The organism is Ruminococcus sp. 5_1_39BFAA (genome assembly GCF_964240875.1).
In the GTDB taxonomy this organism is placed as follows: Bacteria; Bacillota; Clostridia; order Lachnospirales; family Lachnospiraceae; genus Blautia_A.
Genome location: NZ_CAXSVO010000005.1, coordinates 115,344 through 173,014 on the forward strand (window position 1 = coordinate 115,344; position 57,671 = coordinate 173,014).

At 46.4% G+C, this 57,671-nt stretch carries 42 protein-coding genes, 1 tRNA gene and 1 pseudogene (2 of these 44 cut by a window edge); 39 read left to right on the forward strand and 5 right to left on the reverse strand.

Translation table 11 applies throughout. The features are described 5' to 3' along the window. The 4 genes in view from ACESZH_RS08675 to ACESZH_RS08690 are tightly spaced (at most 15 nt apart) and all read left to right on the forward strand, a layout consistent with a single transcriptional unit that may run on beyond the window. Positions 1 to 895, forward strand: partial view of a hypothetical protein gene (locus tag ACESZH_RS08675; protein WP_373214313.1) — the 3' portion only. Its footprint begins 356 nt before the window's first position; the window shows 895 of its 1,251 coding nt (coding positions 357–1,251); the start codon falls outside the window, past its left edge; it ends in the stop codon at positions 893 to 895. 4 nt (positions 896 to 899) lie between these two features. Continuing rightward, on the forward strand, positions 900 to 3,404 hold the full coding sequence (locus tag ACESZH_RS08680) for a glycosyltransferase (RefSeq protein WP_373214312.1): 2,505 nt from the start codon (positions 900 to 902) through the stop codon (positions 3,402 to 3,404). Further along, positions 3,401 to 5,848, forward strand: a complete 2,448-nt coding sequence (locus ACESZH_RS08685; RefSeq protein ID WP_373214310.1) for a glycosyltransferase — start codon at positions 3,401 to 3,403, stop codon at positions 5,846 to 5,848. The genes ACESZH_RS08680 and ACESZH_RS08685 overlap by 4 nt, the downstream gene beginning before the upstream one ends. A 15-nt stretch (positions 5,849 to 5,863) precedes the next feature. Next, a complete protein-coding gene (locus ACESZH_RS08690) occupies positions 5,864 to 7,306 on the forward strand; it encodes an ArnT family glycosyltransferase (protein WP_373214309.1) in 1,443 nt (480 codons plus the stop codon). Between the two features lie 177 nt (positions 7,307 to 7,483). Here ACESZH_RS08690 and ACESZH_RS08695 read toward each other — a convergent pair whose 3' ends face one another. Continuing rightward, positions 7,484 to 8,737 carry a D-alanyl-D-alanine carboxypeptidase family protein gene (locus ACESZH_RS08695; RefSeq protein WP_373214307.1) on the reverse strand — a complete coding sequence of 418 codons (1,254 nt, stop codon included), beginning with the start codon at positions 8,735 to 8,737 and terminating at the stop codon, positions 7,484 to 7,486. Positions 8,738 to 9,123: 386 nt separating this feature from the next. Between ACESZH_RS08695 and ACESZH_RS08700 the strand changes: the two genes are divergently transcribed. The 15 genes from ACESZH_RS08700 (at position 9,124) to ACESZH_RS08770 (ending at position 28,650) form a co-directional block, all read left to right on the forward strand. Beyond that, a complete protein-coding gene (locus ACESZH_RS08700) occupies positions 9,124 to 10,983 on the forward strand; it encodes a glycosyltransferase (protein WP_373214305.1) in 1,860 nt (619 codons plus the stop codon). A 9-nt stretch (positions 10,984 to 10,992) separates the two neighbouring features. Further along, positions 10,993 to 11,949, forward strand: coding sequence for a glycosyltransferase family 2 protein (locus ACESZH_RS08705; protein ID WP_373214303.1), 957 nt, complete (start codon positions 10,993 to 10,995; stop codon positions 11,947 to 11,949). A 118-nt stretch (positions 11,950 to 12,067) separates the two neighbouring features. Next, the gene (locus ACESZH_RS08710; RefSeq protein ID WP_373214301.1) at positions 12,068 to 13,471 is read left to right on the forward strand and encodes an undecaprenyl-phosphate glucose phosphotransferase; all 1,404 of its coding nucleotides are present in this window, start codon (positions 12,068 to 12,070) and stop codon (positions 13,469 to 13,471) included. Between the two features lie 14 nt (positions 13,472 to 13,485). Then, a complete protein-coding gene (locus ACESZH_RS08715) occupies positions 13,486 to 14,994 on the forward strand; it encodes an LCP family protein (RefSeq protein WP_373214300.1) in 1,509 nt (502 codons plus the stop codon). Between the two features lie 69 nt (positions 14,995 to 15,063). Further along, entirely contained in the window at positions 15,064 to 15,990 is a 927-nt protein-coding gene (locus ACESZH_RS08720) for a glycosyltransferase (protein WP_373214298.1), read from the forward strand. A gap of 105 nt (positions 15,991 to 16,095) precedes the next feature. After that, positions 16,096 to 17,625 carry a trypsin-like peptidase domain-containing protein gene (locus tag ACESZH_RS08725; protein ID WP_373214296.1) on the forward strand — a complete coding sequence of 510 codons (1,530 nt, stop codon included), beginning with the start codon at positions 16,096 to 16,098 and terminating at the stop codon, positions 17,623 to 17,625. A gap of 137 nt (positions 17,626 to 17,762) precedes the next feature. Further along, positions 17,763 to 19,193, forward strand: coding sequence for an ATP-dependent Clp protease ATP-binding subunit ClpX (clpX, locus tag ACESZH_RS08730; protein WP_373214294.1), 1,431 nt, complete (start codon positions 17,763 to 17,765; stop codon positions 19,191 to 19,193). Between the two features lie 46 nt (positions 19,194 to 19,239). Continuing rightward, the gene (locus tag ACESZH_RS08735) at positions 19,240 to 19,821 is read left to right on the forward strand and encodes a zinc ribbon domain-containing protein (RefSeq protein WP_373214292.1); all 582 of its coding nucleotides are present in this window, start codon (positions 19,240 to 19,242) and stop codon (positions 19,819 to 19,821) included. Continuing rightward, positions 19,818 to 20,282: a signal peptidase II gene (locus ACESZH_RS08740; protein ID WP_373214290.1), complete on the forward strand. Its 465-nt coding sequence runs from the start codon at positions 19,818 to 19,820 to the stop codon at positions 20,280 to 20,282. The genes ACESZH_RS08735 and ACESZH_RS08740 overlap by 4 nt, the downstream gene beginning before the upstream one ends. 98 nt (positions 20,283 to 20,380) lie before the next feature. Then, a tRNA-Leu gene (locus ACESZH_RS08745) sits at positions 20,381 to 20,464 on the forward strand. A 509-nt stretch (positions 20,465 to 20,973) separates the two neighbouring features. Next, on the forward strand, positions 20,974 to 22,050 hold the full coding sequence (locus ACESZH_RS08750; RefSeq protein WP_373214288.1) for a carbamoyl phosphate synthase small subunit: 1,077 nt from the start codon (positions 20,974 to 20,976) through the stop codon (positions 22,048 to 22,050). Continuing rightward, positions 22,050 to 25,265 (forward strand): carbamoyl-phosphate synthase large subunit, encoded by a 3,216-nt coding sequence (carB, locus tag ACESZH_RS08755; protein WP_373214287.1) that lies wholly within the window; start codon positions 22,050 to 22,052, stop codon positions 25,263 to 25,265. Before ACESZH_RS08750 ends, carB begins: the two co-directional genes overlap by 1 nt. Before the next feature lie 132 nt (positions 25,266 to 25,397). After that, the gene (locus ACESZH_RS08760; RefSeq protein ID WP_373214286.1) at positions 25,398 to 26,300 is read left to right on the forward strand and encodes an undecaprenyl-diphosphate phosphatase; all 903 of its coding nucleotides are present in this window, start codon (positions 25,398 to 25,400) and stop codon (positions 26,298 to 26,300) included. Between the two features lie 15 nt (positions 26,301 to 26,315). Next, positions 26,316 to 27,812 (forward strand): glycerol kinase GlpK, encoded by a 1,497-nt coding sequence (gene glpK, locus ACESZH_RS08765; RefSeq protein ID WP_373214284.1) that lies wholly within the window; start codon positions 26,316 to 26,318, stop codon positions 27,810 to 27,812. A gap of 28 nt (positions 27,813 to 27,840) precedes the next feature. Continuing rightward, on the forward strand, positions 27,841 to 28,650 hold the full coding sequence (locus tag ACESZH_RS08770; RefSeq protein WP_373214282.1) for a hypothetical protein: 810 nt from the start codon (positions 27,841 to 27,843) through the stop codon (positions 28,648 to 28,650). Positions 28,651 to 28,690: 40 nt separating this feature from the next. On the opposite strand, the gene ACESZH_RS08775 is transcribed toward ACESZH_RS08770, so the two are convergent. Together ACESZH_RS08775 and ACESZH_RS08780 are read right to left on the reverse strand one after the other, a co-directional pair. After that, the gene (locus ACESZH_RS08775; RefSeq protein WP_373214280.1) at positions 28,691 to 29,773 is read right to left on the reverse strand and encodes a PucR family transcriptional regulator; all 1,083 of its coding nucleotides are present in this window, start codon (positions 29,771 to 29,773) and stop codon (positions 28,691 to 28,693) included. Between the two features lie 94 nt (positions 29,774 to 29,867). Then, on the reverse strand, positions 29,868 to 30,980 hold the full coding sequence (locus tag ACESZH_RS08780) for an ABC transporter ATP-binding protein (protein ID WP_373214278.1): 1,113 nt from the start codon (positions 30,978 to 30,980) through the stop codon (positions 29,868 to 29,870). Positions 30,981 to 31,274: 294 nt separating this feature from the next. On the opposite strand from ACESZH_RS08780, the gene ACESZH_RS08785 reads away from it, so the two are divergent. After that, positions 31,275 to 34,160: a glycoside hydrolase family 2 TIM barrel-domain containing protein gene (locus tag ACESZH_RS08785; protein WP_373214276.1), complete on the forward strand. Its 2,886-nt coding sequence runs from the start codon at positions 31,275 to 31,277 to the stop codon at positions 34,158 to 34,160. Here the strand turns inward: ACESZH_RS08785 and ACESZH_RS08790 are convergent. After that, complete coding sequence (locus ACESZH_RS08790) at positions 34,129 to 35,013, reverse strand: DUF89 domain-containing protein (protein ID WP_373214274.1); 885 nt, start codon at positions 35,011 to 35,013, stop codon at positions 34,129 to 34,131. The genes ACESZH_RS08785 and ACESZH_RS08790 overlap by 32 nt on opposite strands. A 100-nt stretch (positions 35,014 to 35,113) precedes the next feature. Here ACESZH_RS08790 and ACESZH_RS08795 point away from each other — a divergent pair, with 100 nt between their 5' ends. The 18 genes from ACESZH_RS08795 to ACESZH_RS08880 all read left to right on the forward strand — a co-directional run bounded on the left by ACESZH_RS08795 (position 35,114) and on the right by ACESZH_RS08880 (position 55,395). Next, complete coding sequence (locus tag ACESZH_RS08795) at positions 35,114 to 36,127, forward strand: ABC transporter substrate-binding protein (protein WP_373214272.1); 1,014 nt, start codon at positions 35,114 to 35,116, stop codon at positions 36,125 to 36,127. Positions 36,128 to 36,384: 257 nt separating this feature from the next. Further along, positions 36,385 to 37,428: a helix-turn-helix domain-containing protein gene (locus ACESZH_RS08800; protein WP_373214270.1), complete on the forward strand. Its 1,044-nt coding sequence runs from the start codon at positions 36,385 to 36,387 to the stop codon at positions 37,426 to 37,428. A gap of 197 nt (positions 37,429 to 37,625) precedes the next feature. Next, positions 37,626 to 39,134 carry a 4-alpha-glucanotransferase gene (gene malQ, locus ACESZH_RS08805; protein ID WP_373214269.1) on the forward strand — a complete coding sequence of 503 codons (1,509 nt, stop codon included), beginning with the start codon at positions 37,626 to 37,628 and terminating at the stop codon, positions 39,132 to 39,134. Between the two features lie 216 nt (positions 39,135 to 39,350). Further along, the gene (locus tag ACESZH_RS08810; RefSeq protein WP_373219880.1) at positions 39,351 to 40,454 is read left to right on the forward strand and encodes a hypothetical protein; all 1,104 of its coding nucleotides are present in this window, start codon (positions 39,351 to 39,353) and stop codon (positions 40,452 to 40,454) included. A 1-nt stretch (position 40,455) separates the two neighbouring features. After that, complete coding sequence (locus ACESZH_RS08815; RefSeq protein WP_373214267.1) at positions 40,456 to 41,457, forward strand: GGDEF domain-containing protein; 1,002 nt, start codon at positions 40,456 to 40,458, stop codon at positions 41,455 to 41,457. A 4-nt stretch (positions 41,458 to 41,461) separates the two neighbouring features. Beyond that, positions 41,462 to 43,744 (forward strand): EAL domain-containing protein, encoded by a 2,283-nt coding sequence (locus ACESZH_RS08820; RefSeq protein ID WP_373214265.1) that lies wholly within the window; start codon positions 41,462 to 41,464, stop codon positions 43,742 to 43,744. Between the two features lie 111 nt (positions 43,745 to 43,855). Next, positions 43,856 to 44,848, forward strand: a complete 993-nt coding sequence (locus ACESZH_RS08825; RefSeq protein ID WP_373214264.1) for a Fic family protein — start codon at positions 43,856 to 43,858, stop codon at positions 44,846 to 44,848. Positions 44,849 to 45,027: 179 nt separating this feature from the next. Beyond that, the gene (locus ACESZH_RS08830; RefSeq protein WP_373214263.1) at positions 45,028 to 45,231 is read left to right on the forward strand and encodes a helix-turn-helix transcriptional regulator; all 204 of its coding nucleotides are present in this window, start codon (positions 45,028 to 45,030) and stop codon (positions 45,229 to 45,231) included. Next, entirely contained in the window at positions 45,228 to 45,680 is a 453-nt protein-coding gene (locus ACESZH_RS08835; protein ID WP_373214262.1) for a DUF6773 family protein, read from the forward strand. Before ACESZH_RS08830 ends, ACESZH_RS08835 begins: the two co-directional genes overlap by 4 nt. Positions 45,681 to 45,689: 9 nt before the next feature. Beyond that, positions 45,690 to 46,022: a putative signal transducing protein gene (locus ACESZH_RS08840; protein ID WP_373214261.1), complete on the forward strand. Its 333-nt coding sequence runs from the start codon at positions 45,690 to 45,692 to the stop codon at positions 46,020 to 46,022. A 41-nt stretch (positions 46,023 to 46,063) separates the two neighbouring features. Then, positions 46,064 to 46,753: a response regulator transcription factor gene (locus tag ACESZH_RS08845; RefSeq protein WP_373214259.1), complete on the forward strand. Its 690-nt coding sequence runs from the start codon at positions 46,064 to 46,066 to the stop codon at positions 46,751 to 46,753. Continuing rightward, on the forward strand, positions 46,740 to 47,741 hold the full coding sequence (locus tag ACESZH_RS08850; RefSeq protein ID WP_373214258.1) for a sensor histidine kinase: 1,002 nt from the start codon (positions 46,740 to 46,742) through the stop codon (positions 47,739 to 47,741). Before ACESZH_RS08845 ends, ACESZH_RS08850 begins: the two co-directional genes overlap by 14 nt. 98 nt (positions 47,742 to 47,839) lie before the next feature. After that, positions 47,840 to 48,523 (forward strand): ABC transporter ATP-binding protein, encoded by a 684-nt coding sequence (locus tag ACESZH_RS08855; protein WP_373214257.1) that lies wholly within the window; start codon positions 47,840 to 47,842, stop codon positions 48,521 to 48,523. Then, a complete protein-coding gene (locus ACESZH_RS08860) occupies positions 48,520 to 51,087 on the forward strand; it encodes an ABC transporter permease (protein ID WP_373214255.1) in 2,568 nt (855 codons plus the stop codon). Before ACESZH_RS08855 ends, ACESZH_RS08860 begins: the two co-directional genes overlap by 4 nt. 146 nt (positions 51,088 to 51,233) lie before the next feature. Continuing rightward, positions 51,234 to 52,472, forward strand: a complete 1,239-nt coding sequence (locus ACESZH_RS08865) for a helix-turn-helix domain-containing protein (protein WP_373214253.1) — start codon at positions 51,234 to 51,236, stop codon at positions 52,470 to 52,472. A gap of 317 nt (positions 52,473 to 52,789) precedes the next feature. After that, a complete protein-coding gene (locus ACESZH_RS08870; RefSeq protein ID WP_373214251.1) occupies positions 52,790 to 53,896 on the forward strand; it encodes a DGQHR domain-containing protein in 1,107 nt (368 codons plus the stop codon). 134 nt (positions 53,897 to 54,030) lie between these two features. Beyond that, the gene (locus ACESZH_RS08875) at positions 54,031 to 54,909 is read left to right on the forward strand and encodes an Abi family protein (protein ID WP_373214249.1); all 879 of its coding nucleotides are present in this window, start codon (positions 54,031 to 54,033) and stop codon (positions 54,907 to 54,909) included. Between the two features lie 126 nt (positions 54,910 to 55,035). Continuing rightward, positions 55,036 to 55,395, forward strand: coding sequence for a YccF domain-containing protein (locus ACESZH_RS08880; protein ID WP_373214247.1), 360 nt, complete (start codon positions 55,036 to 55,038; stop codon positions 55,393 to 55,395). Between the two features lie 1,409 nt (positions 55,396 to 56,804). On the opposite strand, the pseudogene ACESZH_RS08885 reads toward ACESZH_RS08880, so the two are convergent. After that, positions 56,805 to 56,984: pseudogene (locus ACESZH_RS08885) on the reverse strand (tyrosine-type recombinase/integrase); the annotation flags it as partial. Positions 56,985 to 57,114: 130 nt separating this feature from the next. Between ACESZH_RS08885 and ACESZH_RS08890 the strand changes: the two are divergent. Continuing rightward, on the forward strand, positions 57,115 to 57,671 hold the start of the coding sequence (locus ACESZH_RS08890; protein WP_373214245.1) for a Fic family protein. Its footprint extends 568 nt past the window's final position; 557 of the gene's 1,125 nt are visible here — the first part of the coding sequence; the start codon lies at positions 57,115 to 57,117; its stop codon lies beyond the right edge, outside the window.

Consider the following 57,671-nt stretch of genomic DNA (forward strand, 5'->3'; position numbering starts at 1 on the left):
AGAGCCTTTCCAGGCTACGGAAGCATTCGGGAACGTGTTCGGGAAGGAAAAAGTTCCGGAGGGCATGACCTGCGCCGGGCTTACCAATATTGACATGGTGTGTGAAAATGTGGTGCTGACACAGCCGCCGTCCATTCTGGACTATGAGTGGACCTTTGATTTCCCGGTACCCTGTCAGTTTGTGCTTTACCGCATCATCCATTATTACATCAATACCCACAGTGTGAGAGAAATCCTGAAAGAAGAGGACTTTTACAGGGAATTTGGAATTACGGAAGAAATGAAGGAATACTTCGGTGAGATGGAAGTGCATTTTCAGGAGTATCTCACTCAGGGGCATATTCCTATGAGAGAAATGTTCGCTTCTATGACGCCTGGAGTTGGAAATGTGGAGTTGGCAGCAGGAGAGCAGCTTCAGATATTCTTTATGACAGATGGAGGTTACCAGCCGGAAAACTCCAGATCATGGCCGATTTTAAATAACAGGATCTCCTGCACCGTGGAATTGCCGGAAGGATGTCCTATGCTGCGCATCGACCCGGGTGACCAGCCCTGCGCGGTTCATCTGGAAAAGGTACTCTTTGACGGGAAGCCCGCTTCTTTAAAAGGTGCCATTACGCCGGAAGGCGTTATTTCGGGAAAATGGGCTTATCTGGCAAAGAATGACCCGAACATCGTGAATCTTCCGGTACCGGAGGGCGCAAAGAAATTTACCATAAGTATGGAGGTTTATCCGGGAACCAGAGAGCTTGTGGCAGCAGCCTGTGAGACCGGGCGGGAAAACAGAATGCTGAAGACAAGGCTATCCAAGGTGCCGAAGATAATCTGGAGCATGAGAAACTCAAAGGTATGGGATTTGTATAAAAAATACCTCAATAAAACAGAGAGGAAATAAAGGTATGGAAGACCATGTTGTGACGTTTGACACGTGTCATTACAACATAAAGGAAAACGGAACCTGTATCCTGACAGGATGGATGTACACAAAAGAAGAAGAGCCTTTTGTTCAGGTGCGGGCCGACCATATTCCTCTGGAATGCAGGCTGAAGCGGGTCCCAAGGCCGGATGTGCTTGCAGCAAGACCGGATCTGGACTTTCCCGATGAGAATGCAGGATTTGAGATCAGAATCCCCAATATGGAGCAGGTTTTCCCGCTGGCAAAAACCTTCCGGGTTCGTATTATCTGCGGAAGAGAGAGCTTTCCCCTTGTGCAGAAGGAAATGGAACAGGTCCGGCAGGATTATTATGCAGATACCCTCAGGCTTTTCATGGAATGTGTGGAAAAGCGCAGGGACAACGTATATATTCAGGGCTGCTGCATCAATACGGCGGGAGAATTGAAGATGACTGTTCTGGACGAAATGGGACGGGAGCAGTGTGGGGTTCAGATCACTGACATCCGAAGAGCGGACCTGCCTGCGGCATTTGATGTGGAGCTGAGCCAGTGCCGGGGATTTGCCATCAAGCTACCCCGCTCCAGGATCAAGAGTAAATCCATACATCTTGTTTTGTCGAATGCGGTAACAGAAAAAATAGAAACGATCCGTATGGCTAAATTTGACCGGGAAAATACGCGGCTTGGTCGGATGATGAAAACCGTAAACCGGGAAAATAGAGAAAAAAGCAAAGCCATGCTGAAAAAAATGGGGCTGAAGGGCTTTATGGGCTATCTCATGGAGGAAACAGGTTCCTTCAGCGATACCTACAGCTATTATGAAAAGAAGCACAGGGCAACTCCGAGGGAATTAAAGCGCCAGTCAAAGGAAAGCTTTCCGGATGGACCGAAATTTTCCATTGTGGTGCCTTTGTATAACACTCCTCAGGAGTATTTAAAAAAGCTGGTAGACTCTGTGATTTCTCAGAGCTACCAGAACTGGCAGCTCTGCCTTGCAGACGGAAGCGAAGAGAATGCTTTGGAAGAGTTTATCAGAGCCAATTATGGGAAGGAAAGCAAGATAGGCTACCAATATTTGAAAAAAAATCTGGGAATCTCAGGAAATACAAACGAAGCCATCTCCATGGCGGAGGGAGATTTTGTCGCCTTTGCTGACCACGATGATATGCTGGCGCCGGATGCACTTTACCATATGGCGTGCGCGGTGCGGGATTACCCGGACACAGAGCTTATCTATTCGGACGAGGATCTGACAGACCGGGAAGGAAATGGTATTTATCCCCATTTCAAGCCGGATTTCAACCTGGATTTCCTTCGATGCATCAATTATATCTGCCATTTCACAGCAGTAAAAAGATCCCTGCTTTCCAGGGTGGGGCTTTTGAGAAGCGAGTTTGACGGAGCACAGGACTATGATCTGATTCTGCGGTGCGTTGAGCAGACCGATAAGATCCGTCACATCCCCAGGGTTTTATACCATTGGAGGAGCCATGAGGGTTCCACTGCCGGAAACCAGGATGAAAAGTCCTATGCGGTCCAGGCTGGGAAAAGAGCTTTGGAGGCACACTATCAGCGGCTTGGGATGGATGCCCGGCCAGAGTTTACAGGAATGTTCATCGTGTACCGTACCAGCTTTCAGATACAGGGGAATCCGAAGGTTTCCATCCTGATTCCCAATAAGGATCACAAAAAGGATCTGGAAAAATGTATCACTTCCATTCAGGAAAAAAGCACCTGGAGAAATTTCGAGATCGTTATCATAGAAAACAACAGCACTGAGCCGGAAACCTTTGCCTGCTACGAGGCGCTGAAAAAGAGGTATTCCAATGTGAGAACCGTGACCTGGCAGGGTGAGTTTAATTATTCTGCCATCAACAATTTTGGCGCGGCCCATGCGGACGGGGATTATTTCCTTCTGCTGAACAACGACACGGAGGTCATTGCCCCGGAATGGATGGAGAGGATGCTGGGATACTGCCAGAGAGAGGACGTTGCCATTACAGGGGCAAAGCTTTACTATCCCGACAATACGGTGCAGCACGCCGGGATCGTGGTGGGAATGGGCGGTTTCGCCGGACATATCCTGACAGGCTGCAGCCGGGATTATTCCGGTTACATGGGACGTCTGAAGGCAGCACAGGATGTGAGCGCCGTGACAGGGGCCTGCCTGATGGTGAAGCGAGAGGTGTTTGAAAGCCTAGGCGGGCTTGACGAGGGATTTGCGGTGGCATTAAACGACGTGGATTTCTGCCTGCGCGCAAGGGAGCTTGGAAAGCTAGTGGTGTTTGTGCCGGAAGCAGAGCTTTATCATTATGAATCCAAGTCCAGGGGCCTGGAGGAGACACCGGAAAAGAAGGAACGCTTCCAGGGAGAAATCCGCCGTTTTCAGGAGCGCCATGCCGGAATCCTGAAGGCCGGAGACCCCTATTATAATCCCAATCTCAGCCTGGTGCGGGGAGACTGCTCACTGCGTCTGGCTTATGAGACGGTGAAAGGAAATGAAGTATGAATCAGCAATTACTGATAGTAGAAAAGGAACGTTTTTTTCTGAATGACGACTGCAAATATATCATTTGCGGAATCATTCCGGATAAATATACGGTGGAAGCATATCTGGACGGGGAGAAACTCTCTGTGGAGATGGAGCGCAAAATTGCAAAGACAGCCGTAGAGCGCTTTAAGGACGAGGAGCTGATGGGCGGTATCCGGGTGGAGGTGACAGTCACTTTGCCCGAGGAGCTTTCCTCTTATAAGAATCTGGATGTGTATGCCGTTTTTGAGGAAAACCGTGGGAAATGGTTTCATGTAAAGGTAAAGGACCTTTTGGCACGCAGAGGAAAGCCACAGTATTTTATTGAGGAGGAGCGGGTAGTCCGGGGAGAGAAAAAGCTGATCCTCCAGGGCTGGGCCGCTGCTGTCACGCCTGTGCAGATCAAGCTGTTCGATGAGAAAAAACAGCCCCTGGATGTACAGATCCGCAGAAACAGCCGTATGGACGTGGTGGAAATGTTCCGGGAATGCCCCATTGATAAGGGCTGCGGCTTCTATGCGGAGGTGGAGCCAGTACAGGGACGGTATCTTTACCTTGTGATGCGCGACCGCGAAGGAAAAAAATCAATCCACAAGATAGGTGTGGGACCCGGAGAGGTGCTTTTCGGGAAAGCAGCGAAATACAGGAAAAAGAGCGTGGATTATTTCAAAGCTCACGGAGCAAAGGCTCTGGCTGACAAGGTATTCCACAAGCTTACCGATGTTTCACAGCGACCAGTGGAGTATTCGGAATGGCTGCCAAAGCATCTTCCCACAAAAACAGAGCTGGAGAAACAGAAAAAGACGGCCTTTTCCGGAAATCATAAATTCAGTATTGTGGTACCCTTATACAAAACAGGGGAGGAATATCTAAAGGCACTGGTGGAATCTGTCCAGGCCCAGACTTACGGAAACTGGGAACTGTGCCTGTCAGACGGAAGCGGTGCGGATTCCCCGATCCGGGAGCTTCTGGAAAGCTATGAGAAGCAGGATAAGCGGATCCGGGTGGTTTCCCATCAGGAAGCCCTCCGCATTGCGGATAATACCAATGCGGCTATCGGAATCGCCACGGGAGATTTTATTGCCTTTGCAGACCATGATGATGTGCTGACACCGAATGCCCTGTTTGAGTGTGCGAAAGCATTGGAGGAGAAGCCGGAGACAGAGATTCTTTACACAGACGAGGATAAAATGTCTGTCAACGGAAATAAGTTTTTCCAGCCCAACTTCAAGCCTGACTTTAACCTGGACCTTTTGTGTACTGTGAATTATATCTGCCATCTTTTTGTGGCAAAGAGAGAACTGCTTGATAAGGTGGGGTTTCTCCGGGCAGAATATGACGGCGCACAGGATTACGACCTGATCCTGCGCTGCGTGGAAGAGGCAAAGCATATTCACCATATTCCCAAAATCCTTTATCACTGGAGAAGCCACGAGGATTCCACGGCGGAAAACCCGGAGAGCAAGATGTACGCCTTCGATGCGGGAGAGCGGGCAATTCAGGCCCATTTTGACCGGATCGGTGTGAAGGCGGAGGTCTATAAGGGAGAGTTTTTGGGACTTTACAGGACGCGCTATATCCGGGAGTATGACCCGCTGATCTCCATAATCATTCCAAACAAAGACCATACGGATGACCTGGAGAGGTGTATCCGGTCCATTGAGGAAAAATCCACATACCGGAATTTCGAGTATGTGATCGTGGAAAACAACAGCACGGAGGAGAAAACCTTTGCTTATTATAAAGAGCTTGAGGCGAAAAACAAGAATGTGCGGGTTGTTTACTGGGACAGAGAGTTTAACTATTCGGAGATCAACAATTTCGGCGCTGCCCACGCAAAGGGCGATTATCTGCTCCTTCTGAACAATGACACAGAAGTGATCAACAACGACTGGCTGGAGGAAATGCTTGGTTACTGTATGCGTGAGGACGTGGGGATCGTGGGTGCCAGACTGTACTATGAGGATGACACCATCCAGCACGCCGGCGTTGTGCTGGGCTTCGGCGGCATTGCAGGTCACTGCTTTGTGCAGCAGCCAAGAGGAAAGACAGGTTATCAGCACCGCATCATCTGTGCGCAGGATTACAGCGCTGTTACGGCTGCCTGCATGATGGTGAAAAAAGAAGCGTTTGACAAAGTGGGAGGCTTAAGCCCTGACCTTGCGGTGGCATTCAATGACATTGATTTCTGCCTGAAGGTGCGGGATGCAGGCTACCTTGTAGTATACAACCCCTATGCAGAGCTTCACCACTATGAGTCAAAATCAAGAGGTCTGGAAAACACACCGGAGAAAAAGGAGCGCTTCAACAAAGAGGTGGCAACCCTGGAAGCACACTGGCCGGATATTTTCAGCAAGCCTGACCCCTATTACAATCCCAATCTGACCCTGAAAAGCCAGGACTTTTCCCTGAAACGGATTTAGGCAAGGAGCTCTCAAATGAAGAAGTTTTTTAAAAATGAAAAATACCTGGGACTGGCGCTGGTAGGACTTGCCTTTTTGATCATGTTTATCTGGGCAATGATCGGTTCCATGCCCACAGGACCGGACGAGGGAATGCGCTACCAGGTGGCACAGTACCTGTACAAAAATCCGGGTAAGCTTCCCAGAGGAGAGGATGAGGCGATCCGAAACAGCCGCTGGGGTATCTCCTACGGATTTTCCCCCATTTTGTCCTATATGGTATCCGCTGTGTTTATGTGGATCACCAAAATCTTTACCACGGAAAAGCTTGCCTTACTCCGCGCTGCGAGAATGGCGGATGTGCTGTTTATGACAGCAGCCTCATGGCTGGTAATACGGATCGGAAGGCGGCTCTTTCAGGATAAAGGACAGCGATGGATGTTTTGTGTGCTGGTGATTTTTCTGCCGGAGTTCCTCTTTATGGGAGCCTACGTAAATACGGATTCTCTGTCGCTTTTATCCTGTGCGATCATCCTTTTCGCCTGGGTGCGCTATCTGGATGAGGGATGGACCTGGAAAAACTGCATCCTGCTGGCAGCAGGCATGGGCATATGTTTTTTATCCTATTACAATGCCTACGGCTGGATTTTGTGGAGCGCATTTTTCTTTTGCGTGACAGTCCTCTTTTGCAGCGGAAAGCCGTGGAAGGAAAGATGGAAGTTCCTTTTTGGCAGAGGCTTTGCCATAGGCGGGATCACCTTTGCCCTGGCAGGCTGGTGGTTTATCCGCAATTATTTCCTCTATGACGGAGACATCCTGGGCCGAAAGGCCAGCGACCTGTGCGCAGAAAAGTACGCATGGCCTGATTTCAAGCCCTCCGTCCGTATGACCCCGAAAAAACTTGGCTGGTCCTACAAGGACTTCTTCCTCTATCAGGATCCCGGCTGGCAGCACAACTGGGTGATCTCGGTGCTGTACAGCTTTGTCGGAACCTTCGGAGTTTTTGACATATTCATGAATGAAAACATGAGCAGAGCCTACGTCCTGTTCCTCACAGTCGGCGTACTCGGCGTCACACTCATGCTGCGGGAATTCTACTGGAAAAATACGGAAGTCTCCGTAACACACATGCGCGCCGCCGCACCAAAGAAACCAGTAAAAATCAAGACCATCACCCACTACCGTGAATGGAACAAAACAGGCGTGTTCAACCTCGCCATGGCCGGCGCCATGGTCACCCCAGTCCTCCTGTTTATCAGCTACGCCTACAACAGCGATAACCAGGCACAAGGAAGATACATCCTTTCCGCCGTTTTCCCCCTCATGTATTTCGTCACAAAAGGCTACGGAAAACTCCTGGAAAAATTCATAAAAAAAGAAGAGCTGCGAAAATGGTTTTACCTCATCGCCGCTATCCTTTGGATAGCCGGCGCACTCATAACCTTCACAACTCTAATCATACCAAACTACCTGGGCTGAGCTTCCTCAGCCCGTTTTTTACCACTAAACATCTCTATAAAGTATCCCACTGATCCTAAAATTCCATCCGTGTGCTACTCCACTTTAATCTCACAAACTCCATCCGTGTGAAAGCGGGCCAACAGGGGGAGCGCGAGGGGGCATTCGGCCTTCGCTCTCCGAGATTGCCCCCTCGCATTATCCTCTGACTACTTTAACAATTCGCCAAATGAAAAATCCCATCAAAACCACAAATACTCCCGCGATCACAAAATAAGGGATCGCCGTATGCGATGCAGAGTAATCAAGCGCCTCTTGCATATTCTTCTCCCCCTCGATCACAGCCGTATCATCCTGCTCCTCCACAACCTCCAGAACCGCAGTTCCCACAGCCGTCCCTCCGAAGAGGTAAGTCCTCTGAATCTGATCCTCACCCTGGGTATCCTGTACCGTCAGCGCATCAGACCCCGTCCCAACCGGAACGATCACATCACCGCCCGAAATCAAACTGAAATCCTCATCCCCAAGGTAAAGCGCCTGGAACTGTCCAAACCCATAATCCAGTATGGAAGCAGCATCCGGTGTAGTCTGCCCGGAAGCACCCTTCAAAACTACACAGATCAGTGTCATCCCATTTCTCTCCGCCGCACACACAAGGGTGCTTCCGGAGGCCTCCGTGTAACCTTCCTTGCCGCCTATACAGCCCTCATAATAATTAGCTGCAGCAGGATCATTCATGGTAAATTTATTCGTCAGGTTCCTGGCACCGCCGGACTTGTTCGTAGCCGGGATCGTATACGAGGTAGCCGCAGCGATAGGACGGAAAGCCTGATTCTCAATAGCCGTCTTCATGATCAAAGCCATGTCATGCGCCGTGGTGTGCTGATTAGGATCCGGAAGCCCGGTAGGATTGGTAAACACCGTGTTTGTGCAGCCAAGCTCCTGAGCCCGTGCATTCATCATCTGGACAAAAGCTTCCACTGAGCCTCCAATATGCTCTGCCACCTGCAGGGCAATATCATTGGCAGAGGCTACCATAATAGCATAAAGGCACTGCTCTATAGTAAAAACCTCGTCAACCTGGGAGGAGATATTTGCTCCACCATCCGTTACCCCGGATACCCCGGTAGCGGTCATAGTTACCTGATCCGTCAGGCTGCTGTTTTCCAAAGCCAGAAGGCAGGTCATGATCTTTACCGTACTTCCGGGGAAAAGAGCTTCGTCCATATTTTTGGCATATAAAATAGTATTGGTGGTATCATCCATGACAACGGCTGCCTCAGAGGTGATGTCCGCTGCCTGGGGCCATCCGGGGATGGCATTGGTAGAAATAGTGCTGGCCGCAGCCTGTGTATCAGCGGCAGCTTCTTCGGCAAGGACAGGTGTCTGGAAGATCAGCGAAGCAGAAATTCCAAGGGCAAGCAGCCCTGCAGTTAATCGTTTTTTTCTCATAGTAAATATATGCTCCTGTTTTGTCAGTGTATTGCAAAAAATAATCGTTTATAGTATATCACATTTATCTTGATATCTTGTAAAATAAATAGATTCTTATATTGAATATTTTCTACCATCATATCCCATTTTCCGCGGCAATTCAACTCCTTCTTTTATGCTGACGCTATCCTTGCAAAAAGGAGGTGATGATGATAAAATGTTACTATTCACTCGTGATATTCCGCGAGGTGTTTTATGTGAGCAAAGGTCACATAAAACCCGAGAATTGCAGGCGCGAAATCGCATTTACGCGATTTCTGTGCATCCCGCGGAGCGTGTTGCTGTGAACGGAGTGAACAGTAACGATAAAATAGTTCCATATTATCTACAGAGGTCACAATTATATGAGTAAAGAAAACAACCCAGGCGGCAAGATCCAGTGGACCCGGCTTTTTAAAAAGCTGTCTCCCTATACGATATTAAAAGGACTGCGATACCTGAAGCATTACGGACCAAAGGAGTTCTGGATCCGCCTCCATGAGAGATTTGAGCCTGAAGAGGTACCCTACGGACCCTGGTATGAGGCATATATTCCTGATGAGGAAACCCTGGAAAAGCAGCGAAAGAAAAAATTTAAAGATGCCCCTCTGATCAGCGTGGCAGTTCCGGCATACAGGACACCGAAGGTATTTCTATGCCAGATGATCGATTCCCTCAAGGCGCAGACCTACGGAAACTGGGAGCTTTGTATTGCAAACGGCAGCCCTGATGACCGTGAAATGGGACAGGTTCTTGCAAAATACGCGTCAGAGGATAGCCGTATCCGGGTTATGGATCTGAAGGAAAACCTGGGAATTGCCGAAAATACCAACCAGGCCATCGCCATGGCACGCGGGGAGTTTATCGGTTTGATGGATCATGACGATCTGCTGGCACCGAATGCTCTGTATGAAGTGGTAGCTGCTATAAACCGTGAGCCTCTGGCAGACGCTGTCTACACGGACGAGGATAAAGTGACAACTGACTTAGACGAGCACTTCCAGCCTCATTTAAAACCGGACTTTAACCTGGATCTTCTGCGTTCTAATAATTATATCTGCCACTTCTTTGTGGTGCGCCGCTCCATTGTGGAAAAAATCGGCGGCTTCCGCAGGGAATTTGACGGTGCGCAGGACTATGATTTTATTTTCCGCTGTGTGGAAGCTTCGAAAAAGGTTGTCCATGTGCCGGAAATCCTTTACCACTGGCGAACCCATAAGGCATCAACCGCAGACAATCCCGCAAGCAAAATGTACGCTTTTGACGCGGGCAAGCGAGCGATTGAGGCCCATCTGCAGCGTACCGGGACAAATGGTACGGTAAGCCATACGCCGGACCTGGGCTTTTACCGGGTGCAGTATCCGGTGCAGGGAAAACCGCTGGTATCCATTATTATTCCCAATAAGGATGAAAAAGAAACGTTGAAAGCCTGCCTGGATTCCATCCGGAAAAGCACGGATTACAAAAATTACGAGATCATCATCGTGGAAAACAACAGCACCGAGGATGAGACCTTTGCCTATTATAGAGAGCTTTCCAAAGAGCCGGACATCCGTCTGCTGCGCTGGAAAAAGGAATTTAATTATTCCGCGATCAACAATTTCGGCGCAAAACATGCAAAAGGGGAATATCTTTTGTTTTTAAACAATGATGTTACCATCATCACTCCGGAATGGATGAGTGAAATGCTGGGCATGTGCGGACGTCCCGAGGTGGGCGCTGTCGGAGTGAAGCTGATCTATCCTGATAATACCATCCAGCATGCAGGGTGTGTGGTAGGAATAGGCGGAATCGCCGGGCATATGTTTGTGGATATGCCTGCTGAGCGCACCGGATATCTTCACAAAGCATCCATTCTGCAGGATATGAGCGCTGTGACAGCAGCCTGCATGATGGTGAAAAAAAGTGTGTTTGAGCAGGTGGGGGGCTTTACGGAGAAACTAGCCGTGGCCTTTAACGATGTGGATCTGTGCTTAAAGATCAACCGCGCCGGCTATCTGGTAGTCTATGATCCCTATGCAAAGCTTTATCATATGGAGTCCAAGACAAGGGGTGCTGAGGACAATAAGGCTAAGGTACGCCGGTTCCAGACTGAAATTGAGTACATGAGATGTAATTGGCTGGACATTCTGAAGAATGGTGACCCCTATTACAATAAGAACCTATCCCTTACAAAATGGAATTATTCCCTGAAGCCTCTTCCGGGAATGGGAAAGAAACAATAAGGAGATAATATGCAGGAAGTATCAGTCATCATTCCCAATTACAACGGAATGGCATATCTTGACGGGGTCCTTGCCAGCCTGGAGAATCAGACTGTCAGGAATTATGAGGTGATCGTGGTAGACAACGGTTCCTCTGACGGCAGTACCCCGTTTATCGCAGGAAGCTATCCATGGGTACACATTATTGAGCTGCCGGAAAATTTCGGTTTCAGCAGGGCTGTAAATGAGGGGATCTATGCGGCAGCAGCGCCCTACGTTCTGCTTTTGAACAACGATACTGAGGTAGAACCGGATTTCCTTGAGGAAATGCTTGCAGCCATAAAACGCCATGAAAAAGCATTTTCTTGCTCTGCCAGAATGATCCAGTTCCATGACAGGGACAGGCTTGACGATGCAGGAAATTATTACAATGCTTTAGGCTGGGCTTTTGCCCGGGGAAAAGGAAAGGACATCCACGCCTTTGAGAAGGAGGAAAAGATTTTTGCCTCCTGTGCAGGAGCCGCCATTTACAGGAAAAAGATTTTTAAAGAAATCGGTTATTTCGATGAGGAGCACTTTGCCTATCTGGAAGACACAGACGTGGGCTTTCGGGCGCGCATCCAGGGTTATGAGAACTGGTATGCCCCAAAAGCAAAGGTGTATCACGTGGGAAGCGGCACAAGCGGCTCCCGTTACAACCAGTTTAAAACAAGATATTCATCCAGAAATAACGTTTATCTGATCTATAAAAACATGCCCTTTTTGCAGATACTTTTAAATCTACCGTTTTTAACGGTGGGATTTGGGATCAAAATATTGTTTTTCCTTTTGAAAGGAATGGGAAGAGAGTACCTGGCAGGAATCAAAAATGGACTGCAGATCAGCAAAAAGGAGAGAAAAGTACCATTTTCCATGAAAAATCTTCCCAATTATGCGAAGATTCAGATAGAGCTTTGGGTGAATATCGTCCGCAGATTTCTGCAATGATTTTACAAAAAAATGCGGTTTCATAAAATTTTTATAGATTGCCAGGGAAGATTTTGTTGCAATTATGTTTCATATATTATAAGATAAAAGCAATGAAAAGAAACAGAGGTGGCAGAGATTGATAAAGGATAACCAGAAAAATTTCAGTCGTCTCCATGTAGTCATAGATGCTTGTGTAATTACATTATCTTATATGTGTGCCTGGGCAATACGATTTGTAGGACCTTTTGCCGCAACAGCAGTAAGGGCGAGGTCTTTTGAACAATATATGTCTGCCCTGCTTTTTATTGTACCGATATATCTGCTGCTGTATCATGCGTTTACCTTATATACACCTATGCGGATGCAGGGACGCCGTCTTGTTTTGTCGAATATTATCAAGGCGAATTCACTGGGCATACTGGTTACCACATTCATCCTGTACAACATCGAGGAGGGAGATATCTCACGTTCGATGCTGTATATGTTTTATGGAATCTGTATTGCAGCAAGCTGGTGCGCCCGGATGCTGATTTTTTATACCCTGCGCAATATGCGCAAAAAGGGTCTGAATCAGAAACAGGTGCTTTTGGTGGGCTACAGCCGTGCGGCGGAGGAATACGTTGACCGGATGCAGCAGAATCCCCAGTGGGGCTATGTGGTGCGAGGGATCCTGGATGATAATGTACCTTCAGGTACTACGTATAAGGGCGTCAAAGTCATCGGAAGAATTGCAAATCTGATGGTGATTCTGCCCACAAGCCGTCTGGATGAGATCGCAATTACGCTGGGATTGAGTGAATACTACCGTCTGGAGGAGATTGTGGCGCTCTGTGAAAAGTCGGGAGTACACACAAAATTTATTCCGGATTATAATAAGATCATTCCGACAAAACCGTATACCGAGGACATTCTGGGTCTTCCGGTTATTAATATACGTTATGTTCCGCTGAGCAACACCTTTAACGCTATGGTAAAAAGAGTTGTGGATGTGGTGGGTTCCATACTGGCGATTATAGTTTCTTCGCCATTGATGCTGGTAATGTGCGTGCTGATCAAGGTGACATCGCCCGGACCGCTTATCTACCGGCAGGAGAGAGTTGGCCTGCATAACAGGACCTTCTGGATGTACAAGTTCCGCTCTATGGAGGTGCAGCCGGAGGCTGAGGAGAAAAAAGCCTGGACGGTAAAAAATGACCCGAGAGTGACAGGAATCGGACGATTTATGCGCCGGACAAGCATTGATGAGCTTCCGCAGCTTTTTAACATCCTGAAGGGTGATATGAGTCTTGTGGGACCCAGGCCGGAGCGGCCCTTTTTCGTGGAAAAATTCCGGGAGGAAATTCCGCGCTATATGGTGAAGCACCAGGTGAGGCCGGGACTGACCGGATGGGCGCAGGTAAACGGTTACCGGGGCGATACATCCATTCGTAAGAGGATTGAGTATGACCTTTATTATATCGAAAACTGGAGTATTGGCTTTGATGTAAAAATATTGTTCCTGACAATATTTAAAGGATTTATTAATAAGAACGCGTATTGAGAAAGGAAAAGAAAATGTCAAGACCAGGAAGAAAAAAAAGGACAGCCTTGTTTGTTTTGGAAATTATCCTTTTGCTGCTGTTTATCGGCGGACTGTATGTCTACGGACAGATTAATTCCAGACTGGACAAGATTGAAACGCCTGTATTTGATGAAAGCAAAGTTGTAACTAACGTGACAGCACCGGAGATGACAGGATATACGACTTATGCCCTGTTCGGCATTGACCACCGTTCTGTAAATAAGGCACTGGGGGCCGATAACAGCGATACGATGATTATTGCCAGTGTGAATAATGATACCAAGGATGTAAAGCTGGTTTCTGTTTACAGAGATACGCTTCTTGATATTGGAAATGATACCTATACCAAGGCAAATGCGGCTTATGCTTACGGCGGGCCCGAGCAGGCTATTTCCATGCTGAATACTATGCTGGACCTTAATATTACGGACTATGCAACTGTAGATTTCAATGCAATGGTGGCTGCTATTGATGCGTTGGGCGGTCTGGATATTCCGATGTCCTATGCAGAGCTTGTATTTATGAATGACTACTGTGTGGAGACTTCTGTGGAGACCGGGGCAAGCTATACACCCATTGAGCTTCCGGAGAGACCGGAGGATATCGAGGCAACTTTGGGCGAATATCATCTGAACGGCGTCCAGGCTGTTTCCTACTGCCGTATCCGTTATACGGCCAGCCTGGATATGGGACGTACCGAGAGACAGCGAAGAGTTATCCAGATGATGGTGCATAAGGCGAAAAAAGCAGGATTAACCACCATATTCAAAATCATGGATGATGTATTCCCGTTGGTAAAGACCTCCCTTAGCAAAACTGCGATCCTGAATATGATACCGACTGTGATCGGATACAGCATTGATGATACGGTTGGTTTCCCATCTAAGTACAAGTTTGCAAATATAAAAGCAGGAAGCATTATTGTGGCGGACACCCTCATTGACAATGTTGTCGAGCTGCACAAATTCCTGTATGGAGATACTGAGGGCTATATTCCGTCTCAGAATATTCAGGATGCAAGCAACAGAATCCTGGAAATCGTTGGCGGTGCAGATACTCTGGTTGATCAGGCTCCTGTTTCCGAGGATGATACGGATAACGGCGGAGAAGTGGTATGGCAGGGAGACGGCAGCGGTAATTACAATTATACCGATTATACAGATTACGAAGATCCTGGAACCGGAGGCGGAGATTACACAGACCCTGGAACCGGAGGTGGTGACTATACGGATCCGGGAGATGGAACCGGAGGCGGAGATTACACAGACCCGGGAACGGGAGGCGGTGACTACGAAGATCCTGGAACCGGGGGCGGCGACTATACAGATCCGGGAACCGGAGGTGGTGACTATACGGATCCGGGAGATGGAACCGGAGGCGGAGATTACACAGATCCGGGAGACGGTGGTGGAGGAGACATCACCTATGAAGATATGACCGGCTGGGATGACGGATACGCAGAACCTGCTGAAGCCGCAGAAACTGCAGAACCCACAGCCTAAGAAGTTACAAAATAAAGCAGAGGACCATCCAGGCTTTGGATGGTCCTTTTCTAAACGGAGGAAAAGAAAATGAAGTCAGTGGATGTGATCATTCCCACTTGTTATCCGGGAAAGGAATTCGGAAGGCTGTTGGAGCTGCTGATCAAGCAGAGTTATCCAATTGACCACATTCTGGTGATGAATACAGAGGAACAGGGATGGAATCCTGACTGGGAAAAAAAGTACCCGAAGCTTTGCGTATACCATGTGAAAAAGTCGGAATTTGACCATGGCGGTACGCGGCGAGAGGCTGCTTTTATCTCAAAGGCAGACATTATGGTTTTTATGACCCAGGATGCCCTTCCTGCCAACAAAGAACTGATAAAAAATCTGATCCGTCCCATTGAGGAGGAAAAAATGGTGGGGGCTGCCTACGCCAGACAGCTTCCCAAAAAAGACTGCCGTTTTCTGGAGCGCTACACCAGGTCTTTTAATTATCCTGAAAAATCCTCTGTAAAGTGGGAGAAGGATACGGGCACTTATGGAATTAAAACATATTTTTGTTCCAATGTGTGCGCAGCCTATGACAAAAACATCTACACGGAAACAGGTGGTTTTGTAGAACACGCCATTTTTAACGAAGACATGATCTATGCGGGAACCATGGCGAAAAAAGGTTATGGAATTGCTTATGCGGCTGATGCCTGTGTTTATCATTCACACAATTACTCCTGCATCCAGCAGCTTCACAGAAATTTTGACCTGGGGGTTTCCCAGGCAGAGCATCCGGAAATCTTTGCTTCCGTTCCATCTGAGGGAGAGGGGTTTCGGCTGGTTAAAAAGAGTCTGGGATATCTTGTAAAAACAGGACATTTCTGGCTGGTTCCCCAGCTTGTGGGCCAAAGCGGTTTCAAATATGTGGGATATTTCCTTGGCAAGCGCTATAAAAAGCTTCCGAAAGGTCTGGTAAATGCCTGCACTATGAACAAAGCATACTGGGTAAATAAGGTTAAATAACTGTCACCGTTTCTTAAAACATCTATCACAGTTTGAACACAATTGGTTGATAAACTGATTTCATCAATAAGATATATGGGATACCAGGATGAAGGGAGCAAAAACATGAGCGATGAAATGAGATGGGATCAGGACGCCGCCCCCATGGATGAAAATACAAGAAGAGACGAAAATAAAGACGAAAATGTGACCTATCATTATAAATTTACAAAAGGTGTAATGGATACAGGCGATACAAAGGACAGTACGGAGACACCCCCCAGATATGCACATTATCAGGTGAGCCAGGAGGAGCCCGAGGATAGCGGCAGCGGCAAAACAACGGAGAAACGTCATCGCCGTACTGCCGGCAGAAAGAGAGAAGCAGGGACTTTCCGAAAGAATGTTGGGCCGGTAATATCACTGGCAGTGGTTTTCGGTCTTGTTGCCGGAGCGGTATTTCAGGGAGTAAACAGGATATCGGACAGATTCCTGGGTGCATCTGAACAGGTGCCGCTGGCAACGACTGAAACAGTAACAGGCGGAGAATATACCGCGGCCAGTATCGCGGATACAGTCAGCCAGGGCGGTACCGTGGCTGGTGTTGCGCAGGCGGCGATGCCGTCCGTAGTAGCCATTACCTCTGTAAGCATTCAGGAAATCCGCAGCTTTTTCGGATATGGAATGGAATATCCTACTACCGGAAGCGGCTCCGGAATCATAGTTGGAGAGAATGATGATGAACTGCTCATTGCTACAAATAATCATGTGGTGGAGGGCGCTACAACACTGAGCGTATGCTTCATCGGCAGCGATGTGGTAACTGCGGAACAGGAGACACAGAGCTATGCAAGCGGCGATGGGGATTTAAATATTGATGATGCAGTGAGCGCAAAGATCAAAGGAACAGATGCAGACAATGACCTGGCGGTGATTTCCGTAAATAAAAAGGATATCCCGGAAGAAACAATGAATGAGATCAAGATCGCCCAGCTTGGAAGTTCGGATGATCTGATCGTAGGAGAACAGGTAGTTGCTATCGGAAATGCCCTTGGCTACGGTCAGACCGTAACCTCCGGATGGGTCAGCGCCCTGAATAGAACGGTACAGATGAGCAATGGATCGGCTGCGGAATTGATCCAGACGGATGCGGCGATCAATCCGGGAAACAGCGGCGGTGCACTTTTGAATATGCGTGGCGAACTGATCGGAATCAACTGTGCAAAATATGCTTCGAATACAGTTGAGGGAACAGGATATGCCATTCCTATCTCCAAGGCACAGCCTATTCTGGAGGAGCTGATGAACCGCAAGACACGGGATAAGGTGGACGACCAGTCAAAGGCAGCTTATCTGGGTATAAAACCAGCGGATCTGACTACGGAAGCTATCCGAATGTACAATATGCCTTCCGGTGCTTTTGTGATGGAGGTTACTGCCGGAGAAGCTGCCGATGCGGCCGGGATCCAGAAAAATGACATTATTACAAAATTAGACGGACAGAAGGTCAGCGGAAAAGCGGATTTGAATGATAAGCTGCAGTATTATACTGCGGGAGAAGAGGTTGAAATTGTCGTTGCCAGATTATATAACGGTGAATACCAGGAGGAAACCGTGACCGTGACTCTGGGCACAAGACCATCGGCAGAAGAATAACGGTTTCGTAAAGCCATAGAGGATTATGCGGGATGCTGTGAAATAACAGCATCCCACTTTTTATAAAAACTTTATTTCTATATTGATAGAAAGCGTGCTATAATGAACGTAGCTGTAATTTTGAGAAAGGAGTCAATATGACAGACTATTTAGACGATAAAGAAGACATGATCGAGGAAAATGCGGATAGCAGACAGGATGACAGGAATAAAGATGAGTATGAGAGGTTCTGCTTTCTCTGCCGCAGGCCGGAGAGCCAGACGGGCAAGATGATAGAGCTTCCCAATAATATACATATCTGCAGCGATTGTATGCAGAAGAGCTTTGATACCATGACAACCCAGATGAACAACGGCAAGCTGAATTATTCAGACCTTTTGAATATGCCGAATATCAGCATGATCGATCTGAGCAATTTCCAGGGAACAGCGCCCCAGCCGAAAAAAATAAAAAAGAAAAAGGCTCAGGAAAAGCCAGCCATTGACTTAAAGAAAGTTCCGGCACCGCACAAGATCAAGGCAACACTTGACGATTATGTGATCGGGCAGGAAAAGGCGAAAAAGGTCATGTCCGTGGCTGTTTACAACCACTATAAACGGGTAGCAGCAGATGCCATGGATGAGATTGAGATAGAGAAATCCAACATGCTGATGATCGGGCCTACAGGCAGCGGTAAGACTTATCTTGTAAAGACGCTGGCAAAGCTTCTGGATGTACCCCTTGCTATAGCGGACGCTACTTCCCTGACAGAAGCAGGATATATTGGCGATGACATTGAGAGTGTGGTTTCCAAGCTTTTGGCGGCAGCAGATAATGATGTGGAAAAGGCAGAGCATGGAATTATCTTTATTGACGAGATCGATAAGATTGCAAAGAAGAAAAACACAAATCAGAGGGATGTCAGCGGCGAGGCGGTTCAGCAGGGTCTGCTGAAGCTTCTTGAGGGAAGCGAGGTGGAGGTACCTGTGGGAGCCAACAGCAAAAATGCTATGGTCCCTATGGTCACGGTAAATACCAGAAATATTCTTTTCATCTGCGGCGGCGCATTTCCGGATTTAGAGAGCATCATCAAGGAAAGGCTGAATAAACAGGCTTCCATTGGTTTTTATGCGGATTTGAAGGATAAATATGATAACGATCCGCATATTCTGGAAAAGGTGACTGTGGACGATATCCGCAGCTTCGGTATGATCCCGGAATTTATCGGACGTCTGCCTGTGATCTTTACCCTGCAGGGGCTGACAGAGGATATGCTGGTACAGATACTGAAGGAGCCGAAGAATGCCATTCTTAAGCAATATCAAAAGCTTCTGGCTTTGGATGAGGTGAAGCTGGAATTTGAGGATGGTGCGCTGCGCGCAATTGCGGCAAAAGCCATGGAGAAAAAAACAGGAGCCAGAGCACTGCGTGCAATCCTGGAGGAATATATGCTTGATATCATGTACGAAATTCCAAAGGATGACAGCATCGGTCAGGTTATCATAACCAGAGAGTATATCGATGGAACGGGCGGCCCGAGGATTCTTCTGCGGGGGCAGGAGGTTCCGCTTTTGTGCAGTGCCGAATAAGGAGTAACAATAGGCAAACTATTTTAATGTAAAGGAGACAGGAGCTATGGGATACGATTTTTTTGATGAATTGAGCAATACGATCACAAGGACAAGTAAGGATCTGAGCAAACGTGCAGGCCAGATCTACGAGGCACAGAAGATACGGAACCGCCTTGCGGGAGAAGAACATATGGTAGAGAAGCTGAAAGCCGATATGGGCAACCTGCTCTATCAGCGTTACAAAGACGGTGGGGAAATCGATGAGGAGCTGAAGGTTATCTGTGAGGAGATCGACCAGCACATGCAGATCATTGCGGGCTACCGGGATGCAGCAGCAGAGATTAAAGGACGTAAGATCTGTCCGGCATGTGAGAAGGCAGTAGACAGAAGCGTATCCTTCTGCCCCTATTGCGGCGCACCCTGTCCTACACCGGAACCGGAGAAGGCAGAGGGAGAGGTTGTAGACACGGAAGGAAATCCCTGTGACTGCGGGAGCGATGAGCCTGCAGAGGAAGCAGGCGAGCCGGAGACAGCCGGGGAAGAGGCAGTATCAGAAGAAACAGAGCAGCCCGCAGAAACAGCAGCGGACGAGAGCGTGGAACAGGAAATCCCAAAACCAGTGGAAGAGGAAGTGAAGTCTGAATGATGGGAATTCTCCTCATAGGCGGAATTTTTATTCTGGATTACAAGCTGAAGGAACGGGTGGACAGCACCTGCCTTCAGGGAAGTAACCGGGAATTTTTGGGAGGAAGGGTAATCCTCCGGAATTGCCACAATGAAGGGGCTGCTTTTGGAATGTTTAAGCTTGGAAAAGAGAATTGTCTGGAACTGTCCTCCGTGGCTTTGGGAGGCGTTCTGGGAGAATATCTGCGCCAGGTTTTACATGGCGGCAGAAAGCTTTCCAGGGCAGGTCTTGCCATGATCCTCGGGGGAGGCTTAAGCAATTATGTGGACCGCAGAAACAAAGGATATGTCACAGATTACGTGAGCTTTGGGGTAAAGAATGAGAAAATCAGAAAGCTTGTGTTCAATATTTCTGACTTCTGTATCATGGGCGGTGCTTTTCTGTGGCTATTGGGTTCATTTCTGCCAAAAAGAAAAAAATAGAAATTTTTTGAATTTTTTTCGATTTTCCTGTTGACATTTTTTCTGAGATGAGGTATTATAATCAAGCAGTCGCGAAACAGCGATTGATAAACAGAAATGCAGGAGTGGCGGAATTGGCAGACGCGCAGGCTTCAGGTGCCTGTGGTCGCAAGATCGTGTGGGTTCAAGTCCCATCTCCTGCATTCTTTTTTGTCTGTAGAAGAGAACATTCAGCTTGAATCCTGCAGCAGCATATGCTATAGTATAAGTGAGGAACAACCGCCCACAAGGGGTTGACCTCGTAAGTTTAGTTTTTTAAGCCGCCCTTACTCGCCAAAGTACAAGGGCGGTTTTGCTGTGTTAATGACTGATCAAATAAATGAAGGTCAGTAACGCAATAATGAATAAACCAAACTGCATCAAATCATTGAAGTCAAATTGATTTTTCATCCGCATCACCTCCCACCTTATGTAAAATGAAAGGCCAAGCCACCCTGTAACACGATTGTTCCGTGCAAACAGTATAGCACGATTTGGACTGATCCACAAGGCGGAATCGTATTGAACGCCCCGGAGTAAAATCCGGGGCGAAAATATTTTGAGTGTAACAGAATTATTTTTAGCGTGCGATTCTGTTGAAAAAAGACATAGCTTGTGATACAATCTTGAAGATTTAGGATAAAATAAGAGAAACGTAAGAAAGGGAGATTGTATGAAAGCATTTCTGATATTAGAAGACGGCCATGTTTTTACCGGAACCAGTATCGGTTCAACCAGGGAAGTCATCAGTGAAATCGTCTTCAATACTTCCATGACCGGTTATCTGGAAGTAATGACCGACCCATCGTATGCAGGACAGGCAGTCTGCATGACTTATCCTTTGATTGGAAATTATGGAATCTGCTATGACGACCAGGAATCCGGAAAACCCTGGATCGATGGTTTTATCGTCCGTGAATTATCCCGAATTCCCAGCAATTTCAGAAGCGTGGACACCATTCAGCATTTCTTAAATAAACATGATATTCCAGGCATCGCCGGAATTGATACCCGAGCATTAACGAAAATCCTTCGCGAAAAAGGTACCATGAACGGTATGATTACGGTCAATGAAAATTATGACTTAGATGCAATCATCCCCCAGTTAAAAGCATATACAACAGGAAAAGTAGTAGAAAAGGTAACCTGCCGCGAAAAAGAGATTTTAAAAGGCGACGGTCCTAAGGTTGCGCTTATGGATTTTGGGGCAAAACGGAACATTGCCCGTTCCCTGAATGAAAGAGGCTGCCAGGTGACCATTTATCCGGCACTTACCACAGCGGAGGAGATCTTACGAGATGATCCGGACGGCATCATGCTGAGCAACGGCCCTGGAGATCCAAAAGAATGCACCTCCATCATCAAAGAGGTAAAGAAGCTTTATGACTCCCAGGTTCCCATCTTTGCCATCTGTCTGGGACATCAGCTTATGGCACTGGCAACAGGCGGAGACACCTATAAGATGAAATACGGACACAGAGGCGGAAACCACCCTGTAAAGGATCTGGAAACCGGAAGAGTATACATCTCTTCCCAGAATCACGGCTATGTAGTGGATGCAAAAGCTCTGGAGGAGAAAAAAATCGCACACGCTGCATTTGTGAACGTCAACGACGGCACCAATGAGGGGATGGCATATGAAGGGAAAAACATTTTCACCGTACAGTTCCATCCGGAGGCGTGCCCGGGACCGCAGGATTCCGGCTATTTATTTGACAGATTTATTAATATGATGGGAGGGAACAAATAATGCCGAAGAATAAAGACATCAAAAAGGTACTTGTTATTGGCTCCGGCCCTATCATCATCGGTCAGGCTGCTGAGTTTGACTACGCAGGAACCCAGGCGTGCCGTTCCCTGAAGGAAGAGGGCATGGAGGTGGTCCTTCTGAACTCCAACCCGGCTACCATTATGACTGATAAGGACATTGCAGACAGAGTTTACATTGAGCCGCTGACTGTGGAAGTGGTAGAGCAGCTTATTATCAAAGAAAAACCAGACAGCGTCCTTCCCACACTGGGAGGTCAGGCAGGTCTGAACCTTGCCATGGAGCTGGACGAAAAAGGCTTCTTAAAGGAGCACAATGTCCGTCTGATCGGAACCACTGCTGAGACCATCAAAAAGGCAGAGGACCGTCAGGAATTTAAAGATACCATGGAAAAAATCGGAGAGCCGGTTGCAGCGTCAAAGGTCGTTACCACTGTGGAGGACGGTCTTGCATTTACCAATTCCATCGGCTATCCGGTTGTTCTGCGTCCCGCTTATACCCTTGGAGGAAGCGGCGGCGGTATTGCCAACAACGAATACGAGCTTCGTGAGATCCTGGAAAACGGCCTTCGTCTTTCCCGCGTGGGAGAGGTTCTGGTAGAACGCTGTATTGCAGGATGGAAGGAGATCGAGTACGAGGTAATGCGCGACAGCGCCGGAAACTGCATCACGGTTTGTAACATGGAGAACATTGATCCGGTAGGCGTTCACACAGGTGACTCCATCGTAGTAGCTCCCTCCCAGACACTTGGGGATAAGGAATACCAGATGCTCCGTACCTCTGCCCTGAACATTATCACTGAGCTTGGCATTACAGGCGGCTGTAACGTGCAGTACGCTCTGAAGCCGGACAGCTTTGAATACTGTGTCATTGAGGTAAATCCCCGTGTAAGCCGTTCTTCTGCTCTGGCAAGTAAGGCGACGGGATATCCCATTGCAAAGGTTGCGGCAAAGATCGCGCTGGGCTACACCCTGGATGAGATTCCAAACGCCATTACAGGAAAAACCTATGCAAGCTTTGAGCCGATGCTGGACTACTGTGTTGTAAAAATCCCGCGTCTGCCGTTTGACAAGTTCATCACCGCAAAGAGAACCCTGACCACCCAGATGAAGGCTACCGGAGAGGTTATGAGTATCTGCCATAACTTTGAAGGTGCGCTGATGAAGGCCATCCGTTCCCTGGAGCAGCATGTGGACAGCCTGATGTCCTACGACTTCACACAGCTTACGGATGAGGAGCTTCTGGAGGAGATGGAGATCGTGGATGACCGCAGGATCTGGAAGATCGCAGAAGCAATCCGCCGGGGAATGCCCCAGTCCATGATCCACGACATTACAAAGATCGACCTCTGGTTTATTGATAAGATCGCCATTCTGGTAGGTATGGAAACCGCCTTAAAGACAAGAAAGCTGACGAGAGAGCTGCTTCTGGAAGCAAAACGTCTGGAATACCCGGACTACCTGATCGCGCGTCTGACAGGGAGAACCGAGCAGGAGATCAAGGACATGCGCGCAGAGTACGGCATTCGTGCAGCTTACAAAATGGTTGATACCTGTGCCGCTGAGTTTGCAGCAGCAACACCGTATTACTACTCCGTATACGGCGATGGAGAGACAGAGAATGAAGCGGTTGCCACGCCGGATAAAAAGAAGATCCTTGTTCTTGGTTCCGGTCCCATCCGGATCGGACAGGGTATTGAGTTTGACTTCTGCTCTGTTCATTGTACCTGGGCATTTGCAAAGGAAGGCTTTGAAACCATTATCATTAATAACAACCCGGAGACCGTCAGCACTGACTTTGACATTGCGGACAAGCTGTACTTTGAGCCGCTGACTCCCGAGGATGTGGAAAATATTGTAAATATTGAGAAACCGGACGGTGCGGTTGTGCAGTTCGGCGGACAGACTGCGATCAAGCTTACCGAGGCTCTCACAAAGATGGGTGTAAAAATCCTGGGAACCTCCGCAGAAAATGTGGATGCAGCCGAAGACCGAGAACTGTTTGACGAGATCCTGGAGCAGTGCCGGATCCCAAGACCAAAGGGACATACGGTTTTCACAGCAGAGGAAGCAAAGAAAGCTGCAAACGATCTGGGATATCCGGTTCTGGTACGTCCTTCTTACGTACTGGGCGGCCAGGGCATGAGAATCGCAGTCAGCGATGAGGATGTAGAGGAATATATCGGCGTGATCAATCAGATTGCCCAGGAGCATCCGATCCTTGTAGATAAATACCTGATGGGAAAAGAGATCGAGGTGGATGCGGTCTGCGACGGCGAGGAGATCCTGATCCCAGGTATTATGGAGCATATTGAGCGCGCAGGTATCCATTCCGGTGACAGTATTTCCGTATATCCTGCAAAGACCATCAGCGAGACAGCGAAGGCAACGATAGCAGAGTACACACGCCGTCTGGCAAAGGCCCTTCATGTTGTGGGTATGATCAACATCCAGTTTATTGTGTGCGGCGAGGAGGTTTATGTCATTGAGGTGAATCCGCGTTCCAGCCGTACAGTACCTTATATCAGCAAGGTAACAGGAATTCCGATCGTACCTCTTGCCACTAAGGTTATTCTGGGCCACAAATTAAAGGATATGGGCTATGAGCCGGGCTTACAGCCGGAAGCAAAGCATATTGCCATCAAGATGCCTGTATTCTCCTTTGAGAAGATCCGAGGCGCGGATATCAGCCTTGGACCGGAAATGAAATCGACAGGTGAGTGCCTTGGCATTGCGGAAACCTTTAATGAAGCTTTGTATAAAGCCTTCCTGGGAGCCGGAATCCGACTGCCGAAGCATAAGAACATGATTATTACGGTCAGGGATGAGGAAAAAGAGGACGTTGTTCCCATTGCAAAAAGATTTGAAGCTCTGGGCTACCGCATTTATGCCACCAGGGGAACCGCAAGGGCATTAAAGGAAAATGGCGTGAGAGTGATCCGTACCAACAAGCTGGAGCAGCCTTCTCCGAACCTTATGGACCTGATCCTGGGACATAAGATTGACGTGGTAATCGACATTCCGCCGCAGGGTATCGAGCATCAGAAGGACGGCTTTGTGATCCGCCGCAATGCCATTGAGACAGGTGTGAATGTGCTTACAAGCCTGGATACTGCGGAGGCTCTGGTTACCAGTCTGGAGAATACAGACGTAAATAACCTGACGCTGATCGACATAGCAACCATAGCGAGACGGTAGATTGAGGCGCAAAAAAATAATTTTTTAAGTTTACGAACAGAATAATGTGTAATATACTTAAGAGGACGGGGAAGCATTTTTATCTCCGTCCTCGTTCTAATAAAGAGAACCTGTAAAGAGAAAGGGGAACAAATGAGCGTTATAGAATTTTTAAAGGTAATCCTGCTTGGCATTGTGGAGGGAATCACAGAATGGCTTCCCATCAGCAGCACCGGGCACATGATACTTGTGGATGAGTTTATTAAGCTGGATGTGTCGAAGGACTTTAAGGACGTATTTATGGTGGTGATCCAGCTTGGAGCCATCCTTGCGGTGGTGGTGCTATATTGGAATAAGCTGTGGCCATTTTACATAAAAAAGCTTCCAAGGCGCACAGAGCTTGCGATTAAGAAAAAGCCTAAGTGGGCACAGGTCATTCTTACTTTTGTGGAACGGTTCTGCGATAAGGAGAAATGGATCCTGTGGTTTAAGATCGTAGTGGCCTGTATTCCGACTATTGTGATCGCATTGCCATTTAATGACGTGATCGAAGAAAAGTTTATGAACTATGTTGTGGTTGCAATTGCGCTGATCGTATATGGTGTTCTGTTTATCGTGATCGAGAATTACAATCATAAGAGAACACCTTCCTGCACAAGCATTGAGGATCTATCCTTTAAAACGGCCTTTCTCATCGGCTGTTTCCAGGTGCTTTCTGTGGTGCCGGGAACCTCACGTTCCGGTTCCACTATCATCGGCGGAATCCTGGTGGGAACCTCCCGTACTGTGGCAGCGGAGTTTACCTTCTTTTTAGGGATTCCGGTTATGTTCGGTGCCAGCCTTTTGAAGATTGTAAAATTCGGTCTGGCATTTACTACCACAGAGGTGATCATATTGCTGGTGGGCATGGTGGTAGCGTTCGTGGTATCCATTCTTGCAATTAAATTCCTGATGGGATACATAAAGAAGCACGATTTCAAGGCATTCGGCTGGTACAGGATCGTTCTTGGTGTTCTTGTATTGGGATACTTTATTGGAAAAACATTGTTATCATAAAGAGAGGTACATACTATGGGAAAATACGTGATGGCGTTGGACCAGGGAACCACAAGCTCGCGCTGTATCCTGTTTGACAAACAGGGGAATATGTGCAGTGTGGCGCAAAAAGAATATACCCAGTTTTACCCAAAACCGGGCTGGGTGGAGCATGATCCCCATGAAATCTGGTCCTCACAGATGTCCGTAGCCATTGAAGCCATGGGGAAAATTGGCGCCGATGCGCAGGATATTCACTCTATCGGCATCACCAACCAGAGGGAAACAACCATTGTCTGGGACAAAAGAACGGGAAATCCCATTTACCCGGCTATTGTGTGGCAGTGCCGCAGAACGGCGGATATGATCGATGAGCTGGAAAGGGATGGATTTACTGAGACGATCCGGAAAAAGACGGGGCTGATTCCAGATGCCTATTTTTCCGGTACAAAGATCAAATGGATTCTGGACAATGTTTATGGCGCCCGGGAGGAGGCAGAAAAGGGCAACCTGCTGTTCGGTACTGTGGACACCTGGCTGATCTGGAAGCTGACAAAGGGAGAGGTACATGTGACGGATTACACCAATGCGTCCCGTACCATGCTTTTCGACATACATAAAATGCAGTGGGATGAGGAAATCCTGAAGCGTCTTGAAATCCCTGCCTGTATGCTGCCTGAGGTAAAGCCCAGCAGTTGTGTTTACGGCTATACAAATGAAAACCTGATCGGCGGCAGGATTCCCATAGCGGGAGCGGCAGGGGACCAGCAGTCTGCTCTGTTCGGACAGTGCTGTTTTGATTCGGGAGATGTAAAGAATACATATGGCACAGGCTGCTTCTTACTGATGCACACTGGGGAAAAGGCCGTGGAATCCAGTCATGGGCTACTTACGACCATCGCAGTGAACGGGGACGGAACCCCGGGCTATGCACTGGAGGGAAGTGTGTTTGTGGCAGGAGCGGCTATTCAATGGCTGCGCGATGAAGTGGGCATTCTGGAAAATGCGCCCGCTTCCGAAAAATATTGTCTTTCTGTGCCGGATACCAACGGCGTGTATGTGGTTCCGGCCTTCACAGGGCTGGGTGCGCCATACTGGGACCAGTATGCCAGAGGCGCGATCCTGGGACTTACCAGAGGTGCTGGAAAAGCGCATCTGATCCGTGCCACCGTGGAATCCCTGGCTTACCAGGTAAATGATGTGATCGTGGCAATGGAAAAGGATGCGGGAGTGCATTTAAGCTCTCTGAGAGTTGACGGAGGAGCAAGCGCCAATAACTTCCTGATGCAGTTCCAGGCAGATCTTCTGGATTCAGAGGTGGTACGGCCAAGCTGCATTGAGACAACGGCGCTGGGAGCCGCTTATCTGGCGGGACTTGCCACGGGATTCTGGAAGGATTCGGAGGAATTGAAGCAGAACTGGGCTGTAGGGAAGTCCTTCCATTCCACCATCACAAAAGAGGAACGTCAGAGGAAGCTTAAAGGTTGGAATAAAGCTGTAAAGTGTACCTTTGACTGGGCAAAAGAGGAATAGTATTGGATTATTAAGGGGAGTGATCGTTATGAGATACAAGAAGACAGTTATGATGCTTGCAGCAGGATTGGCTCTTATGACAGCAGGCTGCGGAAAGAAGGATAAGGCAGCAGAAATTACGCCGACTCCTGTTCTGGCGGTAACAGCCACACCCACACCTGTACCGGCAACGCCTACGCCAATGCCCACCGCCACATCTGCACCGCGCATGATCGGAACAAAAACAGCAGGGTCCAAATTTATCTACCTCACCAACAATACGGAAGGCAGGATTCGCGGACTTTATATAAAGTCCTCCGACAGTGGGGAGTGGGGAAAGAATCTCATCACCGGAGAAAGCTCCGTGAAGGCAGCAGAGCAGGTTCGGATGTATTACCAGTCTCAGTCAGGGGAGGATGTCACATATGACATGCGTTTCGTGGATGCAAACAGTAATACATATGAGATTTACAATGTGAAGCTCTTCGATATGGAAAGGGCAAGCCTGAAAAAAGATAGTGACCAGGGAATTTATTACCTGACATACATGAGTCTTAGTTCAAAAAGTGAAAAAGATACAAAAGATAATTATACCAGCAGCTACGACTCTGGCAATGATGTTGATGATGATGACAGTGATGTGCCCATCCAGTATTACGATAATCCGGGAACAGATAATTCCGATTCTGATGACAGTAGTGATGATTCTGATTATCATTATGACCATGATGTTGTCGGAGGAGATGACAGCGATGATAGTGATGATGACAGCGACGACAGTGATGACGACAGCAGCGATGACAGTGATTCCGGAGATTCCATTGTATGGGATGAAAACGGAGAGTGGAGCCAGGGATGAGAAAGAAAAAGGTCCTGCCAGGCAATGGCAGGGCCTTTTTCTAATCAGTTCCTTTGGAATACTTAATATAATCCACCACCATCATGGCAAGCTTGAAGGTCAGGGCATCCTCAAAGGTTCGGATATCCAGACCAAATTTTTTCTGTAGCTTTTCAAAACGGTATACAAGAGTATTGCGGTGTACATAAAGTTGTCTTGAGGTTTCTGAGAGATTCAGGTTATTTTCAAAGAAGGTACGGATAGTGATCAGGGTTTCTTCATCAATGGAATCCAGGGATTCTTCCTTGAAAAATTCGTCAATGAACATTTCGCAGATATCGACAGGAAGCTGGTAGATCAGCCTTCCGATTCCAAGGCGGTTGTACCCGAAAACGTTTTTTTCAGCATAAAAGATTTTTCCTACTTCAAGTGCAGTCCGTGCTTCCTTGTATGCGCTGGAAAGCTGCTTGATATCAGCGGCTATATTGCCGTATGCTACCCATGCGGAAGTCATGGCCTCGGTGTTCAGCATGTCTACCAGCATGTGAGCGGTTCCCCGCAAAGTGTCATAAGAATCCGTATCCTGCAGCTCCCGTACAATAATAATTCCCGAATCATCGATTGCAGTGATAAAATCCTTTGTCCTGGCAGAGAAAATATTGCGGATGGTAGCCAGCGCATTTTCGTCTTTATTCTGCTTTGTTTCCACCAGAAATACAGCTCTCCGTACAGAGGTGGAGATGTGCAGCTTCTTTGCACGGTTAAAGGCATCTACCTCCCCATAATTATCCAGCAGGAGATTCTGCATAAAAACATTTTTATCGCTCTTTTCCGCATAAGCCGTGAGCAGGCTTTCAATCTGGCAGACAGCCAGTTCTCCGATGGTAGAAACCGATTCGCCATTTCCCCAGACCACAAGTACATACTGAAGCTGGTGATTTTCAATGATCTTATATAAACAGCATCCGGTGTTTGATACACACAGGGCCGTACTGTCTTTAAATTCTTCTATTTTGGCGGTGGGAAGCTTTCTGTCGCAGGTTGTAACAAAAATACTGTCGTCTGTATTCAGCAGGCAGAAATCAAGATGGCTGATATTTTTCCAGTCGTCCAGACACTTCTGCAGTATTTGCAATATTTTCATGTGATTATCCTTTCTGTCTGTAGGTGAGCTTTTCACCGGATATCATCTGAAAAAGCCCGGGGAAAAATTCCCCGGGCGGATAGATTTTTCGATATTAGTTGCAGATAACCAGTTCGCTCTCTTTGTCGAAGAAGTGAGATTTTTCCATATCGAAAGCAAATTTGATGGTGTCGCCGGTCTTGGAAGTTGTACGTGGGTCGACTCGTGCTGTAACCTGAGTTCCGTTTACATCGAAGTACAGGAATACTTCGGCACCAAGAAGCTCGTAAACCTTAACGGTAGAAGTCATCGGAGCGCTTGGGCAAGACTCAATAAATGCCTTGGAATCGTGGATATCCTCAGGACGGATACCTAAAACAACAGTTTTGCCAACATAACCGCCATCTTTCAGAGCTTTGCCCTTAGCTGCCGGAACAAGTACATCGTACTCGCCAACTGTTGCGATGATATCATTGCCCTTCTGGGAGATCTTTGCATCCAGGAAGTTCATCTGCGGAGATCCCATGAATCCTGCTACGAACAGGTTGCCTGGCTGATCATACAGGTGCTGAGGTGTATCAACCTGCTGAACGATACCATCTTTCATAACAACGATTCTGGTACCAAGGGTCATAGCCTCTGTCTGGTCATGTGTTACGTAGATGATGGTTGCGCCCAGTCTCTGGTGGATCTTGGAAATCTCGATACGCATCTGTACACGAAGTTTTGCATCCAGGTTGGACAGCGGCTCATCCATAAGGAATACCTTAGGATTACGAACGATAGCACGTCCCATAGCAACACGCTGTCTCTGACCACCGGACAGAGCCTTCGGTTTACGATCAAGAAGTTTCTCAAGGTCAAGGATTCTAGCTGCTTCCTTAACTGCTTTGTCGATCTCGTCCTTCGGAACTTTACGAAGTTTCAGACCGAAAGCCATGTTATCATATACTGTCATATGAGGATACAGAGCGTAGTTCTGGAATACCATTGCGATATCACGATCCTTCGGCTCTACATCGTTCATAACCTTATCACCAATTTTTAAGGTACCGCTGGAGATTTCTTCCAGACCAGCTACCATACGAAGAGTAGTAGATTTACCACATCCGGATGGTCCTACAAAGATGATAAACTCTTTGTCTTCGATCTCAAGGTTAAAGTCCTTAACTGCCTGGAAGCCGTTAGGATAAGTTTTGTTAATGTGCTGTAATGATAAACTTGCCATGATTTTTCCTCCAAATTTTTGTTATGGTTAATTAATTACGATGCTCTTTCATCTAGTGCTAGTATAGCGAAAACACGGAAAAAGGGCTAGAGAAGAATCGTACAAACTTTTTTCAGGTTTCTTGTCAATCTGACGAAAAAAACAGAAGCAGTTTTTCGTCAATCTGACAAAGGGCGGTACATGCAGCAGGGCTGGCAAAATCATGGCTAATAGTGCAAAAGGCATGGCGATACATGGTTGTTGCAGGCATGAAAACGTGGTAAATTAAGAATAAAAAGGAAACAGGAGGAAAGTATGAAACCAGATTTAACGTGGCTGGAAGATCCGGAGGTGTTTCAGGTAAACCGTCTGGATGCTCATTCGGATCATCATTATTATGAGTCGGAAATAGATATGGAAAATGGCAGGGAGAGTTTTCGCCAGAGTCTTAATGGAACCTGGCGGTTTGCATGGAGCCGTAATCCAGGGGAGCGTCCTGCGGATTTTTACAAGGAAGATGCGGATATCAGCGGATTCGGGGAGATTCAGGTTCCGGGACATATAGAGCTGCAGGGCTATGATAAAGTTCACTATATCAATAACATGTACCCATGGGAGGGCCATGCCTTTCTGCGGCCACCTCATATTGACTGGGAATTTGATCCGGTTGGAAGCTATGTGAAAGAATTTGACCTGGAAGAAGGACTTTTGGGAAAAAGGATCTGCATTTCTTTTCAGGGAGCGGAGCAGGCAGTCTATGTTTGGCTGAACGGAGAATTTATCGGGTATGCGGAGGACAGCTTCACACCCTCAGAGTTTGATCTGACTGAAAGCATAAAAGAAAAAGGCAACAGGCTGTGTGTGGAGGTCTATAAAAGAAGCAGTGCGGCCTGGATCGAGGATCAGGATTTCTTCCGCTTTTCCGGGCTTTTCAGGGATGTATACCTGTACGCAAAGCCGGAGACACATGTGGAGGATCTGTGGGTAAAGGCAGGGCTTCTCGATGACTATGAAACAGGAACGCTGGAGGTTCTTGTGAAGCTTTCCGGAAATCGGAATGCAAGGCTGGAATGGCTGCTGCAGGACTGTGAGCAAAAGACAGTGGCGGACGGGCTGCTGGAGGAAAAGCAGGCGGATGTGTGGAAAACAGAGCCCGTCATTCTGAAAAAAGTGGAAAAATGGGAGGCAGGAGAGCCTTATTTATACCGTTTGCTGGTGAAGATCACAGATACAGAGGGCAGGCTGGTGGAGATCGTCCCATACAGCGTGGGATTCCGCAGATTTGAGCTGAAAGACAGGATCATGCTGCTCAATGGAAAACGTCTGATCATAAAAGGGGTCAACCGTCACGAATGGAATCCCCGACGGGGACGGTCCATCACGGCAGACGACATGAAAAAGGATATTGAAATTCTGAAAAAGAACAACATCAACGCGGTGCGTACCTGTCATTATCCCAATCAGAGCTTGTGGTATCAGCTTTGCGATGAGGCGGGAATATGTGTAATGGATGAAGCAAATCTGGAGAGCCACGGCTCCTGGCAGAAGATGGGACAGTGCGAACCATCCTGGAATGTGCCGGGCTCCCGGAGCGAGTGGGAAAAATGTGTGGTGGACAGAGCTGCTTCCATGCTGGAAAGGGACAAAAACCATCCTTCCATTCTATGGTGGTCATGCGGAAACGAATCCTATGCGGGAACCTGTATTTTAGCCATGAGCCGTTATTTTCACGAAAAGGATTCCTCAAGGCTGGTACATTATGAAGGTGTTTTCTGGAACCGGGAGTTTGATGAAATCAGTGATGTGGAGAGCCGGATGTACGCTGTACCGGAGGATATCCGGAAATATCTGGAAAACGATCCGCAGAAGCCGTTTTTGCTCTGTGAATATATGCACGATATGGGAAATTCCCTGGGCGGAATGGAAAGCTATATCAGACTTCAGGAAGAGTACCCTATGTATCAGGGAGGATTTATCTGGGATCTCATCGACCAGGCAATCTACCATAAAAACCAGTGCGGAGAAGAGGTGCTGGGCTATGGAGGGGACTTCCTGGACCGTCCTACGGATTATTCATTTAGCGGCAATGGGCTTCTCTTTGCAGATCGGAGGGAAAAGCCTGCCATGCAGGAGGTGCGCTACTGGTATTCGGATGAGGAAAAGAGAAATAAGATCAGAGAAAGAAATAAAGCTCTGCGCAGCCAGGCGGAAGAACGTATTCGCGGATGGAAGGCAGAAAGTCGGGAAAAGCTACTGGCTTCGGATTCTTCCGGGATGAAATTCCAGGTCATACACAGTGATCTGATGCTTGGTATAAAGGGAGATGGGTTCCATTTTATTTTTTCTTATGTGGATGGAGGTCCTGTATCCATTGTGTATAACGGGACAGAATGCCTTTACCGCGCGCCGAAGCCTGCCTTTTGGAGAGCGTCCACAGAGAATGACAAGGGAAACGGTTTTCCGGCAAGAAGCGGCGTATGGCTGACTGCGGACCAGTTTGCGGTGTGCAGAAAATGTCTGGTAACGGAATACGCAGGAAATAAAGTGATGACATTGGAACCATCGGATCTGGCAGGCAGAAAACCAGCGGCTGAGGATTTGGAAAAGGTAAAGATCACATATACCTTTGCCACAGGCACAGTGCCGGAGACGGAGGCGATCATCGATTATACTGTGGACAAAAGCGGAAAAATCCAGGTTGACGCAGAGTACAAGGGACGGGAAGGGCTGCCGGAGCTGCCGCTGTTCGGTGTTCGCTTTGTAATGCCGGAGAAATTAGAGACAGTTGAATGGGAAGGCCTTTCCGGAGAAACATACCCGGACAGAAAGGTCGGAGGCGTTTTTGGAACTCATAGGAGTCCTGTGACTGAACCGGATCATCTTGTTCCGCAGGAGTATGGAAACCATGCGGATACATGCTGGGCAAGAACAGGAGAAATGTGTTTTGTTATGAATGAAAAACCGTTTCATTTTTCAGCAGTTCCCTTTACGGCTGCGGAGCTGGAAAACGCACTGCACAAGGAGGAACTGCCGAAAACAGGAAGAACGGTTGTCAATATCCTGGGCGCCATGAGAGGCGTGGGAGGTATTGACAGTTGGGGGTCGGACGTGGAACCGCAGTATCATGTTTCGGGTGAGGAGGACATCCGATTCTCATTCTTTATCACTTCTACCGATTGTCCTTTACACGAAGCTCATTGACAAACATGCCCTGAAGGGGCTTTGCGTCAAAAAGCTTGACAAACCAGTCGCATTTGCAGAGAAAAAGATAGTAAATGTTCAGTCCGCAGCCATGGAGCGTTTCGTAATTTCCCTGACCTTTGGAAATTATGACATCAGCCTGCTCCAAAAGGCTGTGGGCTTCCCGGCTGATGCCCGGAAGCCAGGTACCGGGAACATCACTTCCGTTTCCCATGACCGTTGTGATCCGGGTAAGACCGCACATTTCAGCATCCTCCATAGTGGCGTCGTTTACAGTGGGGAAGCCCCGCACCAGCACGGTGATTGCGGCATCGGGATATTTTTCTTTCAGGATTTCCACAGCGATCTTATCAAGAAGGATCTCTCCGCAATTGTCTGTAACATATACAAGAGAGGAGGCCTTTTTCATATCCTGGCGGAAGTGGTCATATTCCTTTTCGTCCAGTGTATCTGTGCTTCCTTCTTCGATCAGTGACAGAAGTTTTTCTTTATTTACGTCCGGAATGGCGGAAAAGTCTATATAGTTTCCTACCCGTGCATGTACGAGTGCCGCTTCCAGCGGATCGGCTGCGCAGCGGATTTTCTCTTTCAGTTGGTCTTCAAGCTGCAGCATCAGGGCATTGAAGTCTTTTTTTATTTCCGTAAAGTCTGTCTGAGGAACACCCCAGAACTCTGTAAAATATTTGGAATTTTCAGAAGAAATACTGGGCGCACAATCTTCCGGCCCGGCCTCCGCATATCTGCGAAAAATTTCCTTCATATATGTAACCTTTTTATCTTCATTATCAAATTGACGGATCTTCTGCTCCTGTTTTTTGACCTGACAGAGCATACAGTGTGTGTTTAGCTGCATGGGATTTCCTCCTGTGTCGTTATTTTCATGGTTTTGATTATACACCAAACTCTTCTTTTTTCATATATTATATATCAGCAAAAATAAGGAGGCTGTATTTATGAGAAAAGGTAAGAAAATGGCTGCTGCTGCGCTGGCTGTCCTGTTGGCAGTGACAGCAGTGCCGGCAGGAATTTGCGCAGGAGAGAAGGAAGAAAAGGAATTGACGAAGGTCACCTTAAACGAGGTGGCACATTCTATTTTTTATGCTCCGCAGTATGTGGCGATCGAGGAAGGATATTTTGCGGAGGAAGGGCTTGACCTGGAGCTGGTAACAGGGTTTGGAGCAGACAAAACTCTTACAGCAGTGCTGTCCGGCGAGGCGGATATCGGATTCATGGGTGCTGAGGCATCTATCTACGCTTACCAGGAGGGCGCAAATGACCCGGTGGTAAACTTTGCACAGCTTACCCAGCGCGCCGGGAACTTCCTGGTAGCCCGGGAGGAAATGCCCACCTTTACCTGGAATGACCTGAAGGGCAGCAAAGTGCTTGGAGGTCGAAAGGGTGGTATGCCGGAAATGGTATTTGAGTATATCCTAAAGGAAAACAGCATTGACCCGGAAAAGGATCTGGAAATCGACCAGAGCATTGATTTTGGTTCCACGGCGGCAGCATTTTCAGGCGGGTTAGGGGACTTCAGCGTGGAGTTTGAACCGTCAGCCACCGCCCTTGAAAAAGAAGGAGCAGGCTACGTAGTGGCATCCCTGGGCGTGGATTCCGGCTATGTGCCTTACACCTCCTACAGTGCGAAAACCAGCTTCATGGAGGAAAATCCGGAGGTTATCCAGAGCTTTACAAACGCGCTCCAGAAAGGAATGGAATATGTCCAGTCACACACACCGGAGGAAATCGCAGAGGTGATCGCCCCGCAGTTTGCGGAGACAGACCTGGATACCATTACCGCTATCGTAAAGCGTTATTACGAGCAGGACACCTGGAAGGAAAATCTGGTGTTTGAAAAGGACAGCTTTGAGCTTCTGCAGGATATTCTGGAGAGTGCAGGGGAGCTTTCCGCACGGGTGGATTACGGTGATCTGGTGACAAGAGAGTACGCTGAAAAGGCGGCGGAGTAAAACGAAAAAGAGGTAAATCCCGGCATATTATCCCGGGGGAAATTAAAAACGGGTGCAGCGGCTGTTTTTCAGCCTTCTGCACCCGTTTTAAAGGGTACCTGAGCAGCAGTTAAAAAACATGAGGAAAAGTTTCTTTATGTTCAATTGTGTGAACCGCCATATTCTGTTATGCTGAAAGTGACCCGGACAGACAGTATTTTCTGCCGGGGAATGCAGAGGCCGATGCAATTCTATTATTATAAAATGGAGGACTGAGCATGAAGATTGGTGAAGTGATCAGAAAATACAGGAAAGAAAAGGGGCTGACCCAGGAAGAGCTTGCCGGCCGCCTCGGAGTGACGGCGCCTGCTGTAAATAAATGGGAAAACGGAAATGCCTGCCCAGATATCGGGCTGCTGGCGCCTCTGGCACGGCTTCTGGGAATTACTACCGACACATTACTGTCCTATAAGGAGGACTTAAATGCCCAGGAGATCAAGCATATCCTGGTGACCATTGGGGAAAAGGCAAAAAGCGAGGGCTATGGCAGCGCCTTTCAATGGGCGGAAGCGCAGATACGGGAATATCCCAATTGTACCAGCCTGATCCTTCTGTGCGCCCAGTCACTGGACGGATACCGGTTGTTCTATCAGCCGGAGGACGGAAATTCCTACGATGAGAAGCTTTTGGAATGGTATCTCCGCGCTATGGAAAGCAGGGATTACGGAGAGGTACAGGGGGCTGCCCAGGCACTGTATCAGTTTTACCTGAAAAAAGAAGACTACGAACAGGCCCAGAAATACCTGGACAGGCTTCCAAAGCAGGGGATAGTAAGCCCGAAGCAGATGCAGGCGAACCTGTATGTGAGACAGGGAAAAACAGAGGAAGCCTGGAAACTATATGAAGAAATCCTGTTTGCGGGATTTAATATGCTCAATGGAGCTCTTGGCGGCATCTTCTCCCTTTCTCTCAAGGAACAGGATATGGAGAAGGCGGAAAAAATCGTGGAGAAGCAGAGGGAGCTTGTCCGCATTATGGAAATGGGCAGGTATATGGGGAATATGTCTGAGATGGAACTGAAGATAGCGCAGAAGGATAAAGAAGGCGTTTTGGAGACCCTTTCACAGATAGCGGAAAGCCTGGAGGACATGTACAGCTTTCGGGAATCCTGGCTGTACTCTCATATGAAATTTAATGACACCAGCTCCGGGGAAATCGTTTTGATGCTGACAAAGGCGGTAAAAAACGACAGGGAGCTTGACTTCATCCGGGATGACCCAAGGTATGGAGTGATATTGGAGAAACTGGAAAAATTCCGATAAGATATACCGGATACGTGGCAAAAAGGCGGATCAGGCTTAAAATATGTAAAAATTACAACATATTTCTTGAAACTTTAACATTGCATTCCCGGCATTTCTGTGACATGATAAAAGGCAGGATAAAATGCGCATTTTGTGTGCCTTAGGATAACGTAAATGGCATTTTACGGACAACATGAAAACTCAGGAGGGAGACAATGATCAATAAACGAGAGTGCGGTGTACTGCTTCCCATCAGCAGCCTGCCGTCAAAATATGGGATCGGGTGTTTTTCCAAAAGCGCCTATGAATTTGTGGACCAGCTTAAAGCTGCAGGGCAGGGCTGTTGGCAGATATTGCCCCTTGGTCCCACAAGCTATGGGGATTCCCCCTATCAGTCCTTTTCCACTTTTGCGGGAAATCCTTATTTTATCAGCCTGGAGGATCTGATCGAGGAAGGGGTTCTGACAGAAGAAGAGTGCGATGCCGTTGATTTCGGAATAAAAGAGGATGACATTGATTACGAAAAGCTTTACAAGGGCCGCTATCAGCTTCTTCGCAAGGCATATGAGAGAAGTGAGATTTCCCAGAATCCGGATTTCGTAAAATTTCAGCAGGAGCAGGCTCATTGGCTGAAGGATTATGCCTTGTTTATGGCTGTGAAGGACCGTTTTGAGGGTGTGCCGTGGAGCAAGTGGGCTGAGGATATCCGTCTGCGGTGGCAGAACGCTCTGGATTACTACAGAAGAGAGCTTTACTTTGAGATTGAATTCCAGGAATATATGCAGTTTAAATTCTATGAGCAGTGGGCAAAGCTGAAAGCATACGCAAACAGCAAAAGCATCAGAATTATCGGAGATATCCCCATCTATGTGGCAATGGACAGCGCAGATGCCTGGGCAAATCCCTGGCTTTTCAAGCTGGATGAGAACAACCAGCCTACACAGGTTGCCGGCTGCCCGCCTGACGGCTTTTCCGCAACAGGCCAGCTCTGGGGCAATCCGCTTTATAACTGGGAGGTACATAGAAATTCAGGCTTTGAGTGGTGGATCAAGCGTCTGGCACACTGCTTTAATATGTATGACATTGTGCGGATCGATCATTTCCGGGGCTTTGACGAGTATTATGCCATCCCCTTTGGCGATAAGACCGCAGAAAGAGGCTGGTGGGAAAAAGGGCCCGGCATGGATCTTTTCCGTACCATTTCCTGGAGCCTGGGAGAAAAGGACATCATTGCAGAGGATCTGGGCTTTATGACAGATACGGTAAAGCGTCTGGTAGACGAGAGCGGCTATCCGAATATGAAGGTTATCGAGTTCGCTTTTGACGAGAGAGATACAGGAAATGCCAGTGATTATCTTCCGCACAACTATCCTCAGAATTGTGTGGTTTACACAGGAACCCATGACAATGAAACACTTCTTGGATGGTTCGGGGACATCACGCCGGAAGAAAGAAAAATGGTCCGGGATTATCTTGGAAACTTCCATGATGATGAAAAAGGAATCTGCAAAGCATTGATCCGCCTTGTGATGGGAAGCGTTGCTAACCTGTGTATCATTCCTATTCAGGATTACCTGGTATTGGACAATTCCGCCCGAATTAATCAGCCCTCCACTTTGGGCAAAAACTGGAAGTGGCGTCTGAAGGAAGGTCAGTTTTCAGAGAAGCTTCAGGAGGAGATGCTGACCTTAGCAACCAGATATGGACGGAGAAACTGGAATTAAGAGTTCAAAGGAAATACGAAAAAAGACCGGATGCGTATCCGGCCTTTTTTATGGCACAGAACTAGTCAGAAAAAGACGATATAGCGCAGAAAAAGAAATTCACAAGCCCGGAAAGAACAAATAGGAAATGAGATTAAAAAAAGATATATCGCTAACAAGGCGTATCTGGAAAAAGCTGCGGATACCCTGGAAAAGGCTGAGTTGGATGACGACAAGATGCTGGGAAAATTTATGGAATTTATCAGCGGCGGGATGATAGAGGAGGCACAGCTTCTGTTTCCGGGAGATCAGCTTTTGACGAAAGCAGGGGAAAGGCTGGATATATCAGACAGGATTTCATTTCAGGAAGAAGAGAAAAAGGGTGTTTGTCTTTCCGGGTGTATGGAAGATCCGCTGAATGCGGACAGGAAGATTCTGCGGATTCAGATACCGATCGTACAGGACGGAGAAACAAAGGCGCTGCTGTGGGGAATTATGGACCTGGCAGATTTTCCGGAAATGTTTACCATACGGGGCTACGGAGATGAGATGGAGCTTTATGTAGTGGAAGGAACCACCGGAAACTTCCTTATGGATACCTGGCATGATGAGCTGACTAATATGGATGCGCTGGGAGACAGAAAGGCGGAAAAAGGATACAGCAAGGAACAGATAATTGTTGATTTTAGTGAAGGCAGGGAAGGAACCACCGTATTTTTTTCCAAAAAGGCAGGCGAATATTTCTATTCCTACTATTGTCCCATCGGAGTAGAAGACTGGATGGTCATGATAACCGTGGCGGAGAGCGTTGCATTTGCCCATGCAGAGAAAATGCATAAGCTTCAGATGTGGACGATGGCCTTGATGATGGCTGTATTCGCTGTTTATGGAATCTGGATTCTGTCAGATGTAAGAAGAGAAAAGGTGGCTGATGAGAAAAGGCTTAGAAGAGTCCAGTTTCTTCTGGAGGTGGAGAAGCAGCTATTCAGTGCATTCATAGAACCGGAACATTTTATTGATGGTCTGAAGGTGATTGCGGATTATGCAGCTTCGGAAGAGGCTTTTTTCCTTGTGGACAGCAGGGAAGAGAACGGCGGGTGCAGAGTGCTGAGCAGCAAAGCTGATGAGCGGATGCCGGATGATGAGATGAGAGAGCTTTTTACGGGATTGCTTTCTATGCTCAGGGAGAAAGAAAGTCTGCTCGTTTACGATATGGGGCTATTGATAAAAGAATTCCCCGATGAAACAAAAATACTTTCCCGGTATGGCATACATAATATGATGCTAGTGCCAGTGAAAAGACTGAATGGAGAGACTGCAGGTGTGCTGGGGGGTTTATAATATGGCATACCATTGGGAGGACGCAAAGCTGCTGGAGCAGCTTTCTATTACCTTTTCCATGACGCTTGGTTACTATGAGAATTATCAGAATCTGCTCAGACTGGGAAATGAGGACAGCCTGACGGGGCTGGGAAACCGCAACTGTTATCATACGGATCTGGAGGAAATAGAAAAAGCTCCGGACTGTTCTGTTGCGTGTGTGTACATGGATGCAAATGGTCTTCATGAAATTAATAACTGGCTGGGGCATCAGGCTGGCGATAAAATGCTCAGAAATGTAGCGGATGTATTAAGGAAATGCTTCAGGGAAGAGGATAAATACCGTATAGGCGGGGATGAGTTCGTAGTCCTTTGCAAGCATTCTTCGAAGGAAGAAGTTTGCAGCGCAGCAGATAGGGCACGGCTCATGATAAGAGAAATAGGGTATGAGATATCTATAGGAATAGGATGGGGTGAAAGCGGCGCAACGATCGGTCGGATCGTAAGCGATGCGGAGTCTGCAATGCAGAAGGATAAGGAGCTGTATTACAAGAAAAACGGCAGAGAGCGCCAAAGACGTATTCTGAACAGGGAATTGGAACAGATGATATCCGAAAAACGGGATATCGATGTGTTTCTGGATGTCCTGGCCCCAAGGTTTAAAGGGGTATATTTTGTAGATCTTATGAAGGATCATGTCCGTCATATCTTTATACCTGACTATTTTGAAAGAATGCTTATGGAGTCAGAGGACAAATTCAGCAAAGCAATCATGCTTTATGCGCGTGAAACGGTAGAAGAGAAGTATTGGGCTTTGTTTGATGATGTTTGTGACTTTGAACGACTGGAAAGAAGGCTGACCAGAGAACAGGATACGGAATTTACTTACCGGAAGAAAAATGGTGTTCAGATGAAGCTGGTAATCCTGAAATTCCAGGGCGATGAAGAAATGAAACGGGAGACACTCTGGATTTTTACCGAATTGGATCTGGAAAAGCTGCCAGGTGAAAAACAGGAAATATAGCCATATGAAAAAGTACGATATAAAAGATTTACATCCTTCGGGGGTATTTAGAAAGAGTGGGTGGAAACTGGGACTTTTGCTGCTGGTTACAATGGGAATTCTGGTAATTTCTATCCGGAATGTGGTGAACCTGCAGTTGGTTCTGGATGAGAGTACCATTATTTATATAAGCGAAATCGCAAGTCGGATGGCAAATACCATCAGCGATACCATTGAATCTAAAAAGACAGATATGGTAAATCTTGCAGATTCTATAGGAAGAACAGAAGCCTTTTTTGACCGGGAGGAAACGGCGGATTTTATGGGCAGAAAGGCTTCGCTTTTGGGTTTTGATGCCATAGTTCTGCTGCACAGCCAGGGAAATTATATACAATCCTCCGGTTCAGATGAAATATTGAAAGCGGATGTGCAGAATATTTGGGATATGGAGACTGTGCAAAGTGCTTTTGACGGGGAAGTGGGCATTGCTTATGTAGAGGATCAGGATCTGTATTATTCGGCACCTGTTTGGGAAGGAGAAGAGATTGGAGCTGTCTTGGTGGGTGTTCGCAGCAAAGAGAATATGCAGTCCATTATCGCGTCAAAATGCTTTGACGGGAAAGCTCTCAATTGCCTGGTAGATAGTAAGGGAAATCTGCTTTTGGACTCTGAGGATATGAGGCCTTTTGAACAGTTGGAGGAAATTTTTGAGGTCGGTTCAGAAGAAGTGAAGCAGAACATTGTGGAAATGCGGAAAAATATTGCTATGGGTGAGAACGGTGTTTTTGAGTTTACTTCCATAGATAATAGTGAGAACTATCTTTTCTATAATGCCCTGCATGTGAACGATTGGGTGATCATGACGATTGCACCGGTCAATCTGATCACAGCTGGTTCTGACCGGTATATTGTGCGGTTCTTTGCACTGACTGGCGGTATTTTTGTGGCTCTGGCCGTATTCTGGTTTCTTCTGTACTGGATATATGATTCCAGCCGTAAGAAACTGATAGAAATTGCTTTTACGGATCCGCTTACAGGGGGGATGAACGGTAAGGCATTCCAGCTCAGATATGAGGAGGCGGCTGAAAATCAGAATATGAAGGGATATGCCATTGTCCTGCTGGATGTGAGAAATTTTAAGCTTGTGAATGAAAATTTCGGTATTACAGCGGGCAATCAGACGCTGCAATATATTTATCAGGTGTTTCAGCGGCATATGAGAGCAGGAGAATGCGAGTTTGCGGCAAGAAGCGAAACCGACCATTTTTTCCTGTGCATCAAAGAGAGCGACGGGAAAGAGATACGAAGCAGGCTCAGGAAAATAGTTGAGGATATCAATGCGTTTCGCGGTACGGACGGTCCTCATTATCAGCTTTCCTTCTGGAAGGGAGCGTGCCTTGTAGATAATGGGGATTTGGATATTATTACCCTGCAGGACAGAGCAAGGGTGGCAGCCCGTCAGGGTGAACGTGCCATGGATCAGGAATGCGCATTTTACGATGAGAGAATTACGGAGAAGATCAAAAAGGAACAAGAGCTGAACGAGCTGTTTGAGGAGTCCTTTGAAAACCATGATTTTCTGGTATATCTCCAGCCTAAAGTGGGGCTGAAAGACGGAAGGCTGACAGGAGCGGAAGCGCTGATCCGATGGAAGCATCCAAAGAAGGGGATGATATTCCCGCCTGACTTTATTCCTCTTTTTGAGAATAACGGAAAGATTTGCCGCTTGGATGTTTATGTATTCGAGGAAACGTGTAAGCTGCTGAGCAGATGGAAAAAGGAGGGAAAGGAGTTAGTTCCTGTGTCTGTTAATCTCTCCAGAAAGCACTTCTATGATCCGAATTTTCTGGAAGAATTTGATATGATTTTGAAACAATATGATATTCCGTATGATATGATTGAGTTTGAGCTTACGGAATCCATTTTCCTGGATGATGCCCAGCTGGAAGCAGTGAAAAAAGGAATTGAGGAGATGCACAGGTTGGGATTTTGCTGTTCTCTGGATGATTTTGGTTCCGGCTTTTCTTCTTTGGGTCTGCTGAAAGAATTTGATGTGGATACCTTGAAGATGGATCGGAGCTTCTTCCTGGATATTTCAAGCGAAAAGGCAAGAGATGTGATCACATGCGTGGTGGAACTCGCCAAAAAGCTGCATGTAAAGACAGTTGCAGAGGGAATTGAAATGCCGGAGCAGTTGGAGTATCTGCGTTCGATCCAGTGTGATGAAGTACAGGGTTATATTTTTTCACCGCCGCTTCCGGTTGAAGAGTTCGAGCAGTGGGAAGAGCAGCATTGGCAAAAAGCATAATGAAAACCGCAACGATGGATGTTGTATATAGGGATTGAATTTTTGGTGTCCTGTTGTATAATAAAGGAAGAAAGTACGCAAGATAATACGCAAGTATATGGAGGCCTTTTTATGGGAGATTATAAACCGCCTTTTACGATTACAAATGAGATATTATCGTACGTGTCATCCATTTCAGAAAAGATTGGACACATTACGGCAACCAGTAATCTGGAAGCAAAGCCACACCTGAGAAAAAACAATCGTATTAAGTCTATCCATTCCTCCTTAAAAATTGAAGCAAATTCGCTCTCTTTGGGACAGGTTAGGGATGTGATCAATGGCAAGACTGTGTTGGGTGAGCAGAAAGAAATCCAGGAAGTAAAAAATGCTTATACCGCTTATGAGCGATTCCCTGAAATAAATCCATATAGCATCAAAGACTTAAAGCAGTTCCATGGCATAATGACAAAATATGTTGTGGAGGAATCCGGTGACTTTCGTCAAGGTGAAGAAGGCGTATTCAACGGTGACCAGTGCATTTTTATGGCACCACCTGCACGACTTGTTCCGCAGTTAATGGATAAGCTTTTTGATTGGATGAAAGAAGCTCAAGGCAGCGTTCACCCTTTGATTCTGAGCAGCGTATTTCATTATGAATTTGTCTTTATCCATCCGTTTTCAGATGGTAATGGCAGAATGGCAAGATTGTGGCATAGTGCTATTCTTTCTAAATGGAAATCAGTATTTGAATATATTCCAATTGAGAGCCAGATTGAGAAGTTTCAGGACGAATACTATGATGCGATTGCCAAGTGCCATGTGGATGGAGCATCAACAATTTTCATCGAGTTTATGCTGTCACAAATTGATAAGGTTTTGGATGATATTTCTGTTCAAATCAGTGAAGATAATGAACAGCTTTCGGAATACATTAAAAACTTGCTTGAGGTCATGGAATACGATATTCCGTATACAAGTAAGTCACTTATGGAAAAACTGGGCCTGAAATCAAAAGAGGGATTTCGGAGAAATTATCTGCGTCCGGCAGTAGATATGAATCTTATTCGCATGACGATTCCTGATAAGCCTAATAGCAGAAATCAGAGATATGTTAAAGTTTGATCACGAGTGAAAAGCTGAACGATCACATACTATATGTGGTGTTCAGCTTTTTTGTATAATGCAAAAAATAATTTATAAATAGAAAATATAATATATAAAAGTAAAATATAATTGACATTTTTGCGTGGGAGACATATAATGAACTCAGAAAAGAGAGATGCAGATACCGGAGGTGGTGTATGAAGAATCTTAGAATGAAGCTGGCGCGGATGGAAATGGATATTTCCCAGACTGAGCTGGCGAAAAGAGTTGGAGTCACCCGGCAGACCATCGGCATGATTGAAGCAGGAGACTATAATCCTTCGTTAAAACTATGTGTAGCCATATGCAGGGAGCTGGGAAAAACATTAAACGATCTGTTTTGGGAGGAGGATGGGAAATGATGAAAAATAAACTGGATGAACGGCAAAATCAAATCGTTGATAAAGTGGGAAAGATAAGCTTTCTTGTTATGTTCGGAGTATGTGTGGCTGTGATCATCGGACAAATGTTCTGGAATGGTTCCATTGAGAATGTTGCAGGAGAAACGGTGATTTTCGCAGCAGGAGGTATCACATATCTGGCAGGCTCCATCAAAAATGGTATCTGGAGCAGTCGAAACAGAAAAATGTCCGTAGGACAGAACTTGCTGGGAAGCGTGATATGCGCAGGAATCTTTTCTATCCTTTACGCAGCATTGATAAGCGGGAAAACAACGGACACCGGAGCCGTGATGAGATATACGGCATTCTTTTTCATCGGGATTACAGTCCTGAGCTTTCTGTGCCTTTATATTCTTGGAAAGATCACAGAGGCGCAGAACAGAAAACAAGAAGAAAAATATTTGGAATGAGGTGAGCGTATGAGTGAAAATAATATGACAAAGCTGGTATCAGCGGGAAGCTATTCAGAGGCAGAGCAGATCATAGAAATGCTGAGGCAAAACGGAATCGCAGCAATGCGCAAAGGAACCATTATGGATGTTTATTCCAGCAATTCCATCATGGGAGAGGACATTTTCGTGGCATCGAAACAGGAGAAGGCAGCGAGAGAGCTGCTGGAAGATTTCCAGCCCATTAAAACCGGCAGCAGCCGGGAAAAACGGAAAATGTCCAAGAATCAGACCATCTTTATCTGGGTCTTGCTGGCAATCATCATTTTCCTGTGTATCGTGCTTCCCATCCTGGTTCTGTAGAAGCGCGCCGGCTGTAAAAACTGATTATTCGGAGAACAGATATGAAAATATTTATTGCGGAAGATGATAAAAACATTGCAGAAGGACTTCGGTATTCCCTTATGAGTGAGGGATACCAGGTCTGTGTCTGCCCGGACAAAAAGGAATCCCTGGAACAACTGGCAAAGGAAAGCTTTGACCTTTATCTTTTGGATCTTGCACTGCCTGATGGCAGCGGCTATGAGCTTTGCGAATACATTAAAAGCCATCAGGAGGCGCCTGTGCTGTTCCTGACAGCCTGCGATGATGAGGTGAATGTGGTGAGAGGGCTGGACATGGGTGCGGATGATTACATCACAAAGCCCTTCCGGATCCGGGAGCTGATCAGCCGCATGAAGTCCGCCCTGCGCCATTACAAAAAAGAAAACGCAGGAGACCTGCTCACCATAGGAAGCATTACCATCAATGTGAAGCAGGCGAAGGTATTTCAGGATTCCAGGGAGATCCCTCTGACAGCCATGGAATACCGTCTGCTTCTTGCATTCGCGAATCATCCCGGCCAGGTGCTCAGCAGAAATCAGCTTCTGGAGGGGATCTGGGATGTGGACGGCAGCTTTATCAATGATAATACATTATCCGTCTATATCCGGCGCCTGCGGGAAAAACTGGAACCGGAGGGAAAGGGTTCTTCTGTGATTGAAACCGTGAGGGGGCTTGGTTATCGGATGGGCGGTGCTTATGATAAAAAATAAGGAATTCGGAAAAGCAATGGCGCTGTGGTGCATCATAGCACTGACAGCAATTTTTATACTGTGGTGGATCGAGCCTGCAGCCGGGGTGGTATCGGCAGGCTTTTTTGTGTTTCTCATAGCAGTTTTTTTCCTGTTTACAAAAAAGCGCTACCAAAGCATTTCAGAGCTGTCCGAATATCTGATGTCCGTATACTCCGGGCAGCCCTGCATGGATGTCCGTGACAACAGGGAAGGGGAGCTTAGTATCCTGAAAAATGATATCTATAAGGTGACGCTCACTCTTTCGGAGCAGTCAGCGCTTTTGAAAAAGGACAAGCAGTATCTGGCGGATACCATGTCAAATATTTCCCATCAGCTAAAAACACCTCTGACATCCATGTTTGTTATGACGGATCTGCTGAATGATCCCAATCTGCCGGGGGAGCAGAGAGAGAAGTTTCTGAATACCATTATGAACCAGTTAAACAGGATTGAGTGGCTTGTCTCTTCTCTTTTAAAGCTGTCCAAAATAGATGCGCAGGCAGTCACTTTTAAGAAAGAGTGTATTAAAGGAGAGGAATTGATCAGCCAGGCAGTGGAATCGCTGCGGATCCCGGCTGAGCTGAAAAACCAGACCCTGGAGATTTCCTGTCCGCCGGATATCACCATTCAGACAGATTGCAACTGGACGGCGGAGGCACTGCTGAATATTATAAAAAACTGTGTGGAGCACACAAAAGAAGGGGGCCTGATACGGATTGTCTGTATGGATAGTCCCATTCACACAAAAATCCTCGTCTCAGATAATGGGGAAGGAATCATGGAGGAAGATCTGCCGCATATTTTTGAGCGGTTTTACAAGGGAAAAAACGCCGGTCAGGACAGCGTGGGAATCGGTCTTGCCATGTCAAAGACCATACTGCAGGAGCAGCAGGCGGATGTACGGGTACAGAGTATTCCGGGAGAGGGGACTTCCTTTACCGTTGCATTTTATAAGAAGGTGGTATGATGCCAATACTTAAGTGACAATTTTGTAATCTTTTCTGTCACTCTGCAGTCATGTAGGACAGGTATAGTAGAAGCATAGAAAAGCAAAGGAGGATTTTCATGGAAATCTTAAAAGTAGAACACCTGTCAAAAGTGTACGGCAAAGGTGACGCCGCTGTAAAAGCTCTGGATGATGTATCTTTTACTGTGGAAAAAGGAGAATTTGTAGCGATCATCGGACCCTCCGGCTCAGGAAAATCCACGCTTCTCCATATCCTGGGCGGGGTGGATACCCCGACCTCCGGAAGGGTATATGTGGACAATACAGATATTTATGCTATGAACGAGACAGCGCTGGCAATCTTCAGGCGGCGCCAGATCGGGCTGATCTACCAGTTTTATAATTTGCTTCCTGTTCTGGATGTAAAAGAAAATATTACGCTTCCGCTGCTTCTGGATGGAAGAAAGGTAAACGAACAGCATTTCGGATACATTGTAAAGCGCCTGGGTCTGGAAAAGCGGTTAAAGCATCTGCCAAATCAGCTCTCGGGAGGGCAGCAGCAGAGAGTATCCATTGGCAGGGCATTGATGAACAATCCTGCCATTATCCTGGCGGATGAGCCGACCGGAAATCTGGACAGCAAAAACAGTGGGGAGATCATTGGGCTGTTAAAGCAGTTTCACGAAGAGATGAACCAGACACTGATTATGATCACGCATGATGAAAGCATCGCGCTTCAGGCAGACCGTATCCTCTCTATCCAGGACGGAAAAATTTCGGGAGATGAGGTGATGGGCGGATGAATATTATCGGACATCTTACGTGGCGGCATATGAAAGAGAATAAAAGCCGTACCCTAGTCACCGTGATCGGTGCTGTCATTTCCGTGGCAATGCTGACAGCCGTATTTATCATCGGAAGCTCCTTCATGGGAATGATGAAGGAAAGTGTGACAAAGTATGCGGGAAGCTGGCAGGCAAAATTCAAAGGCGTGTCAGGAGAAGACGTTTTCAGGATCACTGAGGCTGGAGAAATCAGTCAGTCAGATGTCAGTCTTGCCCTTGGCTTTGTAAAAGTAGAGGAATTGAAGGAAGGGAGAAAGCCCTACCTTTATATTGCGGGGCATACGGATTTTTCTATGCTTCCGATGGAACTGGTCAGCGGGAGACTGCCCGAAAATGAACAGGAAATTGTCATGGATGAAAGCTTTCTGGAAAGAATGGATTCAAGATGGCAGGCAGGAGATACGGTTACCCTGGAGTATGGCAGGCGGGAGGCTATAAGCGGCGGACAGACCATTGAATGCGATCTGTATAATTATTATTCCGACGAAACCTTTGTGCCGGAAGGGCAGAATACCTATACCATAGTAGGTACTATGAATACAAGGGAAAATTCCGGACCCGGTTATTTGGCATACAGCGGGTTAAGTTCTGATGAGATAAAAGAAGACCAGACATATGAGGTCAGTGTGACTTTTGACAAAACGAATGCAAAGTTGTATGCGAAGGCTGAGAAGCTTGCATCACAAACAGGAGCGGAAATAGAATACAACAATTCCCTGCTGTTTTATTCCGGCGTGTCAAATGACAATGGATTGCTGAGGACCATGTATGGGGTAATCTGTATTATCAGCATAATTATTATCATTGCCTCCGTGTCGCTGATCCATAATGCGTTCAGCATTTCCCTGTCTGAACGGAGCCGTATGCTTGGGATGATCTCCAGTGTGGGAGCGACAAAGCAGCAAAAACGGGCCTCCGTATTTATTGAGGCAGGGATCATCGGGTGCTTTGCCATACCTGTGGGTATTTTATGCGGGATCCTGGGAATTTCCGTTACATTCCGGGTTATTGGAAACGGGGTTCAGGACATTTTCCAGAATTCAGCGCGGATGCGGCTTATTGTCCGACCGGAGGGGATTGCCGCGGCGGCGCTTCTTTCTATCTTGACTCTGTATATATCCGCGTGGCTTCCTGCAAGGCGGGCATCGGGGATTTCTCCCATTGATGCGATCCGTCAGAATCAGGATATTTCGATCAGGAGGCGGCATGTCAGAACATCCGGTGTTACCAGAAGGCTTCTGGGCTTTGAGATGGAGCTGGGCCTGAAAAACTTAAAAAGAAACAGACATCGGTATCATGTGACTGTTTTTTCCATAGCGGTGAGTGTGGTACTGTTTCTGTCAGCCTCCGCATTTTCCCTTTATATCAATAAGTCCTATGAAATGTCCCAGAAGCCTGCAAACTACGATTACAGGATCACCTGGGGATACGGGAACAGTGACGAAGAGAAAGACTTTCTGCAGAAGCTACTTTCTGTACAAAATGCGGAAATGGTCGTCGGGGCGAGATCTTATCAGGTTGCAGACATGACATTGCCTGTTGAAATGGCAACAGAGGAATTTGCCGCACGGACAGGAGAGAACGAGGGTGAGATTTATAGCTGGATCAGCTTTACAGCGCTTGACGATGCTTCCTATGAGGCATATCTGAAGGAAGCGGGGATTTCCGGTGAGACTCTTTTGCAGGAGGAAATCCCGCTGATCCTTGTGAATGAAGTTATCTTAAAAACAGGACATGATTTTGCGGATGTCAGCCTTTTAAAAGCAGAGCCGGGAACGGAGCTCACAGTAAATTTGGGAGGCGGGCTGAATGCAGTTAAGAAAGAAAGGCTCAAAGTATCGGCAGTTACAAAGGTGCGTCCGGCTTTTATGGAAACCTATACGGAGGATCTCCAGCCTGTATACTTTGTAACCAATAGTCAGGGCATGGAGAAAATACTGGAAAGAGCAGGTGTTTCCTACGAGGATGACTTATTGGATCAGACAGTTCAGTTTACGGCAAAAGATATGGATAAGCTGGAGCAGGAGATCGAAGAAATCTGTAAAGCCCACAGCAGCATTGATTGTTTTACAAACGATGTGTCTGCAGCCCGGGAAAGTATGCGGAACAGGACGATGATAATTTCCGTATTTTTGTATGGATTTACGGTTTTGATCACGCTGGTGTCCATGGCAAATATTATGAATACCATTTCGACAGGTATGGCGCTGAGAAAAAAAGAAGTTGCCATGTATTCGTCCTACGGGATGACACCGGGCGGTATCCGTAAAATGGTGTATGCGGAGGGAATCTTCTATGGAGTCAAGGCGCTGATTTTGGCGGCTCCGGTAAGCCTGGCTGTGATGTACGGAATATATCGGATGCTTTGCCGGAATTTCGATTTTGCATTTATCCTTCCCTGGGGAAGCATTGGAATTGCTGTTATAGGCGTATTCCTGATCGTGGGAATTACCATGTGGTATGCCCGGAGAAAGATGAAGGGAATGAATGTGGTGGAAGCGCTGCGGAATGAAAACTTGTAAAAACGTTGATTTTGCGGGACTTTCCTAACAGTCGAGTCGGAAAAACACCCGATTTTGTTGACTTTTCTCATTCGTTAGAATAAGCTGAATCCAGGCTTGCAAGACCAAATTGTCTTTTGGGAGACAGGGACAGGAGGATGCTTAGGATGGAAAACAAGAAAACTTTTGGGGCGTATATTGTGCGGCGGCGGAAGGAGCTGGGCTTAACGCAGAAGGGGCTGGCAGAGAAGCTTTATGTGACAGAATCGGCTGTGAGTAAGTGGGAGAGGGGATTGAGCTATCCGGATATTACATTGCTGATGTCCATTTGCAGTGTTCTGGATATTTCCGAGCATGAACTGCTGACAGGAAGCGAGGATACAGGAAAACGGACATCGGAAAGGCTTGCTGCCCAATATTTGCGTCTGACGCGGAACTACCGTATTTCTCAATATGTTCTTTACAGTCTGATTCTTTTGGGTTGTGCGATTGGAAACCTGTGTACAGGACATAGGCTGGACTGGCTTTTTATTGTAGTGCCGTCGGTATTCATGGCAGCTTCTCTGACGCTGGTTCCGGCGCTTGCTGCTTTGTATCCGAAATTGAGCCGTTGTAAAGCTGCGCTGTCGCTGGGGAGCTTTACGGTATTCCTGGAATTGCTTCTGCTGGCGTGCTGCATTTACAGCGGAGGAGACTGGTTTGCAGTGGCAGGGATTTCCGTGGCATTTGGGATGACCCTGGTATTGCTTCCGTTTTTGCTTCCCACGCTGCCGCTGCCGGGATATCTGGCGGGGAGAAAGACATCGGTGTATCTGATTACGGAAACAGTATTGCTTCTTCTCCTCCTTCTGATAAGCTGCATATATACAGGCGGCGACTGGTTTGCAGTGGCGGCGGTGAGTGTTACTTTTGGGCTTGGTTTCTTTATTTTTCCGGTCTTACTCAGGCAGCTGCCTATTCCGGATGGATTGAAGCGCCATAAAGCTCTGATGTATTTTGCTGTGCAGACGGCGCTGCTGTTTGTGCTTCTGGCGGTCAGTGACTGGTATGCAGGTTCAGAGGCTTTCCTGACAGTCAGTCTTCCTATTTCTGTGCTAAGTCTGCTGCTTCCCTGGGGAATCATGCTGATCATCCGGTATCTGCCGGTTTCAGGATGGTTCCGGGCATCGGGGTGTACGGCGTGGACAGGGCTTTGGATCTGGATATTTCCGTATGTGTTGGACCAGATTATGGCATTCCGCTACGGGCCGAGCCTGAATCGTTATTCTCTTTGGAGTTCTGTTGATTTTTCGTCTTGGGGAGGAAACCAGACGGCTATGAATGTGATCGCGATCATTTTGCTTTCATTTGCAGCATTGACGGTTCTCTTTGGAGTGATCGGATTCTTCCGAAGAAAAAGAAGATAATATAGTCGGAACGGCGACTTAAAATCCGTTTCCAGTGGTTGGGGTGAAGATCTAAAATTTATTCCTATTACAGAGTAAACTGTTAAAAATCAGAGAAAGGGTGGCTGCGGTCATCCTTTTTCTGATTAATTAAATGGCGGAAGAGAGTTTTAAGGAACGTGTTTTTGAATTAGATCTAAATAATTAGATCTAAATAATTAAATCTAATAATTAAGATCTAATCATTGACAATCGTGGAAAAAGATGTATAATAGGGATATAAATAAGAGGCGTTTGTAAGATATTTCCGGCTATTTTATGGAAAAGAGGAAGATAAAATGAAAAAGGTATACTTATTTCCGGTGCAGCAGTACAATACTATTTTTTTTATTGGACAGTATGATCCGGGAAAACTGGTGCAGATGGCTGATCAGAGTATTGAGATCGGAGATGTTCAGGAGGCCCAGAGACCGCTTGACAGGAAGCATTTGAGAGATATTTCGGATTATACAGGTCTGGAGAAAGGAATGCTGCCGGCATCGGTTATGATTGCCACTAAAGATAAAGGAAAAATAAAAATAAAAAAGGAAACATGGCCAGACGGCGACTTTCGGTATTACGTTGAATTCCCGGAGACCAGAGAAGAGCTGGCGGCATATTCTGATTCGATTGATATTATTGATGGCCAGCATAGACTGTTTGCTTTTGATTTGAGATATCGTAATGAGAATTGGAAGGAAGATACGATATATGAAATGCCGTTTTCCATGTTTATTACACCGGATTTGCGGACCAGAAGGCTTTTATTTACAATAACAAATGAAAAACAAAAGGCCGTCAGCAGTAATCTTCTTTTGTATTTAAAAAGTAAGCTGGGAATGCTGAAACCTGAGGAGGAAATGTATTTGCCTCTGGTAAAGCTGCTTGGTTCAGAAAATAAATCGCCCCTTAAAGGCCGGATTATCATGAGTGCAGAAAAAATACCCAAAGGGTATAAGGCGAAAGAGCTTATTAAAATTCTTAATAAGGGCAAAGTAAGAGATTTGACAATCGGAACTCCGCCGCAACCGCTGAGTCTGGAGCAGACATTGGATGCATTGTGTGTTTATCTCAATGGCTGGGAGGAGTTTTACAGTTTATCATATCAAAAGCCTCAAAAGGAGACTATGACAAAGATTAGTGGGCTCAGATACATATTTCTGTTATTTAGCACCTTTGTGGATCATTCCATTAATACAAGGTCTGCCTTCAACGTGGAGTTTGTAAAAAGAGTGATACAGGATTTGGAAAATGCAAAAGGGCTGAATGAAGAGCAGACACTATTCGACAGTTCTTTGGAGTTTAGAGGAGAGGGCGCTACAGTGAAGCTGGCTACAGATGATGCGGCGTTGCTTAAAGCCTATCTGGCAGCAAAGAGTACGGAGGGATTCAATCCATTTGCGTAAAGGCTATGATTAGGGGAATAAATGGAAGTTGACATTTTGTTGGGTTTTGCATATAATACAAATAACAGAACCCAACACGCCTCTCAACGATGCGGACCACGTTGGGTCTTTTTAATTTTATGGAGAAATTTGGTATGGGAGAATTAAAGCGGCATCAGCCCCCTATGACGATTAATGAACAGATAGAGAATTTGAAATCTATTGGATTAATTGTGGAAGACGAGGAATATGCAAAAAGAATATTGAATGATATTTCCTATTTCAGATTGATTAAGGCGTACAGTCTGAACCTCAAGTCCCGGAATGGCCTGTATAATGAGAAGATTACCTTTGAACAGATTGTAGAATTGTATTTGTTTAATGCAAATTTTCGTCAGATTCTGCTTCCGGAGATTGAGAAAATCGAAGTAAATTTGAGATGCAGAATTGGTAACTATTTTGCCGGGAAGTATGGTGTTACAGGCTATCTGGAAAAGGAGAATTTTGCAAATCAGGAGTATCATGAACTTTTTTTAAAAGATATCGAAGAGGAAATCCAAAGAAATGCGAAGGCACCGTTTGTGCGGAACTTTCGTGAAAACTACGAAGGCGGGAACCTTCCGGTATATGCTTTGATGGAAGTGTTTAGTTTCGGTACATTGTCCAAATTTTACAAGAATATGCTGAACCCGGATAAGAAGGCGGTAGCAGCTAAATTTGGCGTAGGTTATACATATCTTGAAAGCTGGTTAGAGAGTATTTCTTACGTGAGGAATATCTGCGCTCACTATGGAAGACTGTATAATACGAAATTGTCAAAGACTCCGATGCTTTATAAAGAATATACAAAAGCAGGAATCGTAAATAACAGGATATATGGTGTGCTGCTGTGTATGAAACACCTGCTTAAAGAAGATATGCACTGGAATCTGTTTGTAGACACACTGGAAGCACTTCTTGAAAAGTACGAAACAGTGGATATTGCGACCATGGGATTTCCAAAGAACTGGAAGGAACTGCTGGAATATTCGTAAAAATGACTACTTTGGTCAAAGCAGATTACAGAGCTGTGAACAATGGGTGATAAAATGTGGGGAAAATTAACAGGTTACAGTATATTTTAGGGCAACGAGCGCTTGAATAGAATTGGAGGATGGATAATGGGTTGTCTGGGAAATCTTTTATGGTTTATTTTCGGAGGTGCCATCAGCGGTTTAAGCTGGTGTCTCTGCGGCTGTGTATGGTGCCTGACTGTGGTGGGAATTCCCATTGGGATGCAGTGCTTTAAGTTTGCGTCGTTAAGCTTTTTCCCATTTGGAAAAGATGTTGTCTACGGAGGCGGAGCAGGTTCGTTTCTTCTGAATCTCGTCTGGATGATCATAACCGGCTTTCCCATGGCGTTGGAGCACACGGTACTGGGAATTATCCTTTGTATTACGATCATTGGTGTTCCCTTCGGGATGCAGCAGTTTAAGCTTGCAAAACTGGCGCTGATGCCCTTTGGCGCGGAGGTGAGGTGAGATTTGGCTGAAGCCTATCCGCTCCGGTACTGAGTTAACAGTTACAAATTAATATATTTAATAAGCAAGCTGCCTACTCCGGTCAAGAGACAAGGCGGCTTGCTTATTTTTTATAGTTCAGAATTGCAACGAGTAACAAACCAGCAGTCAGAATTATAGGTAAGTATAACGTTCTTGTGGTGGGTGTTTGCCAGAGTATATATTTAAAAGTGTATTTTTAAAATAACAGAGATGGTAATAACATGCTGTCGGGTATTCTTCTATAACCTAACAAATCCTTCCTTGTAACATAGTCCATGCTGTGCTATACTTCTCTCATGGAACAATCGTGTTACAGGGTGGCTTGACCTCTATTCTACATAGAATGGGGGTGGTGCTGATGAATAAGAAGAATAAGAAATTATTCGATTTCCAAGATCTTATGGCTTTCGGAATGTTCATCTTAGCATTGCTGACATTCATTTACTTGATTTGTCACTGATGTCTTAAAGCATAAGAAAACCACCCTCTAAACTTTGACCGAGTATTCAGGGTGGTAATCTTATCAACCATTATATGAGGTCAACCCCTTGTGGGCGGTTGTTCCTCATCTATAATATATCATACCGGGCAGCAGTATTCAATGGAATGTTTCCAATTTTTCTAAAATCAATCTTTTTTCTTTTTCGGTTCCTCAATGTGGGCGTGATGACATGACATTGACAAATGAGGATTTATTAGCAATCTCTCAATGAAGAGTATTTCAACAGTGAACTGGAAACACCTACGATAACTGTACAGTCAACAGCAGGAGCTTATGGTCATGTATCCGTAGCTAAAGTATGGCACAACAATGATACGGCTACACATGAGTTAAGCCTGTCAGCAGATTATATGATCGTCCGATTGAAAATGTGGTTGCAATTAGAATGGCAAAGTAAAAACGGTAAATGGTATACATACCTGCCAGATGAAAAGAAGGGACGAGTAGAAAGAGAGCGAACAACGCAGAACCTTGTTGGCTGTGCTCTAAGATAAAAGCCCTTAATCCTTTTGGGGAATTTGTTTTAACCAATGAAAAAGGAGAAAGAATTTCAACACAAGTAATTCGTATGAGATTAAAACGCTTATGCGAAAAAGTCATAGAAATAGAAAAAGTCTTGATAAGAAAACTCAAATTTTAAGTAATATACCGGAATTACAGGCAAAATAAAAACCAATCAAGGCTACTATGCCATTTGATTGGTTTTGATTCTGCTATGCCTTGAAAACCCAGTAAAATCAATGGTTTTCGAGAGCAGATAACGGGAATTGCATAGGGCATTTTTTACGGTTCCGCTATCTGCTTTTTGTTGATTTTGCGTTGGATTTTAATTATCTTGAAGCATTTATTTTCTTTTACTGATTTTTCTAGTATCATTTCAGTATCATTAATAGCCGTTATTCTGGCACAGTTTATCAAGCTTTTCTGCAACCTCTACCTGCTTGGATGGAAACAGGTGAGAATATATATTCAGTGTGGTAGATACATCTTCATGGCCAAAACGCTCCGATACAAGGAGGGCAGAGAACCCCATTTCGATCAAGAGGGAAGCGTGAGAGTGTCTAAGTCATGAAACTCGATATTTAATTTATATTGCACTATTTCTTTGATTTTTGAAATAATTTAAGGAATAATGCTTTTTTAATTTCAATATTGATGATATACTGAAAATACATTTTTTTGTTGAGGTATATGAGATGCTTCCCTATACAGGAGACTATATTGAACATATTGGCGACAACAAAAACAATTTTAAATATTACACATTTACCCCTCGCCCTCTGATTTATGGGGATATGTATAAAATGGATGATGAACTATCCGCTTTGCTAGTTGAGGCACATCGGAATATTGGTTTTCTGGAGGGGCTCCTTAAATATGCTCCCAATAAAGATGCATTCAGTGAATTAATGCTATTAAAAGAGTGCGCATATTCTTTAATGATTGACTATGATAGTCCTACTTTCCAAGATGTACTTGTTAATCGTGGGAGTGGCAAAGAGGATATTGTACAAATTACTAATCTTGCATTGGCTTATAAGACAGCGAGAAATATGACGATTTCTGCTCCGAGTCTGAGCAAACTATGTGGAATTGCACTGTATGGTGATAATGTTGACAAGATGATTGGTGTCAGAAATCGGCAGACCTTTTTATATAATGTTAGAACGAATATCAAATCCTATAATCCTACTGCACCTACTGAAGTTTTACCAGCATTGACCGATATTTCTGCCTATTTATATAATGGCCA

Coding starts and splice junctions, on each gene's coding strand:
- ACESZH_RS08715 (WP_373214300.1), top strand. CDS start 13,486: ATGTCAAGACCAGGAAGAAAAAAAAGGACAGCCTTGTTTGTTTTGGAA.
- clpX (WP_373214294.1), top strand. CDS start 17,763: ATGACAGACTATTTAGACGATAAAGAAGACATGATCGAGGAAAATGCG.
- ACESZH_RS08720 (WP_373214298.1), top strand. CDS start 15,064: ATGAAGTCAGTGGATGTGATCATTCCCACTTGTTATCCGGGAAAGGAA.
- ACESZH_RS08735 (WP_373214292.1), top strand. CDS start 19,240: ATGGGATACGATTTTTTTGATGAATTGAGCAATACGATCACAAGGACA.
- carB (WP_373214287.1), top strand. CDS start 22,050: ATGCCGAAGAATAAAGACATCAAAAAGGTACTTGTTATTGGCTCCGGC.
- ACESZH_RS08855 (WP_373214257.1), top strand. CDS start 47,840: ATGGAAATCTTAAAAGTAGAACACCTGTCAAAAGTGTACGGCAAAGGT.
- ACESZH_RS08740 (WP_373214290.1), top strand. CDS start 19,818: ATGATGGGAATTCTCCTCATAGGCGGAATTTTTATTCTGGATTACAAG.
- glpK (WP_373214284.1), top strand. CDS start 26,316: ATGGGAAAATACGTGATGGCGTTGGACCAGGGAACCACAAGCTCGCGC.
- ACESZH_RS08785 (WP_373214276.1), top strand. CDS start 31,275: ATGAAACCAGATTTAACGTGGCTGGAAGATCCGGAGGTGTTTCAGGTA.
- ACESZH_RS08835 (WP_373214262.1), top strand. CDS start 45,228: ATGATGAAAAATAAACTGGATGAACGGCAAAATCAAATCGTTGATAAA.
- ACESZH_RS08695 (WP_373214307.1), bottom strand. CDS start 8,737: ATGAGAAAAAAACGATTAACTGCAGGGCTGCTTGCCCTTGGAATTTCT.
- ACESZH_RS08815 (WP_373214267.1), top strand. CDS start 40,456: ATGGCATACCATTGGGAGGACGCAAAGCTGCTGGAGCAGCTTTCTATT.
- ACESZH_RS08760 (WP_373214286.1), top strand. CDS start 25,398: ATGAGCGTTATAGAATTTTTAAAGGTAATCCTGCTTGGCATTGTGGAG.
- ACESZH_RS08790 (WP_373214274.1), bottom strand. CDS start 35,013: ATGCAGCTAAACACACACTGTATGCTCTGTCAGGTCAAAAAACAGGAG.
- ACESZH_RS08770 (WP_373214282.1), top strand. CDS start 27,841: ATGAGATACAAGAAGACAGTTATGATGCTTGCAGCAGGATTGGCTCTT.
- ACESZH_RS08870 (WP_373214251.1), top strand. CDS start 52,790: ATGAAAAAGGTATACTTATTTCCGGTGCAGCAGTACAATACTATTTTT.
- ACESZH_RS08845 (WP_373214259.1), top strand. CDS start 46,064: ATGAAAATATTTATTGCGGAAGATGATAAAAACATTGCAGAAGGACTT.
- ACESZH_RS08860 (WP_373214255.1), top strand. CDS start 48,520: ATGAATATTATCGGACATCTTACGTGGCGGCATATGAAAGAGAATAAA.
- ACESZH_RS08830 (WP_373214263.1), top strand. CDS start 45,028: ATGAAGAATCTTAGAATGAAGCTGGCGCGGATGGAAATGGATATTTCC.
- ACESZH_RS08780 (WP_373214278.1), bottom strand. CDS start 30,980: ATGGCAAGTTTATCATTACAGCACATTAACAAAACTTATCCTAACGGC.
- ACESZH_RS08795 (WP_373214272.1), top strand. CDS start 35,114: ATGAGAAAAGGTAAGAAAATGGCTGCTGCTGCGCTGGCTGTCCTGTTG.
- ACESZH_RS08840 (WP_373214261.1), top strand. CDS start 45,690: ATGAGTGAAAATAATATGACAAAGCTGGTATCAGCGGGAAGCTATTCA.
- ACESZH_RS08750 (WP_373214288.1), top strand. CDS start 20,974: ATGAAAGCATTTCTGATATTAGAAGACGGCCATGTTTTTACCGGAACC.
- malQ (WP_373214269.1), top strand. CDS start 37,626: ATGATCAATAAACGAGAGTGCGGTGTACTGCTTCCCATCAGCAGCCTG.
- ACESZH_RS08775 (WP_373214280.1), bottom strand. CDS start 29,773: ATGAAAATATTGCAAATACTGCAGAAGTGTCTGGACGACTGGAAAAAT.
- ACESZH_RS08800 (WP_373214270.1), top strand. CDS start 36,385: ATGAAGATTGGTGAAGTGATCAGAAAATACAGGAAAGAAAAGGGGCTG.
- ACESZH_RS08690 (WP_373214309.1), top strand. CDS start 5,864: ATGAAGAAGTTTTTTAAAAATGAAAAATACCTGGGACTGGCGCTGGTA.
- ACESZH_RS08825 (WP_373214264.1), top strand. CDS start 43,856: ATGGGAGATTATAAACCGCCTTTTACGATTACAAATGAGATATTATCG.
- ACESZH_RS08680 (WP_373214312.1), top strand. CDS start 900: ATGGAAGACCATGTTGTGACGTTTGACACGTGTCATTACAACATAAAG.
- ACESZH_RS08810 (WP_373219880.1), top strand. CDS start 39,351: ATGCTGGGAAAATTTATGGAATTTATCAGCGGCGGGATGATAGAGGAG.
- ACESZH_RS08700 (WP_373214305.1), top strand. CDS start 9,124: ATGAGTAAAGAAAACAACCCAGGCGGCAAGATCCAGTGGACCCGGCTT.
- ACESZH_RS08685 (WP_373214310.1), top strand. CDS start 3,401: ATGAATCAGCAATTACTGATAGTAGAAAAGGAACGTTTTTTTCTGAAT.
- ACESZH_RS08725 (WP_373214296.1), top strand. CDS start 16,096: ATGAGCGATGAAATGAGATGGGATCAGGACGCCGCCCCCATGGATGAA.
- ACESZH_RS08865 (WP_373214253.1), top strand. CDS start 51,234: ATGGAAAACAAGAAAACTTTTGGGGCGTATATTGTGCGGCGGCGGAAG.
- ACESZH_RS08850 (WP_373214258.1), top strand. CDS start 46,740: ATGATAAAAAATAAGGAATTCGGAAAAGCAATGGCGCTGTGGTGCATC.
- ACESZH_RS08880 (WP_373214247.1), top strand. CDS start 55,036: ATGGGTTGTCTGGGAAATCTTTTATGGTTTATTTTCGGAGGTGCCATC.
- ACESZH_RS08820 (WP_373214265.1), top strand. CDS start 41,462: ATGAAAAAGTACGATATAAAAGATTTACATCCTTCGGGGGTATTTAGA.
- ACESZH_RS08875 (WP_373214249.1), top strand. CDS start 54,031: ATGGGAGAATTAAAGCGGCATCAGCCCCCTATGACGATTAATGAACAG.
- ACESZH_RS08705 (WP_373214303.1), top strand. CDS start 10,993: ATGCAGGAAGTATCAGTCATCATTCCCAATTACAACGGAATGGCATAT.